At 54.3% G+C, this 46,742-nt stretch carries 33 protein-coding genes and 1 tRNA gene (1 of these 34 only partly in view); 17 read left to right on the forward strand and 17 right to left on the reverse strand.

Annotated features, from left to right (window positions below; genetic code table 11):
- From J2X72_RS05170 to J2X72_RS05190, 5 genes are all read left to right on the forward strand, one after another.
- A protein-coding gene (locus J2X72_RS05170) for a molybdopterin cofactor-binding domain-containing protein (RefSeq protein ID WP_310069126.1) crosses the window boundary here: on the forward strand, positions 1-815 show its 3' portion. The gene continues 1,444 nt to the left of window position 1, outside the view; 815 of the gene's 2,259 nt are visible here — the last part of the coding sequence; its start codon lies beyond the left edge, outside the window; it ends in the stop codon at positions 813-815.
- Between the two features lie 9 nt (positions 816-824).
- Positions 825-1,454, forward strand: coding sequence for a hypothetical protein (locus J2X72_RS05175; RefSeq protein WP_310069127.1), 630 nt, complete (start codon positions 825-827; stop codon positions 1,452-1,454).
- 284 nt (positions 1,455-1,738) lie between these two features.
- Entirely contained in the window at positions 1,739-3,439 is a 1,701-nt protein-coding gene (locus tag J2X72_RS05180; RefSeq protein ID WP_310069130.1) for an FAD-dependent oxidoreductase, read from the forward strand.
- 265 nt (positions 3,440-3,704) lie between these two features.
- On the forward strand, positions 3,705-5,225 hold the full coding sequence (locus tag J2X72_RS05185; RefSeq protein WP_310069132.1) for a mechanosensitive ion channel family protein: 1,521 nt from the start codon (positions 3,705-3,707) through the stop codon (positions 5,223-5,225).
- A 285-nt stretch (positions 5,226-5,510) separates the two neighbouring features.
- Positions 5,511-5,816 (forward strand): hypothetical protein, encoded by a 306-nt coding sequence (locus J2X72_RS05190; protein WP_209998262.1) that lies wholly within the window; start codon positions 5,511-5,513, stop codon positions 5,814-5,816.
- Positions 5,817-6,044: 228 nt separating this feature from the next.
- On the opposite strand, the gene J2X72_RS05195 is transcribed toward J2X72_RS05190, so the two are convergent.
- A complete protein-coding gene (locus J2X72_RS05195) occupies positions 6,045-6,410 on the reverse strand; it encodes a VOC family protein (protein WP_310069135.1) in 366 nt (121 codons plus the stop codon).
- Between the two features lie 173 nt (positions 6,411-6,583).
- Positions 6,584-6,817 carry a hypothetical protein gene (locus J2X72_RS05200; protein WP_310069138.1) on the reverse strand — a complete coding sequence of 78 codons (234 nt, stop codon included), beginning with the start codon at positions 6,815-6,817 and terminating at the stop codon, positions 6,584-6,586.
- Between the two features lie 449 nt (positions 6,818-7,266).
- Between J2X72_RS05200 and J2X72_RS05205 the strand changes: the two genes are divergently transcribed.
- The 3 genes from J2X72_RS05205 to J2X72_RS05215 all read left to right on the forward strand — a co-directional run bounded on the left by J2X72_RS05205 (position 7,267) and on the right by J2X72_RS05215 (position 9,661).
- The gene (locus J2X72_RS05205; RefSeq protein ID WP_310069141.1) at positions 7,267-8,427 is read left to right on the forward strand and encodes a succinylglutamate desuccinylase/aspartoacylase family protein; all 1,161 of its coding nucleotides are present in this window, start codon (positions 7,267-7,269) and stop codon (positions 8,425-8,427) included.
- 187 nt (positions 8,428-8,614) lie between these two features.
- On the forward strand, positions 8,615-9,289 hold the full coding sequence (locus J2X72_RS05210; protein WP_310069144.1) for an SOS response-associated peptidase: 675 nt from the start codon (positions 8,615-8,617) through the stop codon (positions 9,287-9,289).
- Between the two features lie 15 nt (positions 9,290-9,304).
- A complete protein-coding gene (locus J2X72_RS05215) occupies positions 9,305-9,661 on the forward strand; it encodes a hypothetical protein (protein ID WP_310069147.1) in 357 nt (118 codons plus the stop codon).
- 18 nt (positions 9,662-9,679) lie between these two features.
- Here the strand turns inward: J2X72_RS05215 and J2X72_RS05220 are convergent, their stop codons facing one another.
- From J2X72_RS05220 to J2X72_RS05230, 3 genes are all read right to left on the reverse strand, one after another.
- The gene (locus J2X72_RS05220; RefSeq protein ID WP_310069150.1) at positions 9,680-10,519 is read right to left on the reverse strand and encodes a methyltransferase domain-containing protein; all 840 of its coding nucleotides are present in this window, start codon (positions 10,517-10,519) and stop codon (positions 9,680-9,682) included.
- 450 nt (positions 10,520-10,969) lie between these two features.
- A tRNA-Arg gene (locus J2X72_RS05225) sits at positions 10,970-11,046 on the reverse strand.
- Between the two features lie 105 nt (positions 11,047-11,151).
- Positions 11,152-11,289: a GNAT family N-acetyltransferase gene (locus J2X72_RS05230; protein ID WP_310069347.1), complete on the reverse strand. Its 138-nt coding sequence runs from the start codon at positions 11,287-11,289 to the stop codon at positions 11,152-11,154.
- A 409-nt stretch (positions 11,290-11,698) separates the two neighbouring features.
- Between J2X72_RS05230 and J2X72_RS05235 the strand changes: the two genes are divergently transcribed.
- Both J2X72_RS05235 and J2X72_RS05240 read left to right on the forward strand, forming a co-directional pair.
- Positions 11,699-12,784 carry a pentapeptide repeat-containing protein gene (locus J2X72_RS05235; RefSeq protein WP_310069152.1) on the forward strand — a complete coding sequence of 362 codons (1,086 nt, stop codon included), beginning with the start codon at positions 11,699-11,701 and terminating at the stop codon, positions 12,782-12,784.
- Complete coding sequence (locus J2X72_RS05240; protein WP_310069154.1) at positions 12,784-13,476, forward strand: nucleotidyltransferase domain-containing protein; 693 nt, start codon at positions 12,784-12,786, stop codon at positions 13,474-13,476. Before J2X72_RS05235 ends, J2X72_RS05240 begins: the two co-directional genes overlap by 1 nt.
- Positions 13,477-13,569: 93 nt before the next feature.
- Here J2X72_RS05240 and J2X72_RS05245 read toward each other — a convergent pair whose 3' ends face one another.
- The 9 genes from J2X72_RS05245 to J2X72_RS05285 all read right to left on the reverse strand — a co-directional run bounded on the left by J2X72_RS05245 (position 13,570) and on the right by J2X72_RS05285 (position 28,945).
- The gene (locus J2X72_RS05245) at positions 13,570-14,403 is read right to left on the reverse strand and encodes a DUF429 domain-containing protein (protein ID WP_310069350.1); all 834 of its coding nucleotides are present in this window, start codon (positions 14,401-14,403) and stop codon (positions 13,570-13,572) included.
- A gap of 5 nt (positions 14,404-14,408) precedes the next feature.
- A complete protein-coding gene (locus tag J2X72_RS05250; RefSeq protein ID WP_310069157.1) occupies positions 14,409-15,365 on the reverse strand; it encodes a DUF5655 domain-containing protein in 957 nt (318 codons plus the stop codon).
- Between the two features lie 70 nt (positions 15,366-15,435).
- Positions 15,436-18,189, reverse strand: coding sequence for a helicase-related protein (locus J2X72_RS05255; protein ID WP_310069160.1), 2,754 nt, complete (start codon positions 18,187-18,189; stop codon positions 15,436-15,438).
- Positions 18,190-18,193: 4 nt separating this feature from the next.
- Complete coding sequence (locus J2X72_RS05260; RefSeq protein ID WP_310069163.1) at positions 18,194-21,154, reverse strand: anti-phage-associated DUF1156 domain-containing protein; 2,961 nt, start codon at positions 21,152-21,154, stop codon at positions 18,194-18,196.
- A 31-nt stretch (positions 21,155-21,185) separates the two neighbouring features.
- A complete protein-coding gene (locus J2X72_RS05265; protein WP_310069165.1) occupies positions 21,186-21,857 on the reverse strand; it encodes a DUF3780 domain-containing protein in 672 nt (223 codons plus the stop codon).
- Positions 21,858-21,878: 21 nt separating this feature from the next.
- Positions 21,879-25,004: a DUF499 domain-containing protein gene (locus tag J2X72_RS05270; RefSeq protein WP_310069168.1), complete on the reverse strand. Its 3,126-nt coding sequence runs from the start codon at positions 25,002-25,004 to the stop codon at positions 21,879-21,881.
- 641 nt (positions 25,005-25,645) lie between these two features.
- Entirely contained in the window at positions 25,646-26,680 is a 1,035-nt protein-coding gene (locus tag J2X72_RS05275) for a hypothetical protein (RefSeq protein ID WP_310069171.1), read from the reverse strand.
- 810 nt (positions 26,681-27,490) lie between these two features.
- Entirely contained in the window at positions 27,491-27,886 is a 396-nt protein-coding gene (locus J2X72_RS05280; RefSeq protein ID WP_310069173.1) for a hypothetical protein, read from the reverse strand.
- A 72-nt stretch (positions 27,887-27,958) separates the two neighbouring features.
- Entirely contained in the window at positions 27,959-28,945 is a 987-nt protein-coding gene (locus J2X72_RS05285; protein WP_310069174.1) for a site-specific integrase, read from the reverse strand.
- 383 nt (positions 28,946-29,328) lie between these two features.
- Here J2X72_RS05285 and J2X72_RS05290 point away from each other — a divergent pair, with 383 nt between their 5' ends.
- On the forward strand, positions 29,329-29,982 hold the full coding sequence (locus tag J2X72_RS05290; protein ID WP_310069175.1) for a hypothetical protein: 654 nt from the start codon (positions 29,329-29,331) through the stop codon (positions 29,980-29,982).
- 147 nt (positions 29,983-30,129) lie between these two features.
- On the opposite strand, the gene J2X72_RS05295 is transcribed toward J2X72_RS05290, so the two are convergent.
- From J2X72_RS05295 to J2X72_RS05305, 3 genes are all read right to left on the reverse strand, one after another.
- Positions 30,130-31,056 (reverse strand): hypothetical protein, encoded by a 927-nt coding sequence (locus J2X72_RS05295; protein WP_310069177.1) that lies wholly within the window; start codon positions 31,054-31,056, stop codon positions 30,130-30,132.
- Positions 31,057-31,162: 106 nt separating this feature from the next.
- Positions 31,163-34,531 (reverse strand): TM0106 family RecB-like putative nuclease, encoded by a 3,369-nt coding sequence (locus tag J2X72_RS05300; protein WP_310069179.1) that lies wholly within the window; start codon positions 34,529-34,531, stop codon positions 31,163-31,165.
- A gap of 240 nt (positions 34,532-34,771) precedes the next feature.
- A complete protein-coding gene (locus tag J2X72_RS05305; RefSeq protein ID WP_310069181.1) occupies positions 34,772-35,269 on the reverse strand; it encodes a hypothetical protein in 498 nt (165 codons plus the stop codon).
- Between the two features lie 579 nt (positions 35,270-35,848).
- Between J2X72_RS05305 and zorA the strand changes: the two genes are divergently transcribed.
- The 6 genes from zorA (at position 35,849) to J2X72_RS05335 (ending at position 46,541) form a co-directional block, all read left to right on the forward strand.
- Positions 35,849-37,915, forward strand: a complete 2,067-nt coding sequence (gene zorA, locus J2X72_RS05310) for an anti-phage ZorAB system protein ZorA (RefSeq protein ID WP_310069183.1) — start codon at positions 35,849-35,851, stop codon at positions 37,913-37,915.
- A gap of 5 nt (positions 37,916-37,920) precedes the next feature.
- Positions 37,921-38,820: an OmpA family protein gene (locus J2X72_RS05315; protein ID WP_310069187.1), complete on the forward strand. Its 900-nt coding sequence runs from the start codon at positions 37,921-37,923 to the stop codon at positions 38,818-38,820.
- Positions 38,810-40,213, forward strand: coding sequence for an EH signature domain-containing protein (locus tag J2X72_RS05320; protein WP_310069192.1), 1,404 nt, complete (start codon positions 38,810-38,812; stop codon positions 40,211-40,213). Before J2X72_RS05315 ends, J2X72_RS05320 begins: the two co-directional genes overlap by 11 nt.
- Positions 40,213-43,194, forward strand: a complete 2,982-nt coding sequence (locus J2X72_RS05325; RefSeq protein ID WP_310069195.1) for a DEAD/DEAH box helicase — start codon at positions 40,213-40,215, stop codon at positions 43,192-43,194. Before J2X72_RS05320 ends, J2X72_RS05325 begins: the two co-directional genes overlap by 1 nt.
- Positions 43,195-43,484: 290 nt before the next feature.
- A complete protein-coding gene (locus J2X72_RS05330; RefSeq protein ID WP_310069197.1) occupies positions 43,485-45,176 on the forward strand; it encodes a DUF262 domain-containing protein in 1,692 nt (563 codons plus the stop codon).
- Positions 45,177-45,383: 207 nt separating this feature from the next.
- On the forward strand, positions 45,384-46,541 hold the full coding sequence (locus J2X72_RS05335) for a PAN domain-containing protein (protein WP_310069200.1): 1,158 nt from the start codon (positions 45,384-45,386) through the stop codon (positions 46,539-46,541).
- Positions 46,542-46,742 lie beyond the last annotated feature (201 nt).

A 46,742-nucleotide genomic window follows, 5' to 3' on the forward strand; every position in this document is an offset into this window, starting at 1 on the left:
TCAAGGATGGCAAGATAATCTCGGCTGACTTTCAGGTGGCGGCAACTCCCCCATTCAAAGAGTTGCTGGGGAGGATGGGTTCGCCACCCAAAGACCCTGATGCTCAGCTCGCCGTCGGCATATGGAATGTATACTATGACATTCCGAACTATCGTGCGACGAGTTTCGAGGTACAGGGGCTATCTCCCTCCACCACATGGCGGTCGGTCGGAGCGTCCGCTAACGGCTTCTTTACCGAGAGTTTCATTGACGAATTGATTCATGCGGCGGGGCTGGATCCGCTCCTGGCACGCATCGATATTTGCAAAATCCCGATCTATCGAAAGCTCATGGAAACGGTGGGGCAAATGTCGAACTGGAAGGGACCGCTGGGAAACGGGAAAGGTCGTGGTGTCGCGTTTGTCGAGTCATTTGGTACAGCGGTGGCTGAGATCGTTGAAGTGACTATGACAGACGCGGGCATCAAAATCGACAAGGTCTGGGTGGCCGCTGATGTCGGCAAGGTTATTGATCCTGTCAACTTCGAGAATCTCGTTCAGGGCGGTGTCATCTGGGGCCTTGGCCATGCCATGAACTGCGAACTCACCTATGCCAAGGGAGCTGTCCAACAGACCAACTACAACCACCACGAGGCCATGCGCATGTATCAGTGTCCGGTGATCGAGGTGCGTGGCCTGGAGAACGATTATACGGTCAGGGGCATTGGCGAGCCGCCCGTACCGCCTGCGGCTCCCGCGCTCGCCAACGCCATATTCGCTGCGACCGGCAAGCGTATCCGCGAGATGCCGTTCAACAAGTTCATCGATTTCGTGTGAGGGCCCGCCATGAGGATAACTCTGATCGCGCTCACGTTTGCCAGTTCATCGATCTTCGCCCTGATGGGAATGGTTTTGGCTAAAGAGGAGGCGAAAGACGCGCTGCCGCCTGGCAGCATCAGCAGCGCCGAGGGACTGCAGGCCTGGAAGAGAATCGAAGCGGTGGTGACACACCCGCGTTGTGCCAATTGCCACGTCGACGCGCAGGCAATTCCGATCTGGACACCGGCTGGCGAAAGCAAGCCCCGAGTGCACGGAATGAATATTCATGGTGGAGAAAGCCGCATAGGGGCAGAGACAATCCCATGTTCGACGTGTCACGTCACTTCTACCACGCCGAACGACCCCGCACCGGCGCCTTTGCATGCAGGCATCGACTGGCAGCTTGCGCCGGTGGAATTCATCTGGTTTGGCAAGAGTGGCGCCGACATTTGTGCCCAACTGAAGGATCCCAAACGCAATGGCGGCCGCGACGCTGCCGGTCTCCTCGAGCATTTGAGGCACGACGCATCGCTTAGCGGATTTATTCCGAGAGCGTGGGCGCCTGGCGCTGGACGCACGACTCCGCCGGGAACCTTCGAGGATCACGTCAAAGACATGGCTCTTTGGGGAGCCGCTGGCCAGCCCTGTCCGGACTAGGCATGACTGTGATGCGTTACTGGCGATCGGCTGGGGCTATGCTATTGCTGGTTTGCTGGTTTCATCGGAGACCTCGTCGACGCTGCGTCGTTTCCCCAGGTGTCCGCCGAGGTGACTTTCCATGGGTCGTTCCGCGATAGCGTGGCCTCCAGGTTATGATGCGTGGAAAATGTCCGCAGGCAGAGAGCCCGCGGAAAGTGTTGGCTTTTGTCGCGCACAGGATAAACTGACGAGTTAATCGGGATGCCGTCGCCCACGAGCATAGCCGATATGGAGTTCACACGATGGCGATCAGCGATGCGCGGCGGGAGCAGGCATATCCAACACTTTCGGCTTTCCAAATCGGAATGGCTCGACGCTTTGCGAGCGGCGAGCCGTGTCGCTTTGGCCCTAGCGACATCCTCTATGAGATCGGCACCCGCAACGTACCTGCCTGGCTTATTCTAGAGGGCTCGGCCGATGCAATTCAGCGCGGTGCCGCTGGAAAGGCGTCGGTGATCGCCACTTACGGTCCCGGCCAGTTCACCGGTGAGACCAATCAGTTGTCTGGCCATGCATCGCTGGCATCGGTGGTCGCGGGCGAGACGGGCGTTATTGCGGTACCCTTTGATGCACCACATCTTCGCGCGCTAGTCATCGGGTCGGCGGATGTCGGTGAAGCGATCATGCGCGCCTACATCCTCCGTCGCGTCTCGCTGATCGAAGAAGGGCGGGTCGGCAGCGCAGGGTCAATTCTGGTTGGACGCCGGGACGCCCCCGACATCGTGAGACTGTCAGGATTTCTCACCCGCAACGGCTATCCCCACGCCCTTGTCGCCGCATGCGAGGTAGAGGGGCGCGAGCTCGTCGAACGGCTCGGCATCGCACCTGAAGAACTACCGTTGATGATTTGTCCAAACGGCACATTGCTCAGGAATCCGAGCGACGCGGATGCTGCGTCCTGTCTCGGCATCATGCCGGATCTCGATCCGAATATTGTCTATGACGTGGCAGTCGTCGGAGCGGGGCCAGCTGGGTTGGCCACCGCCGTCTATGGGGCATCTGAGGGACTTTCTGTTCTGGTTCTTGACTCGCGGGCTTTCGGCGGCCAGGCGGGCGCATCCGCCCGGATCGAAAATTATCTCGGCTTCCCAACGGGTATCTCCGGACAGGCTCTTGCGGGCCGGGCCTTCAATCAAGCTACGAAGTTCGGTGCCGAGCTAGCGATCCCGCTGACCGTCGGAAAGCTTTGCTGTTATGGACCTGAGTCTGAATCTCCATTTTCTCTAGAGCTCAGCAATGGATGTACCGCACGGGCACGCTCCATCGTGATCGCATCAGGAGCGCGCTACCGTCAGCCTGATATCACCAATGTCGAAGAGCTGGAGGGAGCTGGCGTCTCCTACTGGGCATCGCCGATCGAGGCCCGTCTATGTGCCGGAGAGGAAGTTACTCTCGTCGGCGGCGGAAACTCGGCCGGCCAGGCCGTCGCTTTCCTCGCACCGCAGGTCAGGCACTTGCATCTCGTGGTTCGGCGACCGCTCGAACAGACTATGTCCCAGTATCTGATCGATCGGATCGCGGCATTGCCCAATGTCGAACTCCATCTGGGCAGCGAGATTGTGGGCTTGCATGGCGACCGAGAGACAGGTCTGACCGGGGCCACCTTCCGCAACGTCCGAACCGGCGAGACGGAGGAGTGCGCGTCGCGCCATCTCTTCCTGTTCATTGGCGCTGACCCCAATACCAACTGGCTTGACGGCTGTGTCGCGCTCGATGAAAAAGGCTTCGTTCTCACGGGGGACCGCATCGGCCATGGGGAGCGACTGCCGCTCGAAACGAGCTGCCCTGGCATCTTTGCCGTTGGAGACGCACGGGCCGGGTCCACGAAGCGGGTCGCGGCCGCCGTCGGGGAAGGCGCGGCCGTCATTGCGCAGATCCATTCTTTCTTGGCGCGAAATGTAGGAGGCACGTCGACGCTGGCCTCTTCGCCGGTCCAAGTTTAGGCAAGTGCGAAATGAACCGAGCCGGCAACTGCTCGGCGGCGAAATATCGCCACCGAAGCGCTTTCAAAGTCAAACAATTTCAAAACTCCCCCGTCCCTGCAAAAGCCCCGCGGAGAAACTTTTCCTTTGAACATGCCGAAAATGGCTGTTTTGTTGTTGATCCGCGCTCCGGTTTGAAGAACTCCAACCAGGAGCGGCCGCTTGACCGCAGCGAGCGAGCGCTTCGTGAGAAGGGCGCTTGTAGGTGGAGCGGAAGCGTTCTAGCGTGCTTTTTAGAATGACGCTCTCCGACGTGATCACCGATCCCACTATTCAGGCCGGAACACTTGCGGCCGCGGGTGCATTTGTATCGAGGGTGGCGCTACGCAACAACCCGACATGGCACCTGATCTTTCAGGTTACGTTTTTTGTGGTTTTGACTGTGCTGCTGCTTTACCACGATATAGTGCCGTATCAGGCAGGCCCGCCCACGGCCTCCGGCGTCCAGAAAATATTCATTGGAATTGCTAAGGTCATCTGGTGGATCAACGCTGCGTGGGCCCTCGTTGGATTCGCACGCGTGTTCCTGATCTTTGAAAGACGTCCACGTGAGGGGCGGCTGATTCAGGATCTGGTCGTCGGCATCATCTATCTGGGCGCAGTTCTCTCCGTCGTCGCCAATGTCTTCAGCCTTCCCGTCGGCACACTTATCGCCACATCCGGCGTTCTTGCCATCATTCTTGGCCTTGCCCTGCAGAGTACTTTGAGTGATGTCTTTTCCGGCATCGCACTTAATCTCGGAAGGCCGTATGTCATCGGCGATCTTATCGTGCTTGGCGATGGCACCGAGGGCAGGGTTGTCGAAACCAATTGGCGGGCAACGCATCTTCTCAACAGCAAGAACGACCTCGTGATCCTGCCAAACAGCGATCTTGCCAAGGCAAGGTTGATCAATATGAGCAGCCCTGACCGGAGCCACGGCGTGAGCATCGCTGTGCGCTTTTCGCCCACCGCAGCGCCGGCGGCTATTCTGGATGTCATGCGCTCGGTTCTATTGAGTTCCACCACGATATTGAATTCTCCCGAGCCAGGTATTCAGATCAAATCGCTCGATGGTTCGGCGGTTGAGTTGGAACTGTCGTTTCGGGTGGCCGATATCGCTAGGGCCGGAGCGGCGCAGAACGAAATATATGATCTGGTCTATCGGCATAGTATGGCAGCCGGCATACCGTTAGCGTCAGCCATAGGCGAGCATGACTCCCTGCCGGCCAAGGACACGCCGTCCAGCATGCGCTCAACACAAATGCGGTTGCTCGATGCGATCCCACTCTTCAAAACACTCACCGAGGACGAAAAGGAAGTATTAGCCAACGCCATGTCGCGCCGGACCTTTCACAAAGACGACGTTGTTGCCGAACAGGGCTGCGAGATGAAATCATTGGTGATAGTTCGGACGGGTGTTCTGGTCGTTACTCGCAAGGAACCACATCGGCAGCTGGAATTGAACAGGCTCGCGCCTGGGGATTACTTTGGCGAAGCCAGCCTACTGACTGGAGCTGGAGAGACTGGTACCGTGCGTGCCCTTGCCTATACTGTCGTTTACGAGATCGCCAAGTCCACATTGGCCCCGCTGCTGCACGATCGACCAAGCCTGGTAGAAGAACTCGGTCTTATTCTGTCGCGGCGAGCCGAAGCCGAGAAGCATCTCTTCGGTAACAGTGCGGAGATTGCGGGCATTCATGCAGTGCCGGGCTTGGTGAAAAGAATCCGGCATTTGTTTGAGATTTCTCACGTGGAACGTCAATAACCTGAATTCGTAAATCGCGCGTGACGCAGACCCGCTGGTTGTCCCCGACTATTTATAATTTGGCAAAAACTGGGATGAAAGAGGCCTAACGAACGACTGCTTCGCGGCCGCATCTCGGCCGTCGACCACGCCAGAGAAACCTAATGAAGAAGACGCACGAACGCTTGGTTCAGCCGTGAAGCGGCAGTATCCACGAAATTCCAGGATGGCTGTGAAAAAGTTGTGTTGACGGCATTATCTAGTCGAGCGACATTTGCGGCTCGTAGCAATGCAAGAGGAAAGAGGATGGACGAGGCAAACCGCTGGCGCCAAATGGCGAGCGCGCCGAAAGACGGAAGTCGAATCCTTGTCACAATCCGCCCTTCAGAACAGGGGCCGGCAGAAGTTGATCTCGCTTATTGGTCTAATGGCGACCAGTTCGGTTCCGAAGGTTGGCGCGCCTCTGATTCCTCGCCTGGCCGCATCGTCGAATACGCCGAACCGGAGTTGAAGTGCTGGATGCCGATGCCCTCGGCTAGTCTGGATCGCACTTTGATGCCTCCACCCTGGGAAGGCGATGACGCCAAGCAGCTCGACGGTTCGGGAATCTAACCACGCGTGTCGACGCAACGTCTGCTTTGCGCCTTCGCTTTCGCCCTTCAAGCCGTCCGACGATTCCTGAAAACTGCTGGTGCGCTTAAGCTACCGCAATGTCCATGACGAGGTGGCTTCCGGCCGCCCGCTTGGGGTCAAAGACGGTAGAAATCCATCGTCGGTGGAACGTGGCATGACATGAGGAGGCGCATCAAAACCGACAGCCGCCATCAGTTTGGGCCAGGCTCAATCCTTCTTGAACTCGAATAGCTCGATGACATTGCCAGAGGGATCTTCAACCAAGATGGCGCGGCCGGCACCGCCGTCGCTGATTTCGCCGCGGAATCTCGCATCAGCCCGGCGCAACCGCTCAATGAGGACTTCGATCTCGTTCGTAACGATCATAAATCGGTTCCATCCGCCCGGCTTCGGATTGCCACCCGCCTGACCACCGCTCCCCGCGCCTGGGGCGCTGAGATACAGCGTCAAGTCCTGGCGCAGCAGCGCGGCGAACTTGCCCGGATTGTGCTTGTCGACCTTGAAATCGAGATTGTCTCGATAGAATGCGACTGCCTCGCTGACGTCCGCAACGATGTATCGGACAGATGCCATTTAACCTTCTCCGGCTGTCTTAGAGAACAACGGTTAACTCGTGCAAAGGTTTCCTGCCGGTGGCCCTGAGTGCAGAGCGGGCTGTCTGGACGCCAACGTAGTCGGATTGAGGTTTTGGACGCGGGTCGTATTCGGCGGCGTTTTTGACAGTTCATGTGACCGACATGGGGTCGCTAGCCGCCGGACCGTAACGCGCCCTGATACTGGCCGTCAAGCAGGCCCGATCTGTCGCCCACAATCCAAACCAGAAGCGGTTCGGCAACGGCTGGAACCAGCAGCCTGCTCTCGCAAGGTCGATGGGACAGCAGTTGCATCGTGATGCTGCTCCACGCAATACCGCCGCCCTGCAACAGCAATTTCCCGTGGACGTAATCTTTCAATGAATCGGGCGATGTCCGTTCCTGCATCCCAGATTTGTATCTGGCTATGGCATTCCTGCCTGCCGGTTCCGGCGTCAAGCCAAGCGCTTTGTCATCAACTCCAACCGAAGCGTCGATCCGCTCGGCAGCGGCAATTCGAAGGCGCCTTTTGAGCGATAACCAGAAGCCGCGTAGAAGGACACGGCAGGTAGAGTTGATGTCAGCTCGGCCTTCAAGAAGCCTGCCCGCTGCGCGGCAGCTTCGCTGACGCCAAGCAAAAGGGCACCGACGCCTCGACGAGCTACTGGAAGCTTTCAGGCGTTCTTCCGATCACTCCAGCGTGTAGATCAAGTTTTTCAGAATTCAAGGTGTCCCTTTGCGAAGAGACCTTCGGGAGAACGCACCTTCCTCTGACACAAAGGTGTGCAGGACACATTTGCAGTGTTGTGTTAAATGGATGCGATCGATGTATCGTCCGGAGGATCTTGCCATGACAGATGAGCCTGGATCGTCGCGATTTCATGCTCGCAACCGTCGGCGGCGCCGCGGCGTCGATTGCTCTTGCTTCGGATCATGCTTCGGCACAAACCGCGACGGCCAAGTTGGCGGGAGGAACGGTTTACACGGGCGATACCGTGGACGGAAAGCTGGTCGTCAGCACGCTCGGCGTTGCCGACCTTGAGCTGGGGAAGCTCCACCGCCTCTACTTCCGCGGTGTCAAGGGCCCCTCGGGCCAGCCCTGGCTTGTGTCGGTTGCCGTCCTGCGGGGAGCGAAACCGGGCAAGCGCGTCACGCTGGTGAGCGGCGTCCACGGCGACGAGATGAGCTCGATCCACGCCGTCCAGACCATCATCAAGGGGCTCGACCCGGCCGCGATGAGCGGCACCGTCATGGCGGTCTTCGATGTTTCCCGCCCTGCGATCGAAAGCATGGGCCGGCGCTGGCCGAACTCCGGTCGCGGTGCGGACCTGGTCGATCTCAACCGTGTCTGGCCGGGCGACGAGAATGGGCCGGGCGCGCCGGCGCGCCATGCCGGTCTGCTGTTCAATCGGCTGATCCGTCCGAACTCGGACTATGTCCTTGATTTTCATACCGCCGGGACGGGCCTCGATGCCGCAGCGTTTCACTTGGCGAAAATGGACGTGCCTGAGGTCAGGGCCATGGCGGAACTCTTTCCGATCGACCAGATCTTCGACAATCCCGGGTATCCCGGTCTTCTGACGGACGCCCTCGATCAGGTGGGTATTCCAGCCTTCACGCCCGAGATCGGCAATGCCCGGCGCCTTGATCTGACGATGATCCCTCTCTTTGTGGAGGGCACGATGAACGTGCTCAAGCTCCACGGCATCATCGACGGCCCGATGAGACGCACCGGACGCGATACGAGGATTTTCGTGGGCAACAGCCTCTTCCCGGTTCTTGCGACTGCAGGCGGCATTGTCGAACATCTCGTGAAGCTTACGGACACGGTCAGCCCCGGCCAGAAAATCGCAATCCAGCGCGATATGTTCGGCGAGATTGTCGCGGAGTATACCAGTCCGGTCGATGGTGAGATTGGCGGTCTGCGGAGCGACGCCACGTCGGAGCCCGGCAATGTGCTCGCCTTCATTCTGTTCGATCAGGCGACGTCGAGCGGGGCTGAAGCCTACCCGGAATAACGCGCAGCCGTCTGCGGTTGCCTGCGAGAAATGGAAGCTCATATCCCGCATGATCGTGTCCGCGCGGCACCGCAGGTCGGCGATGGCATCGTCCCGGGTCGCGGCGCTTGCTGATCGCGTATGCGGTGTTTGCGGATCGCGGGAAATGAATAGGATCGGTGCCAGGAACAAGCTGAGAGATTAGCCCATGTGCAACCTCTATAACGTCACCACCACCCACGAAGCGATGCGGCAGTTGTTTCTGCCGATCAACGACCTGACCAATCGGTTGACACCGCAGATGGATGTCTTTCCCGACTATCCTGCCCCGATTGGTCGCAAGGACGCCAACGGTGACCGTGAACTGGCAATCGCCCGTTGGGGCATGCCGACACCGCCGCAGTTTCTGAAAGGCGAAGTCGATTACGGTGTGACCAACATTCGCAACTTGAAATCACCGCACTGGCGCGACTGGCTTGGTCCGGCAAACCGTTGCGTTGTTCCGGCGACGAGCTTTTCCGAGTATGGTCCTCACCCCGATCCTGTTACCAAAAAGAAACCATTGCACTGGTTTGCCCTCAACGAGGAAAAACCGCTATTCTGGTTCGCGGGCATCTGGACGAGCTGGTACAGCGTGCGGAAGAAGAAGGAAGGGCCGGTCCAGGCCGATATCTTCGCGTTTCTGACGACCTTTCCGAATGCCGTCGTCAAACCGATCCATGAACAGGCGATGCCGGTTATTTTGCGCACCACGGAAGAAATCGCCATTTGGATGGATGCACCGGTTGAGGAAGCGCTGAAGTTGCAACGGCCCCTGCCCGATAATGAACTGATTGTTTTGCCACAACCGGAGGCAGAGGAAGAACAGCCTCTACTGCTCTGATCGGAGGAGTGAGCCATGCCATGGAAAGTCAGGTTCCGCGATAAGAATTTCATAGGAAATGAAGGCTGGGATGTAGAGTTTGAATTGGAGGTCAGGGAGGCTTTGACGGATGCGCAAGAGCTTTCCGGCTCTGCGGAAATCGTCAATCATGTGCAGGGCGAACATATTGACGACGTGACCATTCACGAATCCTCGGATCCCAACGAGTTCCCGTTTAACGGCGTCCATGGTCATCATCCGGAACTCGGTGAGGTATTTCTGTTCTCAGGCGTACCCGATGAAGGTGAGGGACAGTTGATCGCACTTTATAGCGCAACAGACTTCGGCGACCCGCCATTCAACGACGAGCGGTTCACGGGTGACGGTTCATGACGAACTTCTGACCTGGGCCTATACCCGAACACCCAAACTGAGCACCCACATTTCGCGATAGCAGAAGCCGGGGTCCGAAATCAGGCGCTCTGGATCTTCTCCGACAGCTTGCCATTGCCGATGATCCGCTTCCGGCAGGTCGCGGGTTCGGGCCAGCCCGGATAAGAATGCTAGATTGTTGCCGATGTATTCGCGCTCCACAACCCGCAATGGTTGGCGGCGCTCGGCCACCGTTGTGATGGCGGAAACGTTCTCAAGGCCCGCCGCACTAAACCAGGCTGACAAGCGAGTTCCCCTCATGGCGCCGGAGATCTGTGTATCGTCAGATAGCGCATCGAGCAGGCGCCACACAAGTTTGGGGTCCTGGGGTTGATACTGCCAAACCGAGATGTCGACCTCCTTCACGGCAACAAGCCCGCCGGGTCTTACGACGCGGCGGAACTCCTCGATTGCCCGGGTGAGTTGTTCGTCACTCAGATACTGGGTGGAGTTCGCGCTCCATACCGCATCGAACGTGCCCGTCTCGTACGGCAGCGCGGTCATGTCGCCAATTCTGGTGTTTATCGGGCAGGCCAACCGTTGGCTTGCAATCAAGGTTTCGATTGCTTCAATATTTTCCTGCGCCAAATCCAGGGCCTCGATATGTCCCTCGGCACCCAGCAATTCCGCCATCAAAGGCAGGAAGACACCATTCCCTGCACCTGCGTCGAGCACCGACCAGCCGGGTCGGATGCCGGCAGCGCGAAGAGTGGCATCATACTCGTCCTTCAGCGCAAGGTAATGGACGTCAAGGTGTCGGCCGGCGCTGAGTTTGTGCCCAGCCGATGTAATTTGTTCGGAATTTGAGGCGTTGTTCATTTGTCCCCCAGGGTCGTTGAATAACGCGCTCATGGGCATGCCTTGTAGTGCAGGTTGGCCTGCGTGCGCCCTTCCTATGTTATACAATCCGGCTCGCAACTCATATCTTTATATGAATGTGGGAAGAAATATCGCCAACCCAGTTCGTCAACAGCCATCAGAACGGCCGGATCGGCGAACTCTTGCCAAAGGCCTATATCCGCGCGCCCAAAATCATTCGGAAGTGACGCCCTGCGAATAGATTTCGATGAGGATCCGCAAAATGGGCGGAATGTTGTTGGCGCTCGCCATCGCTGTCGCGATCGGGTAAATGAAAGATTTCATAATTATCCCCCTGGCCTTATCAAATTCGCAGAGGCCCGAGACTCCGTCAATCCACGTGTCTTGTGAGTATTTGGTGAGTGTAGGATTTTGAAGGGGTGGGGAAACTATCCTAAAGCCTAGAAAGACTGGCGCACCCGACAGGATTCGAACCTGTGACCTCTGCCTTCGGAGGGCAGCACTCTATCCAGCTGAGCTACGGGTGCTGATAAGGCGTTGACCCTATATGCGCGAAGCGTTTCTAACCGATGCGGCCCGCCGCTTCAATGGCGAATTTCAGTTGTGCGTCGGGAAATGGAGGGCATTCATCGTCACGCTTGATCAGGACGTTTGATGATGGCGAAGTTCATCTCGGAGCGCACGCGAAAACCCATCGCCTTGTAAAGCGAAATGGCGGGCGTGTTTGTGGCATACACATGGAGGTAGGCAAGCTCATTCCTTGCCGAAATCTCGCCAGCGACAAAGCGGGACTCGCCGTCGTGATGTCAATTGTCGCTGATGCGAATGCGAACACGGCGCCCATGACGGAACGCCGGTGATGAGCCCGAGATTGGGCGACAGGTTAAGCAGCCCGGAAATGACGCCCCGCTGGATGTGCCGAAGATGTGGCCGTTTGCCAAGATTGACTAATTCAAAACCGGCAGGATAAAGACGTTCCTGTCAAAAACTGTTGCATGCGAGAGATTCGCATTCGCGAGTGTATAAAGGCTGACGATTTCGATAATCAAGCTTTTCAAATTTAAGAGGCATCGACTTATGATGTTGTCGTTTAGTTTTTTGAACGATAGGTAGTAAATCAGAAGAGTTTCCCGTTTGACTAGCTAGAGACCCCTTTCGAGTATGAGGCGATAAATTGCGATGGTAGCAACCCAACGACCAACAAATAAGAGCGGTGTTGGAGCTGTCCGAGAAAAGAGGAGCGGTAGCTTCTTTGAGCCAATATACGATCCAACTGATACACAACCCTTTCCCGAAGATACTTGGCCAAAAACCCCGAATCAACGAAAAGATCATGTCACCTTAACGAGTGGTAAGTTTCTGAAGACATGGCAACGCGACGAGAAAATCGTCATTTCGAATGTGATCTTCGACAAATGTGATTTCCTTGGCGATTTCACCAGCGCAACCCCTACATTCAAAAACTGTGAGTTTGATCGTTGCGATTTTGGCCTAACGAAGTGGCGCCGCGCAAAATTTAAGGGATGTAAATTCTACCGCTGCTCATTAACGTTAGCGACCTTTGAGGGATGTGAATTTCGAGATTGCAAATTCAGCGAGATAGGCCTGTCAGGCAACGAAACCCTTCTGATCGGATCGACTTTCACCAATCCTGCTGAGTTTATTAACGCTGCTTACGTCTGCGTTGATGAAGAAACTCTCAAAACGAGGGGTAGAGGCGTTATCCGGCAATATCAAATAATGAGATTGGAAGGAACACGGGCAACAGTTGCACGTGCAATAATGAACAATATGATGACCTATGGGGACGAAAAAACTTACTACAAAAGCATAGAGCTATACCAAAATATTTCGATAAAAGCTAAGATCATGGAAGTTAAATATAAACTTTCTGAAAACACTGGCTTAGACGAATCCGTAATTAATATTATAGACCTCGTAACGTTATGCTTTGAAAGTGTAATAATAAATATTGCTGGAAAATTGAATAATTGGGGCGCAAGTATTGCTAGGCCAACATTGATTGGTGCGTTGCTTATCGCTATTTTTGCTTTCCTATATTGGGTATCTGGTATACGAGAAACATTCTTAGGAGCTTTGTCTGCGAGTATAGACATAACGTTGCTGATTGGGTATACCAAACATGCTGCAAATAACTTGACATCTGGAACTAAATTTGTGTTCTCACTTAACATGATTTCTGGGTTGATATGGTATTCAATTTTTCTTCCGACCATTATCAATAGAGTGAGTCGAGTGCGATAGTGAGTATTATTGCGCAATACCTATTCGGCAGTCATGCTCGCATGGATTATTCCGATGAGTCCGATATTGATGTCCTCGCAGTTACTGATCAGGACCACTTCGATATGTTTAGCCGTGGGAGGTTGAACGTGTCGTTTTATCCCGCTCAAAAGTTGATTGCGGACGCACGCGAGGGCGCTCTTTTCGCGATGCACATTATAAGGGAGGCGGTTGTCACCTACGACGACGCGGATTTCCATAGTAAATTATTGGATAGCTTCGTGTATCGCAAAGACTATAGCAGGGAGATTAAATTAGCTTCCGACTTGGCACGGTTCCTGCTGCGTCATGCTAGGGATTTTAAAGATCAAGCGTTTCTAAATCGGCGAATAAATTGGTGTGTTCGGACGATCTTAATTGCCGTATCTGCCGAGAGCGAGAAACCAGTATTTAGCCGCCGGGAACTATGTCAACTTACGGATTTTCCACATGCAGAGTATCTTCTAAGTCTAAAGAATAATGAAAAGGTTGATTATGCTCGTCTGAGGTTGCTTTCTCAATTTCTGGAAAGGTTCGGACATGCTGCTCCAATAGCGGTTGTAACAGGAAGTGCGATAGATGAATGGAAACACTTTCGCGATACCCGCAATAGTGTTGCCCTAAAGACATTTGGACAGATGGGGTTCGACGCAACAACCGAAATTTATACTTAGGAGACGATGCACCCGACATCAAGTGGGAATAGCAGCTCCCATTCACAGATGAATACGGGCACCCTTTGCGCATGGGGTTAACTTAATTCCGCATCAGCGCTGAGCGCGACCGTCTACGGGCACCCCAATCTCCCGTGCCTTTGCAACTATCCGATCATGAACTCCATCGATGGCAGGTGCGATCATGTAGCCGGACTCTAAATCGCCAATCATCATCGATTGTTCCCGCGGTGCGGTTAGCCAATGCATTCCTACCAAAGCGCAGATCATAGCATCGAGTTTGTCCTGATCAGCCTTTCTGGGCAGTGGGAGGGATCGGTTCGCGTTGCACCAATCTTCGATCTGCTCTATCGCTGCAAGCGTGCCGAAACGCCTGATGGTCTCAATGACATCGTGCCAATGTGTAAGTTGAAATGTCTTCCGCCGTTGCGGATTATAGCGAGGACCTTTGAGACGATCGCAGAATGCGCTGTTCAATCCTGCCAGCGCCAACGCCGGGAACACCTCCATGATGTATAAACCGGCAGACGCAGCACGCGCCGCTTCAGGGTCTTCGATTGCGCCGAGCGCCTCCTTGAATTTCCAAATGGGAGCGGCATCGTCGAACATTCCAATTTTCGACCGGTTAGCAGGTTGAACGCCTCCGCCAATCCAAGAGACTAGGGATCCAGCAATGCGATCTACCGGCCGCAAACTATTCAGATTGGGAACGATTGTCGGTTGATCGATCCCGACAAGACATAGCTCCGTTCGCTTCTGCTCATCGTGGATGATATCGAGCGCTTGCGCGAACGAGGCGAGTTGCGGTTCGGAGTAGATCAGCTTTCCGTCAGAATTGGACCGAATGACACACACTGCTCCTGGAGCCTTCGGCTTGTCGGTCCAGGCAGAATCGAAGCCGATGACGGAGAAACGGTTCGGCTTCATTTTGCTCACGACCCTTCGTATGCGCGTCGGAATAGCGGTTGCGCCTTTTCAAAATCGGCCATTAATTTCAATGAAAGCTCGAGATCGCCGGTGCCGTGATGCCCTACGCTTGTAACATCGCGCGAAAACCCAGGTTTCAGATCGACCGTAAAAGGATCCAGCCGGACATAAGCGGTCAGCGTCCTGGCCTGAGGATAGATTTGCAAGCAGGTGAAGTTCTTGATGCGTTTGAACGCAGTATATTGCTTCAATTCCTTAACCTGGACGTCATCGCCCAGCCCAATCAGGAACTGGTGGACTGCCTCATAAAGGTCTCGGAGTTCTGACGAAGACTGGGAGAGCTTGTGTGCCATCCGGTTGGCCCAGTATGGATCAGAGGCACTGTTACCGTCGTCATTTGTTATCTGAGGGTTTGATGGCTTGTTGGTCGAAGATTGGGATAGGTTAATTCTGGCGACTTTAGGTGTGTGCACTAGCTCCATCATGAGCAGATCGTCGCCAAACCGGCGGTATCGAATAAGTTCGATGTTGCGGGCAATTTGCTTAACCGCATGTTCGTCATATTTGGTAAAGTCGCCAGCAATGCAGAGGAGACGCGGAGCCGACCAATCAACATTCTTCGCTGCCTCTGCTCCAAGCTTCTCCAAGACTAGCCACTGAAACTCCTTGCGATGGTCCAGCAGCCAATCCAGATAAAAGAGCCCCTGATTGATAACGTTCTCGTTGACGGCGCGTTTATACTCAATGATGACCGGGCAGTCGTCCTCATCAAGACCAAGTGTATCGATCCTTCCACCATGAACGGAACCGGTCGTGTGTTCTGACGCTAGAAAGCGAATGCCAAGCAACGATTCTAAATTGGTTTCGAATAATATTTGTAACGACTTCTCTACTTGGACGGCCGTGCCGGCAAGTTCGTGCATCTGTCCGGCATTGAAATGAAATAGCTTAATGTCACTCACTAGATATCCTTTAGACTAGCCCATTTTGGCCGGACGTAGACGCAGTCCTCAGTTGGATGGAATCGATTTTTTACGGCCAGCCCCGGCGCATCCATTCATCGAGGTCTCTCGAAGACAGAACACGCTCGGTGTATTCCCAATCCAGCCCACGGTCGTCTGCCACGTCTCGAAGGTAGCGCAATTCCATCGGCGGCTTGGCCTTCTCAACTCGCTGAGAGAAATTCTTTACAGCCTGCCTATCTTGCAGAACCGCGTCGATCCATTGATCTTCGAAGCCATCAGGCAGCTGCCCCAAGACCGAGAAGATATCGCCAAAACGATCCGATAAAGCCGCATAAACATCGTCTTCTACAGTTCCGGCATAGCGCAAGTTCAATACATGAACTTCATCTCGAACTTGGCCTATCCGTTGGACGCGACCCTTTCGCTGTTCAAGCCGTGAAGGGTTCCACGGAAGGTCGACGTTCACTTGTGCGCCGAGTCTTTGGAGATTGAGACCTTCACAGGCAGCATCTGTGGCACACACAAGCCGTATATCGCCCCGCTGAATCGACCCCTTGATCTGTTCGCGTGCAGCCGTGCGGCGATCCACTCCACGTTGAACGAAAGACGCCGATCCGCCAGCATAAAGTGCAACAGGTTCATCTGGAAACGCAGCGCAGAGAGCTTCGAGAATCCACTCGGCCGTAGTTCGATACTGACTAAAAATAATTGCGCCGTTTAGTTCCAGCCAACGGCGTTCCCTTAGATAGTGCAAGATCACCTGCACTTTAGGATCAACATCGCTCCCATCCACGACGGCCGCAAGGTTACGTTCGACCTCGCGTAAGAAATGGATCTCTTGTGGATCAGGAGGAGTGTCATCGGTTGGCGTTGCTTCATCCCCGATTTCATCTTCGGGAATAATTCCGGTGTCGATGCGGTTTAGGAGGTGGCGTGCTGTTTCCAAACCTGCTCGTGCGGACGAACCAATCCGCCGCAACAAAATCGTCTTTAAGAATCCCGCACCCGGCCGGCGCGCAGCGTAGATACGGCTGAAGTTTTCCGCAGCTTCGTAGGCTGCGGTGAAAGCAAGACCCATAACGAGGCCCTGTCCGTTGAAGAACGATGCTGACAGGCCATCATCTGAGCGGGGGTGGGTGATCACGCCGATCCGCTTCAGCAGACCGCGTTCTTCAAGCATCGGGCGCGTTCGACGCACAATTCGACGGACAATTGGGTTGTGCTGCTCGGCCAGCGTATTGAAATCCTGCAGAAAGTCATCGCGCACATCTGGTCCGAGTTCGTCGAAGCGCGGTCCAAGGACCTCTCTTCCATGCAGTCGGGCATCGTTTCGCACATCACGAAAAACAGAATGTTCTGATGCGGGAGGCAATGGATTTCGGAACAGGCCCCAGCGGGAAGTCTCGTTTTGAGGCCAAGGGCGTTCGCCTGTCAGCAACCGTATTGAATCATCCCGCATCCATTCGCCGCCATCGAAGGGGGTGCCGAGCACCTGCGGCGCACCCTGGCTCAGGGCGGCGATGATGTCCCACAGTTCGACGGCGTCAAGCTGGATCGGGGTCGCGGTGCCGAGAATCACATTTGTCGCGTTCCGCGCCACCTTGTGCAGAAAATCCAGCAGGTTGTTACGCGTCGCCGTGGTATGCCCGCGGCGCGTTTCTCGCGAAGCACGCGCCTTGTGGGCTTCATCGAGAATTACGACACCGAAGGACTTCTTTGTCAGCGTCCCCCGTTCACCGTTGTCGTCGCCATTTACGATTAATCCCGTTGAGACGATTCCGATGCGCCAGGGACATCGGGCTACAAAGCTCGGATCTCCCTTTTGCGTCAGCGGACGGCGCTCACCGTCAAGCCAGCATTTCTTTTGGGACGACCAGACGGCGGCGGGGATGCCGAGTTTGTCTTCGAGCTCTTCCTGCCATTGCCAGATCAGAGTTGCCGGCGCGAGGATCAGCACTGGCTTATCGTCCAGCATCGAAAGAACCAGTGCAGCGGCAGCCATGGAGAGCGTCTTTCCGAGGCCGACATCGTCAGCGATCAGAAAACGTGCTTGGCCATAAAGCCGGTGATCGTCGACGCAGGTCTGGACAAAGCGCTTCTGCCAAGGCCGGAGGATTTGGCCGCCCTTGTATATCGGTCGTTCGGCTAGGACGGCATCAGGTGAGATCTCGCCGGTCGCGTCTCGAGCGTCTTCAATGGAGCGATACTCCGTCCGGCTCGCCATAGCCGCGACGTGTTTCACAACCGCATCGGGAAGATCGACGCCCTGTGCCCAGAAGTGTTCGAACTCGTCGCGCACCCAATCGGCAGCGGCCGGGTCTTCATCACCCCAGATAATTTCATAGGCGTGGCGCAACCCAGAGGCGGAATCGTTCATGCTACCGACAAAGGAAAAGACTTTGCCGTCGGCATGTTCAATCACGCCAGCCTTGCCATGAACGAATACGTTGTCACCGTCGCGCGGCACCACGCGCACCTTCATGCGTCGAGAACCCAGCAGATCGTGAAGGCGGCGATAGCGTTCACGCGCCAACAGGAGATCAAGACCGTCCTCCGTTGATTGCCAGCTCGAAACCAGCGTCTGCGCCAGCGCGCTCTGCCCGTCGCGTGCCGCTTTAGCGACCTTCACATCAAACGGGTCCAAATCGCCGTTACAGACGACCCGAATTTCGCCGACCGTATCGAGCGCTTCGCCGACGACTTCAAGAAGTGACGATCGGAAATAGCCCGCGATCCGCAGATAGCGTGTAGCGCCGTTGAGCCGCTCGCCCAGAACAGTGCCGAGCGCTTGACGCCGCGAGGAAAAGCGCTCGATACCCATGCCGCTACACCCGATCGAGCTTCATGGCTTCGGCAAGCTCGTGTGCGGCGGCGCTTTCCTCTGGCCGGGTATGCTTCGTCTTTGCAGCGACGTAGGCGGCTAGGGCGATTAGCTTTTGGCGCCGCTGCCAATAGTCAACGGCATATTCCGTCCGAAGGGTGGTGACGCCGAGCTTAGGATCGCCCTTTTCGAGAGTTTTCCAGATGGCAAATAGAACCTGCCGGAGTTGCGTGGCAAAGAAGCCCTCGCCACCGAGCTTGGCCCCCTTAAGGTCCGCCGCGCCGGCCAGTGCGGCGGCATTGGCTGTAGTCGACGCCATCACGCTGGTATAGTCGCCGAACGCGAAGCTCTTCGCGAAATTCTGGAAATCGGCGACCTTAGCCGAGCCCTTCGACTCCATATCGAGCATCCGAACATAGAAGCGTTCGGGCGCGCCGAGATCGCTCCACATATCCCGCGGGAAGTCGGTCGGAACCAGCATACCGTTCGCCACCTGAGCGGCGTAATCGACCAGATCTCGGATCATGGTGCGCTCACCCTTGGCGAGCTTGCGATAAAGGTCGCGATCTAGCGGCTGGCGATCGATCGTTGAATAGGACGTCACCACCTGAAGAGCGGCGGCATAGGCCGCAAGCGTCAAATCGCCGTCGGTATAGAGTGTCTCGGCGGTCCACGCCTCGTCGAGAGCGTTGAGGCGGTCTAGCTGCGCCCGGACGGCGTCTTCGATCTCAGCTTCGATCTCCATGCGACGTGCGTTAGCTTCTTTTAGCCGTTTGCGCAGCACGAGGCAGACAGTCCCTTGGACGTAATTGCCTTCTTTAAGGGAGCTTTCCGTCTCAGTGACGATGTTCCAAGCCGCAGACACTCGGAGGCCAGCGGCCCAGAGGATGGACCCAAGATCGGCCCAGACACCAGCATCCTGATGGGTGAACATTACGACTTGTATGCCATTGTCTGGCATGTGGCGAGTCATGGCGGCGTAGGCGGCAACCATGTCGCGGCGAAATTGCTCGTCTTTCCCCTTAATGGCGAGGCTTCGTTGCGAGTCCCAAATCCAAGCGGCAAAAGGGCTAGGCGGCCGTTTCCTAAGGGCGGCGATAAAGAACTCAGTTATCTCATGATAGTTTACCGCATCTGCGTATGGTGGATCCGTTACAAATAGATCGCTTTCAACAGAACAATTCATCGCTGCAAAGTTATCTACCTGTGTCTTTGAAGTAATATGGAAATTCGTAACTTCGTATCGGCTAAGATAAGCGAGAATTTCGTAGCTGCTACGTTCGCCGTAGTTAACCTGGGGGTTTAGAGCTTGATTGTCAAAAACCTGTCCGACTTTTTCAGCTGTTACAGCTACCCCCGGCTTCCCGGGGCTACCAGGTGTCCATCGGCAGAGTTTCGAGCTGCGGTCCAAAGATTTTGCGATCTGCAGCAGTTGTTCGGGTTGCCCTGCAGTAGCCTCGCGAAGTTTAGAGATTAAGAGCAAATGTCTTGAGCTGAACAGGTGATGCCAATGTGTCCAGCCTCGTGTCCGAATTGGCTCATCTGTCTTATCGCCCGGCTCTATTGCCATGTCAGATATGAGGCCCTCTGCCTGCCACGAGGGCAGGTTCTCGCGAACGATAGCCTCGACCTGCCGCTCGCGGGCGATATCGTCCTCGGTGATGGTCGCGAAATAGGTTTCTTGTCGACCTTTGCCGAGACTATCCTTGATTATCCACTGGATCGCATAGAGCCGTTCCTGCCAAATATCGTCCGCGCGCGGGATAAAATCCGACTTCGTCCATAGTCGTAGGCGATTGCGGTTCACTCCTTCCGCATCGCGATAATCACCCCGGATCGTTTTGATTTCCACGCCGGAGCGCTCGGGGTTCATGGGGTGAACCAATCGCCCATCCCGTGCGGTTCCTCGCTCGGCCTCAGCCACTTCGGCGCTGGAGGCACCGGTGACGACCTCGATATGATAACGCTTAGTTTCCTGATCCGGCACGAGCTTCGCTACCACGTTGCGCGTCTTTGAGATCACCCAAGAAGGCGCCATCGGCACCATCCAACCAGTCTTAGGACAGCGGGTTTCGAGGCAATAGAGAAAGGCTTTTGCCCGATTACCATGCTTGTCGTGCTCGATTCCAAGTCGCGTCATCTCTGCGTCCACGGCGACGGCGACTTTCTTTTGCGCACCCTCAATTTCTGCGCGCTTTTCCGACGACGCCCCGATGATATTGAACGCTCCCCAGGTGAGCATGCAGGCTATGGGGTTGAGGTCCGAAGCATAGACATCGCAGCCGATACGCGCTGCCTCAAATGGGATCGACCCGCCACCGCAGAATGTGTCCGCCACTTTCGGTCGACGGCCAAAGCGAGCAACGCCCAATTGCTCGACAAGTTCAGGAATCGAGCGCGCGTTCGTGCCGAGATGCCGGTTAACCGCCGGCCAGATGCTGACCAACAACTCGGACTCATCGCATTCCTCCGGCCGGCGCACATGCTTCAGCCGGTCGGCATAGGGGAGGCTAGCAAAGGCTTCCGCAACGCGCACCTGCCGCTCGACCTCCGTAACATCCTCGCGCCACGCGTGCCGGCGCCCGAGTTCCTCAGTGACTAGCTCGGCATAGGCCGGGAATAGCCGGGCGAATTCCGAGGCGCTCCCGCCAAAGCGCCGGGCGAAGGCGTCGTCGTCCATCGCCATCAGCTTCAAAAAGATATCGAGATCCGCGGTCGGATTACCGGTGGCGGGCAGGAGGCTGCCTAGCACCACAGCGCGCACGAGAATCAGAGGCTTGCGGCCCTTCCAATAGGACCCGAGGGCCGTCAGCGTCTGACCGGCGCCGGCCTTCCGCTCCTTGTAAGCTTCCGCCGAAATGCGTCCGACCGGAAACTCTGCCTCAATGAAAGAAGGGGCATCCTTCAGCGAGAACGGTGCGAGGCCTATGGCATCCACTTGTCTGGTGGGGGCGATTACAGTCATCGAAACTCCGGATCTGATTGGCGCTGCGGGCTTATTCGGCAGGCAGGGACGGGGCGAAAAGGAAACCCGGATCATCCGGCGTTGATTTCTTAGGCTTCGCACGCTTAGGCTTTCCGCCATCCGCTGCATACCCTTCGTTTGTGCGGGGAGACAGGGTGCCGCGCCCAGCGACCGCGCCGAGGTGGAAGGCGTCGTTCCGCGTGCCGAAGCAGAGCGCGCAGCGCAAAGCACCCCGCCAGCCCATCCCATATTGATGCGCAAGGCCGGTCGCCGCCGCCGTCATCGTATAGAGCCACCAGCGTTCTTCGGCCTTCAGGCCGATCCAGTTGCGGATCGCCACGACGGTTTCTTCGGGCTTCACGTCGGCCAGTTCAACCGCCCAAAGCAAGACTAGGAGCTCCTTACCGAGGAGCCGCTGAACGGCAGTTTCATCCGCACCCCAGCGCCCGGCAGGTTTGTCCTCTGTCTTCAGCCGGCGATTGAACTCCGAACGCAGCTCTGGTGAGATAATATCCCAAACTTCTCGCGAGGTCTCGCACCGCATAATCGTTTCCGGCGCCCACTGGACTTCGCGCTCTGTCGGCGGTCGCCCGAAGACCTCGAAGACCTGCACCTTCGCGTCACGCCCCTTCGTCAGGCGCACGAGATAGCCATGTTCCTGGTAGATATCGGCGCAATCAAAGTTCGGGGTGACGGTTTTCATGAGCTACACCTACGCGATCTTTCACTCCTGCGTCCACGTTACGCGATCGAAATCCTCGCCTGCCGCATCGCAAAATGCAGTGAGTTCACGTCCTGATGGGAATGCAACACCATCCAAGCGCAATTTCACAGTCGGGGCCGAGGCATTCAGCTTAGCCACTAGCGCCTTCACCAGCGCATCGAGATCGGCTGCCGGCACGGCGACATCGCGCCCAAGGCGGAGGGTGAGGAAGTCCGCTTCGGATCGCGAGCCGTTAACCTCGATCGATCCGCCGAGGACATGGACATCAGGCGTTTTGGCCAGTCGATCGAGTGATGAGAAAGCTGTGGCAGTGTCTTTCGGCTCGAATCGTGAGGTCATGGTAGCGGGCGCGTCGGGCTTCAGCACCGGCTTGACCGGGCTGTAAGTCCCGTTTCCCGAATCGCGCACGCCTCCTTGCAGAGGTGCTGTTTCCTCCTCGCTGAACTGGCCGCTGATCTCAGCAACGGCTCGCAGGCGAGTCGCTCCAGCTGGGGCTTCAATGTCGGGGCCGACTATCGGACCGACCTTGGGATCGGAGCCATCGAATGTCGCGCGGACAACCGCTGAACGAGGGCTAACGACGAAGGTGACGTGATGTCCGCCGGAAACCCTCTTCACATCCGGCTTCACGCGAATCGGCGCACGCCATTCGAACGCGTCACCGGTCTTTGCCACACATTTGCTATCCACTGCAAGGAACCATGCGGCCGCCGCCGCAGTCTCATGGACGCGGCCATTGAGCTTCGTTGCCATTGCCGGATCAGGCACCCCATTCTCGGACACATAGATTATGTCGGCATCTTCCGGCGTAACGTTGATCTGGAATCGGCCGGTTTCGAGAGGATTCGGGCCAAAATCGTCCAGGCGAGCGGAAACCTTGGTCTTGCGTTCCCATTTTTTTGCGACCAGCCCCTCGCGTTCGCGCCAAAAACCACGCTGCACGGCGGTTCTCACAAGCTGATCGAACCCGCCACGCGGCAGCCAGAACCACCCGGATCGCACGGCGGCATTGCGCTTCAGGGAGGATTGTAGAACAGCATCGGCATCGAAGAGGATTTCCTCGGCATCGAGGCGGAGGGTTTCGAACTCGGCGTCGAACTTGTCACTTGGAATGAACTTGCCGCGCTTCGTCAGCGTATCGACGATCTGCTGCTCGCCCGAGTAGTCATTCCCGTCGAACTCCATTCGGAAGTCATCCACTTTGCGTAGAGCCTTGCCTGTCGGAAACATGATTGTCTTGAACGTTTCGCGAAGGGCGCTGGTGAACCCTGCGGCTTCGCGTTCCTTAACGCCTTGAAGCTCCTGCATCTGCGACGACGACGCGCCGTGGTGCGCCTTGATCCGCTCTTCGACCTTGTCGATGGCTCGCATGCGTCTTGCGCTTGTGCGGAGAGTCGAAACCGCGTTTGGGTCGGCGGTTAGCACTAGAACGCGGTTTTGGTGATCTTGTCTATTCCACCAATCGACGAAGTCCTGGGGCAGCTTGTCGGCAGCCCGTTCCAGGATAACCAGTGTCGGGCGGTCGTCATCAAGTTGGATTTCGTCGAGCGCGGGCAAGATCGCCATGCGATCGGCATATAGGGAGCCGGTGCGAGGTTTAAATACGTCTTGCAGCTTCCCTCGGAGCGTCTGATCGACCTGTTCCTTGGCGATATTAGAAGCGATCTCGGTGATTTCGGCCGTAACGTTGGCGGTCTGGCCGAAGAACACGCGCTGATCAACGCCCTGGAAAAGATACCAAGCCTGGCCCTGGATTCGGCCGAGTGCCGCCTTGATCTCAGAAACTTCGAGCAAGGGATCAACGAGCATTTCGATCAGCTCGCCGTCCGTGAGGCCACGAAGTGGGGACTCGGCTGTCGATAGCGACGACATCAGCAATACCTTAGCGACGGCCGACGCTGTCGGAACGCCGTCCGCCGCTGCAATCTTTTCGGCTAGAGCATTGCCTCGATCGGCAACGTCGCGTGAAATCGCATTCGAATAGGCCGGATTGATCTTCCGGATTTCCTCGAGCGTTCCTTGATCATTGAAATCTAGATGCTGGAGGCCGATAAGAAAAACATTGTCGTTGGAATCGAATGCGCCGCGCACCGCTAGGCGCAGCAAGCGGATGAGCGCGCGCGTTTTCTGATAGCCACGGTTTTCCGCGAAGCGGGCAACGATGTCGCGTATCGAAGGATGAAATGGATAGGTTTCGCGGATGCGTTCGATGAAAGTCTCAGGGGTGGTAGCGATTGTATCGACACGCTTCGCTTTTTGGAGTGCGTCTACATAAGCCTGAGCGACTTCATCAATGCGGTCAGAAGAGGGAAGTTCATCGAAGAGGCGCTTCCGCACGATCGCAAACACCTCGCCCGTGTTTTGCTGGACCGGGGTGATGGCCTGCGCGTTCCTGTCGTAGTGCTTGGTCAAGCTCTCGATAAGCGTTCGAAGCTGGCCCGAACCATCAAGATACACGTCATCCTTCAGGTTCGTTACGACGACGCAGGCGCGAGGGCAACGCGGCAAAGCGTTGAAGAGACGTTCTAGCGCGCCGATCGTTAGGTCGCCGAGCGTGGTGTTTCCAACAGGTTCGCCCTGTGCCATCTGAAGGTAGCTCGGCAGCTCATCCAGAAGTATCAGGACCGATTCATTGCCTAAGAGCTCTACCCACTCATCTACGCCAGGCGATCGAGCGCCCTTTTGCCAGAATGGCGCCATAACATTCGGCCGGCCGAGTTTTTCAGCAATATAGCCCCACAGAAGGCTGTCAGGGTTCTGATGGCCGTTGAATATCACGACTTTCGCAGAGCCGAATGCGCTGGATGACGGCAAACTCGGAAGAATTTCTCTCCGAAGTTCGGGGTCTGCAGCGAGAAGCCCAAAGGCAATCAAACTATGCGTCTTGCCACCGCCCATAGCCTGCGTCAAATAGAATGCGCCATCGTCGGACGCGCCTCCCAGCCGCTCGAACCCGCGCTTTACAAGCACGTCCAATCCAGCCGTAAAATGATTGCGACGGAAGAATTCCCGGCCGTCAATTCTGTTTGACGCAAAATCTTCAAGCTGAGCGACTTGTTCTACGAGACTGTCACTCGTAACAATCGCATTGGGCACGCATAACTGTTTTACATTTGCTATCGGCATTTCCCCACCAAGTCCTTAAGAAGACCCGACTATCAACTGGCCCGTTCCAGCGCGTCCATGTCTCATTCTCGCCCAACCTCCGTGGCATACCGCATTCGGGAGCAAGAGTCGTTTCCGATTAGCAGCAATTAAATTTCTTGCACACCTTTTCGAGTCTTCTCCCAATGTGTGCCTCCTTATCTTTGTAAATTGAGTCCAATGAGATTGAGAGCGCGGGAAGGGCTATCGATAATGCGCCACTGACTCGAGGATGGGCGCTGAAGAGTTCCTTTGTCTGGTTTGCGCAAGTTGATGCAGCCAGATCGAAATGCGTTCCAGGGACTGCCTATGATGCTTTGCACTATTGTCGCGCGGACGGGCTGTCAGTCTGGTCGGCAATCCGGAAGTGTGATCTAGGCCGGGATAGAGCCCATCTGTCACGCTTGAAGAACTTCGTCCGGGACGCAAAACTTTGTGCCGCAGCTGCTCCGTGTTCCTAAACGCGCGACGAAGGGCGAAGCCCTGAGATCAGCCGGAGGGTATTCATTTCGATGAAATGTCACGCTCCCCAATTCTCTTTCTTATTCTATAATACACTTACTAGAGAACCGTGAAATATATAGGGAGGCGTGACGGATTTTCTCACCAGGACTAACTTCCGGTTATGAGCTTGCTCCTCCGGCATGGAGTGTAGATGTTCCAGATGGATTTACCCCGCTCACTTTGTCACGGGCCCGCTTTCGGGCTTGGCGCTTCCTAGCGCCAGTTTTTTCCATCTCAGCTATAGGATCGTCCGTGCCGTATTTGCGTTTAATCTTACTCAGCACATAGTTTCCCAACCTTCCACAACCTTCCGCTGCGGGACATACTGAGCAAATAGGACCTTGCGTATCGCGCGCCCATGGAACGGCAAAACAACTCTGCCAGAGATCGACTTCATCAGGTGCTATGTAAGGATCGACCTGTATAGGGTGGTGCTTTATCTGTTGATGCAAACTGCGGACGGCAGTTTCAAATGCATACGCGCCGTATACCTCTGAAAACAGTTCGGCTGGCACCTGGCGCTTGATGAGAGATCGATCTTCGATAATGTGGCGTAGCGGGCGATTGCCCTTCTTGGTGAGCTCAATAATAGTGGACCGAAACAGTTCTTGAGCCAACAAGCCGCGGTAAGTCTCGATACGATATTGCGGAAGTGCACCAGGACGAAGCACGCCTCCGTTTAGAGCATCCGTCATGAACTCGGCAAACGTTGCCTTCCATGCGATTTGTGTCTCTTTATTCCAAAACAATTGATTTGGCCTTGGAAGCCGACGGCGTTTTCTCCTCATTGCGAAATCAAAACAAAATTGAAGATACACGTCATAAGGGAGCCCGACGGAATCAGCATTTTGCCGCGCTACCCACAATTGGGTGAACTCGGTCGAACGCGTTGCCTTACGCAACGCCAACAAGTCGATGCCACGTGAATTCGCTGCTTCGTGTATATCACAATGAGTTCTCACTGCGGACTTAAAGGCATTCCGGTATGCAGCAATGAAAACGTTGGTTGCTTCGTAGGGAGACAGAAACCGATAATCGGACCATTTAGTTATCATGAGATCCAGCTCGCGGCTGAGTATTTTCTTATCTAGGCGCCCTGCTAAGTCGATCAGTGAAGAAAGGCGTTTCTCTACTTTGGGCTTGTTAAAAGACATGGGTTCTCTTTCAGGCTTATCAAGCCAGTTAAACGAACGATGAGGGGATGCGGCGCAGTGCCTGGAGTAGCTTATACCGAAACATCACCGGTAAGCTGGTTCAGGGGTTAAATTACTCGGGCGAGGTGCGCCGAACGATCAACTGTCGAGGAGAATGCTCCAACAACGCGGAGCCTCAGGCCAATCATGGCACTGACCCTATCGTGTGAAGCCATGTTGGGATTGATATGCGGCGCCTTACAGCGATGCGTATCGAGCGAACTAGAGCTGGTCTTGAAACATCAGGGCAACGACAAGCTGCTGGAAGTGGATTGTTCACCGAGCCCAAGAAATACGTATTCGCCGTTTTCCCCAAAGCGGTTCATCCAGCCGCTGACCGAAACTATGCTGCCACGAGGCAAATCGGTGAGGACTATTCAACCGTCAACTGTCCTATCCTGGAAATCCCGCCGGCGTATTGGACCATCATCTTAATGCGTTCGTAATGCTGCAAGTTGTCAGTGTAAACCAGAATCGGAATACGCGTGTTTTGAAGGTTTGATGTCAACATCACGACAACCACAGGTAAACATTGTTCCTATCTGAACAAGGTGACTTTACAAGAATGTTTACATCGGAGGCCTTTTAGGACCGTTTTTTGCTGCGCAAGTTGACATATTTGCCTGCCAAGTTGACATCAACGAACCTCAAGTTGACATGCGATCTTTGCATCCCATCGGAATGGGTGCTCCGAAAAAACAATGCATCAGGCAGCAGGACCCATCCCCATCGCTTTAAGACGGAAATTCCTAGGACTTCATCGGGCAGTCATTATTTACAGGTGGCTTCCAACAGAAGTTCGTCAATCGGCATATACAAGGGTGCGAGAGCACTTGCGAACAGACTGCCGTCCCGGAAATAAAGTGACGCTTTATACGAGATCACATCGTCTTTGAAACGAGGGCTCCCAACCGGATCGATGCTACCGCAGACAAAACCAAGTTCGTGCTGGCGGGGCATCTTGATACGCTCAACATTGAAACGTCTGTTCTCGTAGTCGACGATGGATTTCGAAGCTGCGGTATTGATTGCGATTTGAACGTCGAGGCGATCAGGCGTTTGTGCGTGCGTCGATCCAGAAGCTGCTACGCTGACTGCGAAGAGACTGCCGGCCAGGAACATGTGCTTCAGAAGTGGTCGCTTGGGGTGGGTCGTCGTGATCATCATTACGGCTCCAATTCGGGTCAATTTCATTACTGCATAGGACGGAGCCAACACGGTGTCGGCAACTATTCGGCGTCAACCCAATCTATCTACCAGATCGACGGCACGCAGATGAGAGTAGCGTTGCAGCATCCGGAGTTCTTTGTGACCCGAGATCGTTGCCGTCTCAATGACATTGAAACCACGCTCCAGGAGTCGCGTCACCGCTTCGTGGCGCAGATCATGGAAGTGAAGGTTGCGGGATCCAGCGCGTCCTCTGAGATGTCCCCAGGCTTGCCCTGCTGAGCTTTTCGAAATTGGCAACACCAAATCAGCCGTGCTCTCATCGGCGAGCCGCTGAAGGGTCTCTATGGCGCGTTTGGAAAGAGGGACATCGCGGCTCTCACCATTCTTCGTCATGTCCAGATGCGCGATCCTGCGTTCTAGATCAACGTCGGCCCAGGAAAGCGACAGTAGCTCGCCCTGACGCATCGCTGTTTCGAGCGCAAGGATGATCAGTGAGCGCATGTAAGGATTGCGGCCGGTATCGGCAGCATCCAAAAGCTTCTGCTCTTCACCAGCCTCCAGTCTTCGATCCCGTGGACGCGGCGGGGCAGGGCGTCTGATCATCCGGCAGGGATTCTGCGGTAGATGCACACCCCATTCTTTACGGGCGATATCAATAGCGTGGCCGAGAACATTGAGCTCTTTCAGCACCGTTGAACTAGCGACCACCTTCAAGCGCTCGTCTCGATAGACCGCAATGTCTGTGGGGCTCAGTATTGCCAGCGTCCGGTAACAAATTTCGCGCCTCAGCATGGCACCAATCCGGATTGACTCTGTTTGAGCACTTCTCTTTGGAGGTGTGATCTCCATCCGGTAGCGCGTCAGGAGAGCGTGGACTGTCATCTGCTCAGCGAGCCGCGTATCGGGCATGGATCCGCAACGGTCCAACTCTGCCTCCAGACTGCGCGCCCACTTTTCAGCCTCGCCTTTGCTGTCAAAGCTCTTGGCGCGCGGCTGCATACCTTTACGTCTTACCTGACCCTGCCAGCGCCCTCTGAGTCTTCGGATCGTTGCCATAGAGCACCTCCTGAAATCGTGCCTCTATCGCGTAGGACGCCCCCTGCACCCCGCCAAGGGAGGATACGAAACTATTCGGGATATTCGTAAGTCAGAGGCCGCGTTCAATCAGGATGCGGGATAGACGCCGTTATGTTTTTATGTCGTGATGATGCACGCTGAGCGCGGCGAGGTGCGGCGCTCGGTCCAGTGTGACGGATTTGTGCCGCAATAGCCCAAACGCAGATCAATGAGCACTCTGGCCCGTCAGCTATCAATGAAATCAATGAGTTCCGGTGCAGGATTTGCTGAGAGAGTGCTGTCTTAGTAAGGCAGCTTTCTATTGATTGTTGTAGCTGTTCATCGATACACTATGACCCAGAGTGCAAGGATGGAGGTCGCGATTGAAGGATCTACGGAATGTTATCACTGTCGATAGAATTTCCGAAAGTCTTGCCTCATTGGCAGATCGTGGATCCATCTCCCCGGGTAGTATGGCGGATTATATTGTGGGGTATCCCGCACTGCTCCACCTATTTCGCGAACGACTTGATGTTTCCAATCTGCACGATATTCACGCCGGCGCATACGCCGTTTACGGATGGATGCCTACCATACTAAAGTCACTTCCCAATGAGGCTGGCGCACAAAAACTAGGTCCTCTGATCGAGGAGGCGAGATCGAAGCTAAACGGCTTAGACATCGAAAACTGGACCCACTGTTTAAAGGTGGTGAATAACTCAGTAACTGGAACAAGCAAGTTTCTCCATTTTGCAGTTCCTGAAGTTTTTCCGATCTGGGACTCGTTGGTGGCACGAACATTCGGCATTCCGTCCCGCAATCACTACGCCAAAACTGAAGCATATTGTGCTTATTTTCGAGCCGTTCATGCTTGGCTAAGAATAGCGATCATGCCGGCTAGGTTAGACCTCGCGCTTAACCGAGCAGGGATACCGACAGGATCTCAAAAGGTTCGCAGAATTGAACTAGCGCTGTATTGGGAAGGACGTCATCAATTGCTCGAATCCAAGGAGGTAGGGGCGTTCAGCGCTATTTGAACTGCGTTTTTTTGATCCATGCGTCGAGATCCTGGCGGCCCACAGGAGGTTGCTCAGCGGCAGATTTGCAGCCAATGGGGACCGTGGGGGAGAGACAGCGCGGCCAAGATTTGGCTCGCGGTCCCTAGGCGGCCGTAGGCGCTGCCGCTAATGGTGGAGCGTGCCGCGCTGAAACGTGCTCCAGAGCGTTTGATGTGACCTCGGCGTGAGATTGAATGCTCGTATCACGTGCGGCATTACTTTGGGCGCCGCCTCGCGCTGCTCTATACTATAAAGCCTGTCTTCTATCGAGCTGGCGAACTCTCTCGGATCAATTTTGCGCCGTCCGGATAGCAATTCCTCGTAGTCGAATGGAAATGGGCGCGGACCGTCCAGAACTGCGTCACCGTCTCCGAAAGCAAGCCGGTAAAGCCCAGCCGCGATGTGTCCAAACGACGCTTGGCTGTCCTCATTTTGATTGGAAAGAGTTTCATCTAACCAATCAAGATAGAATTCAACCACACATCGATGTGTATAACCGGTATAACAATTTGAGACGATCTTTACCTGCGCTATGTCCAATGCGCGTCGCATGGGAGTGACCAGTGCACAGACTCGGTGATCTCCCAAACAAAGCAGCCCACCGACAATGGCAGCCGGGTTCCGTGGAGATGCATTGGCGACCATATCCATTGCGTCCCTCGGACGGGTCATGGGATCATTCTCAATCAATTTGCCGATGCTGGCGTAGTCCACTGTGGCAGTTGATACGATGCCCGTGTCAGTATCGAGCATCATAAAGGGATTGAACGCTGGTGCCGTATGTCCACCGAGCAAGGGAACAATGTTCTTAACGTGCGCATAAATCTCCTTGCGCCTTTCAACAGGAGACGGCAATAAATAGCTGTTATAGAATTGCACTAACGCCGGTAGTTCTGAGAAATCGTTTCTTATGCCGTGACGTAAGATTTCGCATACCACCGCGTCATCGAAAGTATGAAGGCCATACATACGTGCGCGCGGATCATCGTTCAAAACGATATCCATAAATAATTTAGGATCGTCCTCTAAGAGCAGTTTATGTTCTTGATTCATGCCTTTTGATCCGTATCGAATTTTATTCTTCCCAACGGTTTCTTCCGATAACGACTTTGCGTTCCGACTTTGTATCATTAACTCTTCGTTCGGAAACCAGAAACACTTACCTTGGCGGAGCCAATTCCTGAAATCTGCAAAACGCATTCGCTAATTGCATTTGCTTGGGAGTTTTGCATTCTGCCTCGAAGATCGTTGGTGAGGCTACAAGGATTGCAAGGCACTTCGCTCGAGAAATGGCCACGTTGAATCGATTGGGGCTGTAAAGAAACTCCATGCCCCTTGGTGCATCAGCCGCGCTCGACGTTGCCATAGAATAGATTGCAATCGGCGCTTCTTGGCCCTGAAATTTATCAACCGTCCCAACTTTTGCGGCAGGTATGCGTTGCTGAATTTCAAATACCTGCGCGTTGTAGGGCGTGATAACGACAATGTCCTCCAGTGTGATCGGCCGCTCTTTGCCGTGTCGATCGACCCATCGGGTGTTGCCAGCAAGCATCGACGATATCAGTTGCACCACTGCATCGGCTTCCTCAATGGAAGAGCTCTTATTACCAGAGTGGGGCACGCTAACATACCGTAGTCCTGATCCCCTTATTGCACCATCAGAATGAATGATCTGATTTTTGCACCCGTCGACGGGGTGAAGCTTGCCTTCATAAAACAACTCGGAATTGAAAGTGCAGATCTCGGGATTCATCCTCCAAGTTTGTCCAAGGAAAAGGCCGCGATCGGGTTCTATAGTTTGCTTGCCATTGAGAATATGCGCCAAGGCTGAGCCATCAGTGCCATCAGGATGTGTGCCTTGGCTCGGTTGATCAAGTTGCTGCGGATCGCCGAGTAATATCAATCGCTTTGCTGCATGCGACACCGCAAGCACGTTGGCCAGCGACAATTGCGCCGCTTCATCAACGACCATCACATCGGCCGTTTCGAACGCCTCCTCTCTAGCCCACAAAAATGCCGTTGCGCCTGCCACCTGACATTGTCCCGAAGCCAATGCGCTCAGCAAGGCCTCATTGTCTTTTGCGAAGATATGTCGGTCGTTATTGTCCTCTTTCTCCTTCGCTTTTTGGACGCAACACAGTTCCAGCTTCAACTCATCGGCGGCTTCTTTCACCTTGTCGAGAAGATTGCGGATCACTTTATGGCTGTTGGCGGTGATGCCGACCTTCAGGCCGAGCTGAACAAATCTGCAAATCATCCTGGCGCCAGTATGAGACTTGCCGGTGCCTGGCGGCCCCTGAATCGGCAAAACGCCGCCCTCCATGTGCTCGGCTAGCCGAATTGCGGCCTCAAGCGTGTCCTCTCCTTCTTGAGTGATGGAGTGACCACCGAGCTGCGCCGGTTGTCTAAGGAGCAGATGTCGTGCCGCGAGATAGGGACCGTTTCCGTTCAATCCGTGATCGGCGACATAATCTCCGATCCGTAACAGACAATCAGCCTGTTCGTCGGAACCGAAGATTTCATGCGTAAAAACTGCCGCGGGGTGAAGTTCAGCGCTCTTACCCTGTTTTTTGATCTCGATGGTGCGGTCCGCGGTCGAAACGTCGATAACTTCGCCAAACGGCGCACCACCTACCGATCGGAGTTTGTCTCCCGGACGGATGTCGGTGTCTTGTTGTGGAAAGCCGTAACGGTGCGTCGGAAGCCGGCCGGGACCAGGCACCTCACCAACGAACATCAATCCTGAAAGCCCATCGCGTTCGTCGAGGAGCTCATCCGGTGTAAGGGCCTCGAGTCGGAATTTTTCCCAAAAGACCGCTTTGTTCTCGCGCCGATGCCAATTGAGGATGTTTCCCAGAATCCACTTTGCTTGCTGTTCTTCGGACCGTTCTTTTGGATCGAGGGGTATGCCTTCACATAGGAGATCTGCCAATGCGTCTGTCCGCACCTGTCGCTCCGAGACTTTTTCGTTGGGCGCATCCTGGCCGCTTGCGGGTCGCGGCACATCCGTCCCAGCGTCGATGATCTGGGCGCGCAGCCTCTCCAACCACGATCGCAGGCCCTCCGTCGAAAGGCAGTCATCCCGATTGTAGATTTGAACGGTGGCTTTATCAGCGTCACTAACGGATGCTACGTCTCCGAGTTCAAGTCCCGCCGCCAATGACGTCAGCGCAATGTTCGCGTCCCTCAGTGCCACAGAGCGCTCGTAGCCATAAAAAACTTCGAGGCGTTTGATGGAATAACTTTCGACACTCGCCCGAAGCGTGTTTCGCACAACGCTATAAAGGTCAACGAATCTAAGTCCGCGTAGGAGGTTATCTATCTCAATTTCGCGGGTCGCATAACGCCCCATTAGGCGTTTTAATGCTGCAGGCTCATAAGGCGCGTAATGATAAATGTGGAGGTCGGGAAAGGCCCCTAGTCGCTGCGTTACAAAGTCAATAAAGCCTTCAAATGCGAGCTTTTCCTGCTCTTGTGTATAGGACCAGTCGGCCTGGTAAATTAACTCACCGTTTGCATTGAGATAACAATAGCCGAAGAGGTATTCGAGACCGTGCTCTCCAACGAAGGGGTCTCCTTCGAGATCAAAGAAAATATCTCCGGCACTGGGGGCAGGGAGTAGGGACAAACCGTAGCCGGGTAGAAGATCTAGAAGTTCGTATTTTGGCGCTCCATCTGTCCTTCCTTCAAACTGTATACGTGCCTGATCGCGAACCTTCTCGTAAGATTGAATAGTGCCACGTCTCGGCTTCCAAGCGAATGGTGCGGGCTCGGCAAGTTCGCTGAGCCGTGAAATCCCGCGTTCGCGCAGTTCAGCTATTTGATTTTTCGAAATGCCTGCAACAAAAGAAAGATGGTCATCTGAGCGGCGGCGCTTGTCGCAGTCGTCAAACCAACGACAAACGTCGCAATGCGCATTCGGTTCGGGATAGGTCTCTGCTGCCTCTAGACCCTGCGTTGCCACCTCCACTGCTGCTTTTGCCTTGCGGAAATAGGCTGAAAAATCGGTGACGCGGAAAATTTGAGGGACAAACTCCGTCCAAGGGACAACGACATAGGTGTTTTCAGGCTGCCGTCCTTGAACATCGGTTAGGAGATCGGAATAAAGGCATAGCTGTAGGATGGTGCCTGCCTTGGTCTCTCGGGCGAGCTTTGTGTCCATTACCTCGTAGGACCAACTTCCAAATACGCTTGGGGTTTCCACCCTGCGCAACACATCCGCTCGACCTGACCATCGCCCGTGGCGGAGTGCTCCTTGAACGATGATGTCGCGCCCTGTTTCCATCGCTTTAACAGTCGCGCCGACACTTTCATCCGAAACGTCGACATACTCAATTCGCTCGGTTGAAAGACCGGTCGACGATAAATACTCAACAAATTCGTCTTCGTGTTTGAAGCCACGCTTTCGAAGGATTTCGAGCAATGGATCATATCGTGTCGGTCGCGCAAGCGAGCCAGAAGTTACCCGAAGATCAAGAGCTGTTAAATGCTGGCAATTGAGATGGCCGATCAGATCAGTCGCGCTCAACTGGATTTGATTCTCAGATGTCCTCATTTTCAATCTATAGCAACAATTCAACCTGCGATCTATTTACGGTTGCAGGCAGCCTGAACATTAACGACGAGATACCGACGCGCTGTCGATGCAATCGCCGAGCTGACTGCTTCGGGCTGTTACCCCACAACCCAACGGATAGTGTCACATGGGTTATGCGCAATTATATACGCCCCTCTGCACACCGTCGCAATTTGGTTAAGGGAGCAATGTTTACCAATCGCATTTCACGATTCGAATTGGCTTGTCTGTTGTGACCCATTCCCCTTTTGCGTTTTTATGCCGTCTGATGAGGCTATGCTTCGCGGCAATGTGTCTATTTCCCTTCAGGCTATATGCGGAATAGTAAATTTCATCAGGCTCTTTGTCATTAAAAGGTGTGCTGTATCGGCCCATTATGAAAATTTTAAATTTCTTGTATTCAGCCAATACCAGCGCCGAACCAGGTATTCCATCGTATTGCTTCTGGGCTCTAGCCGCTTTTTTTTGTTCTTCAAAATTGCAATCCGCCTGGCTGGGAAGGTAGGGCGTGACGCCCGCGGGAAATTGTTCTTCCCACTTCCGTTTTAGAAATTCTGGGTTAAGCCGGAGACGACCTGCGACTGACGGGATATCAATTTCATGTCGTGCAAGCGTGTCCGCGCGCATTTCATCGATGGCTTCGCAAAGGGCTTCTATTTGCTCATGACCAGTGAGATATTTTCCTGGCAAGGAATCGATCCCTCATTGAAGAAATGGAAAGTCCTCCCAGTATAGCATCCTCCAAAGCCCTTGTCAGAACTCGATCGACGTTGTGCTCCCGGGACCGGAACGCCTAGCATATCCAAGACAGAAGTTTCCCTAGAACCGTTGCACAGCGCCGACACTTACGAGTGGCGTAAGTGTGTCTGAAACGTCATGGCTCTATCGTTGAGTGATCACAATCCCTAGAAAACAAAGGGAAAAGTCATGTGTTTTCAATGGCTTTGCAAGGATTAGGAGGGGGGCCTCCCAATTAGCTCAAGGAGTTCCTCTGCAATGGCGATTCAGAGAGGGCTACCTTAATAAGGCAGCACTCGGCTTACAAACGAGGTCCGCGCCAACTCTGTAAGTCTACTCCTTATCGAACTGATGTTCGAAATATCACACGCTCGAATATTCCTGCAGTTCGGCGCAATTCAGTGATTCGTCGACTTCCATTACTTTCGTCCAAGCGATAAGTATTAACGGGGCTCGTCTGCGTGATGAATTTATCTGTGATCGCCACGAGGTGGCCGAACGATACGGTCGAAGTTATTCTTGGGGGCTAGGGTGGCGAATTTAATTTGGCGCAGTTGGTTTCGCGTATTTATATTTTGGATGATAGTTGGGGCAACTTTGTTTGCCCTAGATACTTTCACCGGTCTGAATCTAGGTCTTATCTTGCAGCGCGTGCTTGCTGTCGTTCCCGCGGTGCATGGCAGCCAAATACCTGAAGCTGCACTTGCCGGTTTGAGTAAACCAGACTTTGCCTTTGCACTTGCCGGTTCGCTTTGCGCCCTTGGTTTCGGCCTGCTAATTGCTTTTGCTATTATGCACGCTGTTGCGATACGCCTATCGCTTTGGCGCGCCAGGAAGGTTCTCTTGACCTTCAGGGATCGTCCCGCTTTTGCTAAGGCTTATGAAACCAGCGTCTACCCCGCACTGATCGGACACCCGTTGATTGGCCACGCGTGGCGTGAGTTTGACGAGACACTTCTCAAACAGGACATCGAAACCGGCGGCGTTATCGGCAACACGATTCGACCTCAGAGCTTCATCAGTTATGGTCTTGTTCGCGAGCGCTTGACGGGTCTGAAAATGGTCGGCAGCATTCCGGGATATTTCGTTGGCATCGGACTATTGTTGACGTTTGCCGGGATTGTTTTGGCCTTGTCCAAAGCGAGCAATGCTACCACCGCTTCTCTTCTCAACAACGACACACCAGCGATGATGGAGGCAATGACCGAGTTATTGGGCGTGGCGTCGTTCAAATTTGTCACCTCCATTGCTGGTCTAGGCGTCTCGATATTTCTGGCCCTTGTGTTCAAAGTGTTGGTTATCGGCATTGAAGCAAGTTTTACGCGATTTTGCGACCAGGTTGAGACCCAACTTCGCTATACTGCGCCGCAATCAATTGCGGCAGAAATGAACGAGACCGCGAAAGAGCAAACCGCCCAACTCAAAGAGATCAACAGCGACCGATTTTTCACTCGGATGGGCGAACAGTTATCGCCTCAAATTAGCAACGCGTTCGCGGGCGCCATTGAGCCCATGACTCAAAGTATCAGCGAAGCAATGCGAACGATGGCAAACCGAAGTGAGAGCGGTGTAGGAGAATTAATAGATCGGTTCTCGACATCAGTTCAAGGGAGCGCCGGCACCGAACTTAAGCAATTGGGCGAAACGCTCGCTCGTATGCATGTGACTCTCGAATCGACACAGAAAGGACTGCAAGGCACTGGAGAAGAATTTGCCATGCGGATGGCAGAAGCCGCCAACGCGCTGCGCGAAACTTTTGACCAAGCGAATTCCAAACTGGACACGGATCTCGGGTCAGCAGCATCCGGCGCTTCAGCCAAGGTAGAGGATGCCATGGGCCGTGTGATGGAACGTTTGGAAGGACAGATTGGCACGCTTATGACTGGGCTCGCTGATTTCGGCACCTCGAATACCACCAATCTTGATGAGACGCGCAGCAAAGTAGCCGAGGCGCAACATGCGGCTGTCGCGAGCATTGCTTCAGCGTCAACTGAGGCGGCCAGAGCGCTGGAAGCCGGATTGGCCGAAGCGCTGGCGAAGGTCGCTGGCGAGATCGAGCGGTTTGCCGTTGCAATGCGATCAGGAGAGGCTGCACTTTCGGAGCAGGCAATGGCGATTGGTAGTGCCACCGAACAAACTCGTCAGGTTGCCGGTTCTTTCAGCCAGACGGCGAACGACGTCCGCGCTGCCAGCGGTCCTCTTTTGGAATCGGGCGATCGCATAGCAACGGCCTCCGAGCAAATGGGAGCCTCGATCGATCTTGCAACGACCAGCCTAGAACGAGCGAACACGGCGACAATAGCTTTAGCCTCGTCCCTTACGGGGCAACTGGAAGAGCTGAAAGGTATCTGGGACAGTTACAAAGCTCATTTCGACCATGTTGACGAGGCATTGGGACGCGCGGTGCATGAGCTTGGAACTGCGACAGATGCTCAAGCAGCTACGCTCGGAAAATATGCCAAAGACATGAACGTGGACTTGGCCAAAGTGATGGATAGCCTTCGGCCATTGCTGGAAGGTCTTGAGCAAAATACAGAATCGATCGCCGACAGTGTGGACGTCCTCGCCAAGACCACAACCCGCGTTGCGGCGGAGTAGCTGCAATGGCGTTCATCCACGAGACGGGTTCAGGACCAGATCACCACGCCGAGGAAGACGAAAACTATTTCATTTCGATGACCGATATGATGGTCGGTATTCTTTTTATCTTCATCATTATGCTCATGGTCTTTGCATTGAATTTCAAGCAACAGACCGACGTGTCGGTTGAGCAGATTGAGCGTCTAGAGCAGGCGCGTCGGCAGGCGGAAATCGTTGCCGACAAACTCGACGCACTGAAAGAAGAAGTGCGGTTAGAACTGCAGCAGATCGATAAATCTGATCAGGTTAGATCGGCTCTTTTGCAGGAAATTCGCACGCGTCTAGCCGCACAGGGACTTGATGTTGAGATCGATCTGGCTAATGGCGTCCTACGATTGACCGAGGACGCCGTCCGTTTTCCGACGAGCAGTCCCATTCTCAATGACCTCGCATCCGCTAACGTCCGCAAGATTGCATTGGTGCTGCGAGAAGTCTTGCCTTCCTTTGCATCGTGCGCCGTAAAGGAAGCTAGTTGTTCACGCGACCCGAAGGCAACATCCGTTGAAACTGTATTTATCGAGGGCCACACAGATGTGACTGGTGCAGACGAGGCCAATTGGCAACTCTCCACACAGCGGGCGGTGAACACCTACCGCTTGATGACCGAAGCGCAACCATTGTTACGCAGTCTCACCAACCGCGCTGCTCGTCAGATTGTATCCGTCTCCGGATACTCATCTACCCGACCAGTGATCGATGAAAAAAACTCTGTAGCCTACGACACCAATCGACGCATCGATTTGCGATTTGTTATGGAGGTTGATGACGGGAAAAGACTGAGAGAGGTATTGGAGCTGACCAACAAGATGGAAGGGCAGCTGAAAAACCTCCGTTCCGCCATCGATGCCGCCGATGTCCAATAGTCTTCGCGATGCCTGCAACGCTCTTCTTCAAAGGCTGGCCGTTCTGGAACGACCCATCCCTGCAACCACGCCCCTCTCACGTCTAGCAGACAAGCTTGAACAATCCGGTGGCAACACGGAGCGGCGACCAGAAAAGGACTTTGATGCGGTCGCTTCTCAACTTCAACGTGATCTGGAAGCTGGAGCGACCCTTAACAATCGCCAACTGAAGGACGCGGCGTGGTGTTTGTGGTCCACGACACCGGCCCTATCGAACGCACCGGAGGTCCTGCAAGCGTTGCTTCTTCAATTCGCCTCCGCGGATAGCGCCCGACCGTTTCGCACGTTAGCATCGTCATTCATGGCCTCATATACAAGTGAAATGCCTGGCAAGGTGGAGACTTCTGCTATGTTGGCGAAACTGGCGGGATCATGGGGCGGACCTTGGGGGATTCTACATGAGAACTTTCAACTTTTCGATCTGGACGTCGGGCCCAAGCTGTTGGCCGAAGCAGTAATTGAACAGGATAAGGCGGCATCTGACATTCTCAAGGATGCCGGTCTTGGTGCAATGAATGCCCAATCAGGTTACGCAAAAGCCGTCACAAGTGCGTTGCTTGACAGATTGGCCGTGGATCGAGATCTCGATCATCTCACGCGGCTCGCGCGTATACGGCGTTACGCTTTAGATAGTGACGGCAAGCCAATCTACGATGATCTGCGACCGAACCTAATCGAAGCACTGCTGCGACCCTTCAAACAGGGCAAGATTGAAAAGACAATACGTGACGCATTTCTGAAAGTTGTGCTTGCATTGCTGGGCGACCCTCGTTTGAAACCGGGTAATTGGGCTTTTGTGCCGGATTCTTTGCGCGAATTGGTTCAGCGCTGGCTGACCGAACAATCCTTGCGACAATTCCTCGACATCGTTGATCGTATAGCTGACGACAATATGTGGCCGTATCGACGAGCCTTCTGGGAAGGAGTCTATGACAAAGGTTTAATACAAGAGGCGTGGGTGGCATTCGGCCCTGACGGAATACGATTAGCACGTTCAGTCTTCGGCTCAAGTGCTGAGTTCGCCACACTACAAGCTGAGGGCCGTCAAGTTGAATCAGGTCATGCAGTGCTCCTACTTCGCATCGGAGATGGAGTGGTGGCCGATTGGAGCCACAATGGCAAATGCAACATTTGGTCTGACGGTTCTCAAAGAGGGGTGCCGAAGCTTTTCAAAAGGGCTTATGGCTCGGACGAAATTCGAATTCACAAAGGAACCGGCAATTATGAGACGAAGTCGCTGCTGAGCCTTATGCATATGAGTTCTCAGACCTATAACTGGCAAAGCAAGGTGGCCGAGCGGCTTTATGGGATGACTGGCATACGCCTTCAACAAAAGGATTACAGGTATCCCTGATGGCAACGTCTTTCTCGACTATACCCACGCAAACGGGCGCCACGATTAGCCTTTGCGACAAGTCCTTCTTTCGCAGTAAAGCCCTTCCGTTTGAGTCATGGAGCCCGAATGACGAAACATCCCTCGCTGCCGTCCGTTACCTCAGGCGTTTGCTCGATGAAGGTCACGCGCATGTCGTTAATGACGGGTTAGCGGTCGATGCTGCAAGCATTGTTTCCCTTCCAGCCTTAATCGCGAGCTGCCTAGCTGTTCCTGTATTGGCTTCACTCACTTTGACGTTGACGATTCTAGGAAGGGTGGAAAGTTCGGACGGGCTTATCCGCTTCGTTTGGCAAGATCGCAATATGCGCCGTGTCACGCCGGTTATTACAGGACCATTCGCGACAATCGGTGGTGAGACAGGGCGTTTCGGGGCACCTGTTTTCACCCTGCTTGATGCGGTGCACGCGTATAATCAATCCTTGGGTCACCCAGGAGAGGAGAGAATCGGACCATGGCTTGGCGTGCAGCGCGCGCTTGAGCTTGTCACTGGGGAAGCAGTTGCCACAGACAAGACGTTACAAAGCTTGCGTATTTATCAAGCGGGTGCTTTTGCGCTCGACGTGCGGGAGGCGGCCGGCGGTCCACAGATTACACCGATACTAATGGCGCATACGATGCGACGATCTCTTGCCGATGAGGTGGACGCACCGGAAACGGTCGATGGCGAAGCGATGGTTTCGAGCAGTTCCGATTACCTGCCAGACAATGAAACAGACGCATTGCTGGTCCCTGAATTACAAAAGGCTTTCGCCGCCGAATTCGTCGGGCAATCCGGAAGAACTCGTCCCGCATTTGCTTTGGGACGCAATACGTTCGTATTGATTGAGCCGGAGCTGCAAAACGCCCTGGATGTCGTAAAGGCGGCGCGGAACGCGTCCGCCACAGAACGTCGCAGTTTTATCACGAACCCGCGTGCCTTTCTCGATCGCGAGCTAGGGGATATGACCGAAGGCGAAACGGGCTCGGTCTTTGTGGAGACCCATCAATATTCAGCCCGCGTGCTAGGTTTAGGTCGCTGGGAAAAGCCTAGTCTCGACTGGCTTACCAAGCATAGCACGGGTTGGCTGCCCGAAAAGTTTCAACTCGCCATAGGCGATTTCAAATTCGAAATGTCACCTGACGATGTGGAAACGCTGAAAGACGCAGTGGAGGAGGCGACCGCCACGTTTACCGAAACCATTGTCTACAAAGACAAAACTTTGGGGACACTCGAAACAATCGACGCTCTTGAAAGTCTGCAGGGGTTTGCCGAAGCTGTTCAACCAATTCTCGATGACTCCGTCGATCAACTTGAAATAGAAGAAAGTCCACGAGCGTTGGACACCGATGTTCTGTTGATCGACGATCATATCGAAGGCGTGGGCTTCACTGCGAAAATTACACAGCGCATAGCGCCGATGTTCGACACTTTTCCAACCGATCTTTTACGTTCCAACAAACCCAAACCGCATCAAGAACAGGGATTTTCCTGGCTTGTTCGATCGTGGCTTTCTGGAACGCCTGGTGTGCTCCTTGCCGACGATATGGGCCTTGGCAAAACGTTTCAGGCACTTAGCTTTCTTGCTTGGTTTAGAACCAACCAAAGAGCAGCTGCTCGTCGGGGACGTTTGTTTGAAGGTCCGATTATCATCGTCGCGCCGACGGCGTTATTAATGAACTGGGAAGCAGAGGCCAAACTACATTTAGTTGAGGACTGTCTTGGTGACTGTCTGAAAGTATTTGGAACCGGCCTTTCTCGGCTCAAGACGAAAAAAGGTGCAGCCTGGACCCCAGAGGATGCTCTTGATATCGATGCCCTCCGAGGCGCCGACTGGATTCTAACCACGTATGAGACCCTAGCGACTTATCATCGGGCCTTCGCACGCGTTCCATATTCGGTCGGCGTATTTGATGAAATGCAAAAGGTTAAGTCGCCTGATACGCTCAATACTCATGCGCTCAAGGCACTGAACGTTGATTTTGTTGTGGGAATGACCGGCACACCGATCGAGAACCGCCTCGAAGATCTATGGTGCATTTTGGATCGAGTGGGACCGGGTTACCTGGGAGGCTTGCGTGATTTCTCCAAGACCTACAATACTGATTCGCCCGAAACACTAAAAGAATTGAAAGCCAAGCTCGATCAACCAAATGGTAACCATCCGCAGATCATGTTGCGCCGGATGAAGCAGGACATTCTCGAGGGCCTGCCGTCTAAAACCTCGAAGATTTACCCTGTTTCGATGCCGCTGGAGCAATCGGCAGCATATGCGAAGGCAGTTGCCGCTGCCAAAAATGGTGCACGCACAATGGGTGCTATGCTCAAAGCAATCCAGGCGTTGCGTGGCATTTCTCTGCACCCAAATGGAAACGGCGGCATAGACGTCTACGACGCTGTGTTCCGTAAGAAATGGATCGGGCAGTCAGCGCGCGTGCAAAAGACGCTTGAAATCCTGTCTGCCATTCAACTCGCAGGTGACAAGGCTCTCGTTTTCATCGAAGATCGTGCGGTTCAGGCGGCATTCGCCGCAGTTGTTGCAGCTGAACTTGGATTGGACCGAGAACCCGATATCATTAATGGTGAATTGGCAGGTGAAAAGCGGCAAGAGGTTGTCGATAGGTTCCAGTCTTTGCCCAAGGGTTTCGGCTTACTTGTCCTGTCGCCAAAAGCCGCAGGCATCGGGCTTACGATCACGGCGGCTAACCACGTAATTCATTTGAGCAGGTGGTGGAACCCGGCTGTTGAAGACCAGTGCAATGACCGCGTCTACCGTATTGGTCAGACGAAGCCTGTAACCATTCATGTGCCGATCGCCGTGCATCCGGCACTGGGTGACACATCGTTCGATATGAAACTAGATGCCCTGCTCAATCGTAAACGAAGCTTGTCGCGGGACATGCTGGCTCCACCATTGTCGGATGGAGACGTTGCTGAACTATTTACTGGTGCGGTAGAATGAACGTGTGGTCGACCGGCGACGCTGTGGAAGTAGCGCAGGGTTGAATTATGCCTTTAAGCTAGACCTCTTTCACTGACCTGCCACTGACAATTTCTGAAACGGGGGATGGACCCAGTAGGGCAGCGCACCATTGGAGCATCAACCTGCCGGTGCATCTTTTTTATCATTGTCTCTTGGCTTAGTTTCGAAATCGGAATGGTTGATTCGGCGTGCGTCCTTTGCTTGGACCCAACTTAGCTCCGACCATGCTTGTCTTAATTTTTGCTATCATGGGGATTGAGGGAAACAGTATGGAAGCTTCCGAGCGCACTATCTCGCAAATATTGACCGAACAAATTCGATACGAAATCCCGCCTTATCAACGGCCCTACTCTTGGGAGAAGGGTAATGTTGAACAGCTGCTCGACGACGTTTGGGAGGCGTATGAAGCTGACGACGAAGAATATTTTATCGGTTCGCTTATTACAATTGAGCGGACAAAGGGTGCTCTCTACGACGTCGTAGATGGCCAGCAACGTCTGACAACGCTCAATCTCATTTTCGCTAGGCTCCGCGACAAAATGAGCGACCCCTATGCTATGGTGGACCTTGAAGCACGCGTTCGTCTCCCAAAAAAGAACAAGGATGACGAGAGCAAAGCGCGGCTCACTTTACGCAGCCGAGACCAGGCCTTCTATCTAAAGCATGTCCTAGAGAAACACCCCGTAAGCTCCGTTTACCGGCGCGAGCTGGAGAAGTCACAGGATAAGCCCAAGCTCAATATTCTTGAGAATATCGAAGCGATCGACCGCTTCTGTGAAGGCAAAGACGAAAAGACTATCCAAGCGTTTAAAGACTATCTCCTCGACCGCGTCTTCGTTGTCATGGTTGCGACGCAATCAATGAAATCGGCTTATCGCCTGTTCAATGTGCTGAACGCGCGTGGCATGCCACTTTCGAACGCCGACCTGATCAAGAATCTCCTTTTCGCGCGTCTTCAAGGAGGGCAAAAAAGTGAGGAGCTTGAAGAGCGTTGGTTAGAGCTTGAGGAAACGATCGGGATAGATCGGCTTGATCAGTTTTTTGCCCATCATCGCTCCTCACTCGTAGCAGTGAAGTCACGAAAAGCCCTTCACGAAGAATTCGAGCCCATAATTGAGAGATCTGCTAGTCCGTTTATGTTCCTGGACCAGATCATTGCGTCTGCGAAAAACTACGTGCGCATTCTGCAAGCCAACTTCGATGACAGCATGGCGTTAAGGTCGCTACGCTCCCTCCACCGTGTTGCTTTCGAAGAGTGGATACCACCGCTTCTTACTTTCCTCAATCAACCAGTTCCGAATATGAGCGAGGGTGAATTCGTGGTGCTTCTTGAGAAAATTACCTATCAAAATTGGATACGGAGACTGGCCTTCACAGCCCGTTTAACGGTTTATTTTCAGCTCATCAATGCGATCCGAGACGGCAAAACATCCGAAGAGATCATCTCGATTTTCCGTGGCGGTGCTAACGACACGGAATTTAGGTCACTGCTCGATGGCGAGGTGTATGGTCGGCCGTTCGCGCACGCAGTGTTGATGCGACTAGAAGAAGCCGATCAAGATGAGTCCGTTACAAAGACATATCGAGGGAAAATCACCATTGAACACGTCCTTCCTCAAGCCTTGAAGGACGAATACTGGTCAGACAGGTTCACAGATGAAGAACACCGCTCTTGGCTGCACAGGCTGGGCAATCTTGCCCTTCTGGCTGGGACGAAAAACTACCGAGCGCAATATTTCTCATTTACTCGAAAGAAGGACATTTATGCGGAAAAAAACAAGATCGTGTCCTTCGACACGACAAAGCAGGTCTTAGGCGTGGATGATTGGACGCCGGACCAGCTTGGAGATCGTCACGGTAACTTAATGTCTCGGGCAATGGCCGTTTGGACCTTGGGCGTGGCGTGGTGCCCCCTGGATCCGAGTCTCGCAGTCACGAGAAGGAGTGATCCAAAGGGATAGGGTGTCTACAACTTGAAATACGCCCATAATTGGTGCTCTAATAAGAAAAAATAGCGCCGGGGGGCGTGAGTGATGCGTATATGCGTTGGGGTCCGCCGACTTTGGTCGGTTCTTTGCTTTTTGACACTCTTCACTACGGCTGGTTTTGCGGCAGAACGAACCTTTGGGCCGTTCTCAGTTGATGACGGCCATCCAGATGTCATTGCCTTGAATGGCGAAATCGGCGTTGGCGCAGCGCTCGATTTTCGCCGCGTGCTGCAAGCAGCACCGAGCGCCAAACTTTTCGTGTTAAACAGCCCAGGCGGGACAGTGGCGATGGCGCTGCTCATCGCCGATGATGTGCAACAGCGCAATCTTGCGACGTTTATTCCCAAAGGCTCCAGCTGCTACTCTGCCTGTGCCTACATCTTTCTTGCTGGAAATGAGCGTCAGGTTGATGGCGAACTCGGCGTTCACCAGATCTCAAATGACAGTGGCAACCTGGTTAGTGCGCAATATTCCATTTCGGACATTCTTGATGTCCTAAACCGCTTCAATACACCTATTGAAGTTCTTACCGTCATGTTCAAAACGCCGCCGAAGGACATGCACGTCTTTACGTCAGAGGAGGTTGCGCGCTTTCACATCAATCGTAAGCCGGGAACGCAAGCGCCCGCTGACGCGGTGAAAACAGCCGAACACGAATTCGAACCCGATGGGGCTGCAACGAACCCAACAACGCCGGTGGTTTTGGCGCCTGCCAGTGGTCCAACAGAAACCGCACCGGAAGCGCTGAGCGGGCAAGCCGAGGCGAAGCTGTCGGCGATCGAACAATATGCCAAACGGCCAACGCGCATGGCAGTCTACACTGGCCTTGATCTGTTTGGCGATGATATCTCGTCGGTGCGCACCAGCGATGCGGCGCAATGCGCCAGGAGCTGTCTTGCGATGAACGGACAATGCAAGGCATTCACCTTTAACGCCAATGCGCGTGTGGCACGTGGCCCAAACTGTTTCCTTAAAGCCAGTGAAGGCACCGCTGACGGCAACGCGGTTGCGGTCTCCGGTAAGTTTCTCAGCAGTGCCGATCCGGACCCACAACAGTTCTCGATGGGCACGATCGACCCGAAACTGGCTCTGTTCAAGGACGTGGATTTACCCGGCGGCGATCTCTCCAGGCGGCCGGCGCAGAAGAACGGCACGGCGCAGCAGTGTCGTTTGGCGTGTGTTGCCGACAACCGCTGCATCGCTTTTACCTTCATCAAGCGCAAAAGCGAGTGTTGGCTGAAGGGCGCGGTCGGCACCCCAATCTACGGCCAGGACATGGTGACGGGGGTGAAAAAGATGCAAACCTTCGCGCCGACCTCGATCATCAGCTTGCAATAGAGCGTTCAGAGCGCGGTTGCGGTTCTATAGTGCGCTTTTACCCTGACAGTCCGCCGGGAAATATCAGTTCCATAATGGGCGTTATGCGACGTGGACCATCGCGGCCGGCACATTCTATTTTCAACTGCAACAGATACTAAACCCTCTTTGTTTTCAGGAGGATGCAATGCCCTGTCGTTTCCGTCAGTTGAATATGAATGA

It is taken from the genome of Phyllobacterium sp. 1468, from assembly GCF_031455525.1.
Classification (GTDB): Bacteria; Pseudomonadota; Alphaproteobacteria; order Rhizobiales; family Rhizobiaceae; genus Phyllobacterium.

Bases quoted from the DNA above. Each gene is read 5' to 3' on its own strand.
- J2X72_RS05190 (WP_209998262.1), top strand. From the start codon at position 5,511: ATGGACGAGGCAAACCGCTGGCGCCAAATGGCGAGCGCGCCGAAAGAC.
- J2X72_RS05200 (WP_310069138.1), bottom strand. From the start codon at position 6,817: ATGCAGGAACGGACATCGCCCGATTCATTGAAAGATTACGTCCACGGG.
- J2X72_RS05330 (WP_310069197.1), top strand. From the start codon at position 43,485: ATGGAAGCTTCCGAGCGCACTATCTCGCAAATATTGACCGAACAAATT.
- J2X72_RS05205 (WP_310069141.1), top strand. From the start codon at position 7,267: ATGAGCCTGGATCGTCGCGATTTCATGCTCGCAACCGTCGGCGGCGCC.
- J2X72_RS05175 (WP_310069127.1), top strand. From the start codon at position 825: ATGAGGATAACTCTGATCGCGCTCACGTTTGCCAGTTCATCGATCTTC.
- J2X72_RS05220 (WP_310069150.1), bottom strand. From the start codon at position 10,519: ATGAACAACGCCTCAAATTCCGAACAAATTACATCGGCTGGGCACAAA.
- J2X72_RS05195 (WP_310069135.1), bottom strand. From the start codon at position 6,410: ATGGCATCTGTCCGATACATCGTTGCGGACGTCAGCGAGGCAGTCGCA.
- J2X72_RS05315 (WP_310069187.1), top strand. From the start codon at position 37,921: ATGGCGTTCATCCACGAGACGGGTTCAGGACCAGATCACCACGCCGAG.
- J2X72_RS05295 (WP_310069177.1), bottom strand. From the start codon at position 31,056: ATGAATCAAGAACATAAACTGCTCTTAGAGGACGATCCTAAATTATTT.
- J2X72_RS05280 (WP_310069173.1), bottom strand. From the start codon at position 27,886: ATGATGATCACGACGACCCACCCCAAGCGACCACTTCTGAAGCACATG.
- J2X72_RS05270 (WP_310069168.1), bottom strand. From the start codon at position 25,004: ATGCCGATAGCAAATGTAAAACAGTTATGCGTGCCCAATGCGATTGTT.
- J2X72_RS05255 (WP_310069160.1), bottom strand. From the start codon at position 18,189: ATGGGTATCGAGCGCTTTTCCTCGCGGCGTCAAGCGCTCGGCACTGTT.
- J2X72_RS05235 (WP_310069152.1), top strand. From the start codon at position 11,699: ATGGTAGCAACCCAACGACCAACAAATAAGAGCGGTGTTGGAGCTGTC.
- J2X72_RS05210 (WP_310069144.1), top strand. From the start codon at position 8,615: ATGTGCAACCTCTATAACGTCACCACCACCCACGAAGCGATGCGGCAG.
- J2X72_RS05265 (WP_310069165.1), bottom strand. From the start codon at position 21,857: ATGAAAACCGTCACCCCGAACTTTGATTGCGCCGATATCTACCAGGAA.
- J2X72_RS05260 (WP_310069163.1), bottom strand. From the start codon at position 21,154: ATGACTGTAATCGCCCCCACCAGACAAGTGGATGCCATAGGCCTCGCA.
- J2X72_RS05245 (WP_310069350.1), bottom strand. From the start codon at position 14,403: ATGAAGCCGAACCGTTTCTCCGTCATCGGCTTCGATTCTGCCTGGACC.
- J2X72_RS05180 (WP_310069130.1), top strand. From the start codon at position 1,739: ATGGCGATCAGCGATGCGCGGCGGGAGCAGGCATATCCAACACTTTCG.
- J2X72_RS05320 (WP_310069192.1), top strand. From the start codon at position 38,810: ATGTCCAATAGTCTTCGCGATGCCTGCAACGCTCTTCTTCAAAGGCTG.
- J2X72_RS05325 (WP_310069195.1), top strand. From the start codon at position 40,213: ATGGCAACGTCTTTCTCGACTATACCCACGCAAACGGGCGCCACGATT.
- J2X72_RS05275 (WP_310069171.1), bottom strand. From the start codon at position 26,680: ATGTCTTTTAACAAGCCCAAAGTAGAGAAACGCCTTTCTTCACTGATC.
- J2X72_RS05285 (WP_310069174.1), bottom strand. From the start codon at position 28,945: ATGGCAACGATCCGAAGACTCAGAGGGCGCTGGCAGGGTCAGGTAAGA.
- J2X72_RS05215 (WP_310069147.1), top strand. From the start codon at position 9,305: ATGCCATGGAAAGTCAGGTTCCGCGATAAGAATTTCATAGGAAATGAA.